Source organism: Streptomyces mutabilis, assembly GCF_014649815.1.
Taxonomy (GTDB): Bacteria; Actinomycetota; Actinomycetes; order Streptomycetales; family Streptomycetaceae; genus Streptomyces; species Streptomyces mutabilis.
Window position 1 is genome coordinate 1 of the sequence record NZ_BMTT01000016.1, and the last position, 55,230, is coordinate 55,230.

The window sequence follows — 55,230 nt, forward strand, 5'->3', positions numbered from 1 at the left end:
GCTCGCCGCCGAGCGCCACGTCTCGCGGTTCGCGAGGTCCGTGACGGCCGCGGCCAGCGCCCCGGGCGCCTCGGCCGACCACGGGGTCCAACGGGCCAACGCCCGCAGGGCGCTGCCCGCCGTGGCGGGGTCGTCGGTGACGGCGACCCCGCGCACCAGCCGCGCGTACCGCGCGCGGTGGATCTCGGGCAGATCCAGCGGCGACACCCGCAGCACCGCCGCCCGCAGGACCGGCGCGCCGCCCGCGGCGTCGTGCAGCAGCTCCCAGACCCCCTCGTGCCCGAGCAGCCCGCCGGCGGCCGCGACACAGGCGGCGCGCACGTCGGGATGGGTGTCCTGACCGGCGTACACGTCGGTGACCAGCGCGGCCGCCTCCGGTACGGGAAGCCGGGCGGCGGCGATCCGGACCGCCTCCTTGCGGCTGGTCACCTTGGCGTCCGGCGCCCGCAGTACGTCCTTCAGCTGAGCGGCGAGCCACGACGGCAGTGCGTGCCGGGACGCCCGTGCGACGGCGTACACGGCGACGCGGGCCCGGTCGCCGCCGGCGTGCGCCAGCAGCTCGGGCAGCGCCTCGGCTGCCCGGTCGCTGCGGGCGAGTGCGGCGAGCGCGGCCTCGGCGATCTCGATGTCCGGCGACGCCGTCCAGCGGCGTGCGACCTCGGCACCGCCGTCGGGCACCCCGGCGGCCTCGGTGACGGCCTCGGCACGCTCGCAGTGCGGCAGCGAGGTGTCCGCCGCCCGCGCCGACAGGCGCCGCAGCAGAAGTGCCTGCTGACGCGGTACCCAGCGCCGCGCGTCCGCGGCCTCCACCCACATGGTGGGCTGCCTGCCCTCGGGCAGGAACCGACCGTGCGGCGGGGCGTCGGCGAGCAGCACGCCGAGCAGGTCGGTGCGGCGCCGCACGAGCAGCGACCACACGACCGGCAGGTCGGCCGCCGACGGGTCGCGGGCCAGGACGCGCGCCACCCGTTCGTCGCGTGTGCGGACCGGCTTCAGCCACTCCAGCAGCGCGCCGCTCGCGGCTGTGACGTCGCCGTCGCGGAACGCCCGCCACAGCATCTCCTGAAGCGCGCTCATGCCCTCGGCCCGGCGGCCGACGGACTCGGCGAGGGCCAGGACCGGACGGTGGTCGCCCTTCCCGGCACGGGCATCGAGCCACGGCCGCAGGGCCTCGAACACGAGGTGTTCCTGACCGCGCCGCAGGGTGCGGTCGAGGCGGCCGAGGTCCACGCGGCCGGTGCTCTCGGCCAGGTGGACCAGGGCGCGCAGCGACCAGTCGACCAGCGCGCCCGGGCCGCCCGCCGCGTGCTCACCGAGCACGGCGAGCGCCAGATCCGTCAGCAGCCGACGGGTCTCGCCAGAACCGTCGCGGGCCTCGACGGCGTCCGTGGCGAAGCGCTCCAGGTGCGGGGCGGACTCCTCGGTGAAGAGCGCGGCACGCGTGCCGGTCAGGGCCCGCAGGGCGGCCGACCGCACGGGGTCCTGTTCGTTGCGCAACCGCGCCATGTCCCGCAGGGCGGCGGTGACGGCGGCCGGGTCGCCGGAGCGTGCGGCGTTGCCGATCAGCAGGGGCCAGGCCCGGGCGCGGTCCTCGGCGTCCGGGCGCGCGGTGGCGGCCAGCAGCCGGTCGCGGACCTCGGCCACCGGCAGGAAGGACTCGGCGGTGAGGACCGTGACCGCGTGGGCGCCCCGCTCACGCGCGCGTGCCGCGGTCTCGCGGGCCTCCTGGACCGCGTGGCGGCGCGGCAGCACTGCGAGCAGCTGCGCGTCGACGGTCACCGCTCCGATTCCGCGCCCCTCGCGGACGGCCGTGTACAGGGCGTGGCGCCGCGCGGGCGGGAGCGCCTTCAGCAGTCGCGGCAGGCCGCCGTACGGCATCAGGGCCCGACCGTAGGCGACGAGTTCGGGCGAGTGGGTGCGGGTCAGCCGGTACAGCGCGGTGCGCCCCAGCCGGTGGACGCCCACGACGGAGTTCCAGGCGGGTGTGGGCAGCAGCCGCAGTACCCGGCGCGGGTCGGCGGCGGCGAACGCGGGGAGGTGGACGCGCAGTCCGTTCGGCAGCCGGCTCGGCCCCTGCCGGTCCAGCAGTCCGAGCACCCTTCCGGGCGCGAGGGGCGCGAGGGTCGCCATGGCGTGCGCGTACCGGTGCCACCAGGTGTCGTGCAAGGCTTCGGGCAGCGCGGTCAGCTCCCCTTCCAGCACGTCGAGCAGCGCCGTGTGGTGCCGCTTGGCGAGCGTGCGCCAGGCCCGGACGGCGGGCAGCAGGCCGGGCAGCAGCCGGGCGACCACCGGTGCGGAGCAGCCCGGCAGCAGGCGGGCCGCCTCGATGTCGCCCCGGTCGCGCCGGAGCCCGTCGACCAGGCGGTCGGCGAGGGCGGTGCGGCGGCCGGCCACGACGGCGCGCTGGAGGTCCCGGCGGGCCGCCTCGGGGGCGTCGGCGAGCGCGGCCTCGAACGCCGCGTCCGGTATGCGCAGGCTGTCGGCGACCCGCAGGGCGTGACCACGCACGTACGGGTCGGTGTCCGCGATGCGGTCCGCGATCCACCCGGCGTCGCCCGTGGCGGACGCGGCGACCACGGCGAGCCCGCGCCCGTAGGCTCCGTGCCGTTCCAGTTCGACGAGCACGGGCCGACAGGCACTCAACCCCCCCGCGCGCACCACGAGTTCGCGCATGCGGCGCGGGTGGTCGAGCGGGTCGAGGGCGTGCAGCAGGCTCTCGGCCTCGTGCTGTGCGGAGGTCGGCGACATGCGGGGATTGTGCCTGCCGTGGCGGGCGGGGCACAGCGAATTAACCGCGACGCAGGGCCAGCCTCTCCTTCTCCGACAGCCCGCCCCAGACGCCGAACCGCTCGTCGTGGCTCAGGGCGTACTCCAGGCAGACCGAGCGGATCGGGCACAGGGCGCAGATCCGCTTCGCGTCCCGTACGGAGCTGCCGGGCTCGGGGAAGAAGAAGTCGGCCCCGGTCTGTGCGCACAACGCCTCCTCCTGCCAGGCGAGGTCGGGCGTCGCGATGGTGTCGGGCGTCGCGATGGTGTCGATGTGCATGGCAGGAGCGTGCCGGGCGGCGAAAAACGTTCGATCAACGCGCGATCAACGGCGCGCCGCCTGGCTCCCGGCCGACCCGATGGTCCCCTGCCCGGCGCTTCGTCGCACGGCGGCGCGCGCAGGGGTCCGTCGTCGTGGACGGTGCGGGTCAGGCGGTCCGGTGGTTCTCCCGGTGGAGGTAGAGCGCCTGCGTCCGTTCGGCGTGCGGGGTGAGCAGTTCCCGCAGTTGAGCGACTGCGGCCTCCAGGAGGTGTCCGTCGCGGTCGGCGTGGAGGGTTTCGAGGACGAAGGCGACCTGGGTGGAGTCCTCGGTGACGCGGGTGCGGTGGGCGTCGCGGTGGTTCCAGTGGCGGGTCAGTACGCCGGTGGTGTCGATGTAGATGATCTCCCCGCGCTTGGGGTGCTCGGTGGCGTCGGGCTCGCCGAGCGGGGTGAAGGTCTCGGTGCCGTCGGCGTGGCGGATCTCCACGTCGCCGGTGACGTGGTCGAGGTCGAAGGCGCCGGCGGGCAGACCGTGGCGGACGGAGACCGCGTTGTAGGAGTCGACGGCCGGGTTGATCCGGGGCAGGGTGCCCTTCTTCGCCATGCGGCGGCCGAGGGCGTCGACGCTGGGCCGGATGCGGCGGGGGTTGGTGCCGAAGGAGCGGTACGCGGTGTGCCATGCCTCGATGCGCGGGTCGCCCTCGTCGGCGGGCCGCCAGGCGCCCTCGGCGAGCTGCCGTTCCAGGTTCTCCAGGGCGCTGGTGGTGGCCGGCCAGTGTTCGTGGCCGCGCAGGCCGGTCGCGGTGACGACGGCGATGAGTGTGTCGGGGAAGGCGTCCGTGACGGCGGGGTTGATGCGGAAGGAGGTCACAGCGGTCCGTTCGGGATCAGGGTGCGGGGGCGGGGGCGGGGGTGTGGGGGTCAGGATTTCCAGGGTCCGATGCGGTCCAGGCGCCGCAGCTGTTGGTTCGCGGTCGGCGCGTCCAGGGCCCGGCCGCGTTCGGTGAGCCGGCGGGCGGTGTCGGCGCGCTGCTCGACGGGTTTGTGGTCGTCGTACTTGAACTTCGCGCGGACCTCGGTGATGTCCAGGCGCAGGCCGCGGATGCCGGACAGCATCCGCCCGTAAGGGGGCTGGTCGGTCTCGATGGGGGCGTGGTCGCCCTCGGGCTGGAAGTGCGCCATCTGCCGGCGCAGCAGCTCGGCCTTGTCCGCGGGGTCGTCGACGAGCGCGGCCCGGCAGGTGAACTGGACGGCCGCGTAGTAGCTGGTCGGGACGCCTTCGGCGGGCGGGGTGCCGGGCTTGGCGCGCCAGGGGCCGGGGACGAAGGCGTAGTCGCCGGTGACGGTGAAGGTGACGTTCGGGTCGGTCTCGATCGGTTTCCAGACGGGGTTGGGGCGGGCGAGGTGAATCAGCAGGGTGCCGTCGTCGACGGCGAAGTGGGTGGGCACGACGATCGGCGCGTCTCCGGGCGGGCCGTTGACGGCGAGGAGGCCGAAGTCGTGTCCGTCGGCGATCCAGGCCCGCCACTCGGCGTCGTCCAGAGCGGCGTCCCAGGGCTGGATGAACATGCCGGATTCCCTTCAAGGGGTGCGGGGTCAGGTGAGGGCGAGGAGGCTGACGGCGACGGCGGCGGCGCCCAGGCCGATGAGCTGGCCCCGGTGGATCCGCTCGGCGAGGACGCCGCGGGCGAGCAGGACGGTGCCGGCCGGGTACAGGGCGGTGATCACGGCGACGACGGCCAGGTCGCCGCTGCGGGCGGCGAGCAGGAAGAGCAGGTTGGCCACCGAGTCCAGCACACCGGCCGTCGCCGACAGGGCGTGAGCGGGCTTCTGCGGGCCCAGCCGCCGGAACAGCAGGCCGGCGGCGGCCAGCGTGACCGCGGAGGACACGGCGCGGCCGACGATCAGCGGGCCGACGCCGCTGTCGGACGGTGCCTGGTGCAGGAAGACCAGCTGCAGGGCGATGGCGGCGCCGGCGCCGAAGGCCAGGAGCAGCGCGGTCCGCGACGGCCGGGCACCGCCGACGCCGTGCCCGGCGCTGACCAGCACCACCGCCGCCAGCGCCAGCGGCAGACCGATCAGCCCGGCCGGGCCCAGGCTCTCGCCCTGCACCAACCCCACGCCGACCGGCAGCATCGCCGAGATCAGTGCCGTGACCGGGGACAGGACGTTCATCGGTCCGATCGCGAGCGTGCGGTATAGCAAGGCGAACGCGGCGGCCGACGCGACACCGGACGCGGCGCCCCAGGCGAGGGTGGCCGGGGCGAAGGAGGCGCCGAGGAAGGGCCACAGCAGCAGCTCCAAGGTGAGCGAGGCCGGGGCGGCGATCATCACGGTGCACAGGACGTGGGCCTTGCGGGCGCCGAGGCCGCCGAGGAAGTCCGCGCATCCGTAGGCGAGGGAGCTGCCCAGGGCCAGCAGCAGAGCGATCACGGGGACATCCCTTACTATCAATGGAACGACCACACCGTACAACGCACCGACCGAAAGTCGTCAACCGAACGACTGCACGGTGCAATGCACTGACCCACTGCCTGGAGGGGCGACAGCGATGGCCGAGACCGAGGCGGCGTTGCGGACGCTCGCGCACAACGTCCGCGCGGCCCGCACCCGCGCCGGACTGTCCCTGGACGAACTCGGCCGCCGCGCCAAGGTCAGCAAGGGCGCCCTGGTCGGCCTGGAGAAGGCACAGGGCAATCCGAACTTCGCCACGTTGGTCCGCCTCGCCGACACGCTCGGCGTCTCGGTGTCGGCGCTGATGGAAGGGCCCGCCGAAGGCCGTGTCCGGGTCGTGTCCGCCGACGCCGTCATGCCCTTGTGGGCCGGGGAGAAGGGCGGCGAGGCGCGGCTCGTGCTGACCACGTCGGGACCCGCCCCGGTCGAGGTCTGGCGCTGGAGACTCGAACCGGGCGAGGAGTACCCCAGCCACCCGCACCAGAGCGGCGTCGTGGAGACCGTCAGCGTCACCGCCGGGCAGATGGTGCTCGTCGTCGACGGCACCGAGCACGCGGTCGAGGCCGGGCAGACCGCCACGTTCGACGGCGACACCCCCCACACCTACCGCGGCTCGGGCTCCGGGACGTGCCACCTGCTCATGACCGTCCACATCCCGCCGGGTCCCGGCTCCCCGGCTTGACCGGCGCGTCGTGCGCCCCTTGCCGCCCGGTCGCCATCGATGACCGGCGCGTCGTTCACCCCAGCCGAACGGTCGTCGCTGATGACCGGCGCTCTGGGCCCCGTGCCGGTCGTCCGTCGCCGTGGCGACCGCCCGGCAGCCGCCGGGCGGGCCAGGAGGGGCCTCGCCCCGGCGGCCGTCTCCGCCGCCCGCCTCACGCGCTGGCGCGGCGGACCAGGGTCGTCGGCAGGATCACGCCCGACGGTGCGCCGGCCGATACCCCGGTGGTGGGCTCGGGCGCGGTGTCCCGGTCCAGGCCGCGCAGCAGCAGACGAGCCATCAGCCGCCCCATCCCCTCGATGTCCTGACGGACCGTGGTCAGCGGCGGGTCGGTCTCCTCGGCGACCGGCAGCATGTCGTCGAAGCCGACCACGGCCACGTCGTCCGGCACCCGCCGTCCGCGCTCGCGCAGCACCCTGAGGGCGCCCGCCGCGGTGAGGTCGTTGGCGGCGAAGACGGCGTCCAGGTCGGGGTAGCGGTCGAGCAGTTCCCGCATCGCCCGCTCGCCGCCGCCCGAGGTGAAGTCCCCGCGCGCGACCAGCCCCGCGTCGGCGTCCGCGCGCACGTCGCGGAAGCCGGCCAGCCGGTCGGCGGCGGAGGTCTGGTCGAGCGGGCCGGTGATGTGCGCGATCCGGGTGCGGCCGAGGCCGGTTAGGTGGCGCACGGCGGCGCGGGCACCGCCGCGGTTGTCGCTGTCCACGTAGACCACGTCGTCCCGGCCGTCGTCCCAGCCGGGGCGCCCGCCGAACACGGTCGGCACACCGGCGCCGCGGACGAGGCCGGGCAGCGGGTCGTCGAGGTGCAGGGAGAAGACCAGCGCGCCGTCGACGTGGCCGCCGGCCAGGTAGCGGCCGACGCGGGCGTGGTCCTCTCGGCCCTCGGTGAGCAGCAGCACGAGCTGGTTGTCGTGGGCCGTCAGTTCCTTGCTGATGCCGCGCAGTTGCTGGGCGAAGTAGGGGTCGGCGAAGACCCTGGTCTCCGGCTCGGCGGCGACGACGGCGACGGCGTCGTGGCGTCTGGTCACGAGGGAGCGGGCGGCCTGGTTGGGCACGTAACCGAGTTCCTCCACCGCGCGCCGGACCCGGTCCGCCAGCGCGTCCCGCACCCCGTGCGCGCCGTTGACCACCCGGGAGACGGTGGCCCGCGAGACCCCGGCCCGCTCGGCCACGGCCTCCAGCGTGGGACGCGGCGCTGTGTCGGTCACTTCGGGGCTCCTCGTCGGCGGCTGCGGCACAGGATAGCGGCAGCCGCCGCGGCACAGAGAGCGCTCTCGGCGCGGAAAAACCGGCTCGCCCGGCACGCCGCGCGGCGGGACGATCGGCGCATGATCCCATGAGAGCGGCCCATTACTCCTGACCGTCCCGTTCCGACGGCGGGACCGGCCGCTCCTGCCCCGACGACGGCGGGCACGGCCGGGTGCCCCTCAGTGCTGGTGCGCGGGCGCCTCCGCGGTCTGCTCGCCACCGCCGTGCGCGTGCTCGTGCGGGTCGTAGCCGGGGATCGTGCCGTCCGGCTTCTTCACCAGGAACAGCCCCACCATCCCCATGTCGGAGTGGCTCTGCACGTGGCAGTGGTACATCCACGCCCCGGCGCCCACCCCCTCCCCCGCGATGATCTGGAAGCCGAAGGAGTCCGCCGGCCCGGTGATCTTGTTGTCGATGACCTGGCTCGGGTCGTCGGGGCCGGTGAGCATGCCGGTGCGGTTGTCGGCCCAGCGGTGACCGTGCATGTGGAAGGTGTGGTAGAACTCGCCGTGCGTGATCATCACGATCTCGACGCGGTCGCCCACGGTGGCCTCGAAGTTCGGCCCGGTGTGCGGCTCGCGGTTGTTGATGAGCATGTCGTTGAAGACGATGGTGTGCGTGGCGTCCGGCAGTACGTCGCCCTTGCGGCGCACGATCACCGGGCCGTACAGGCCCTTGCGGATGCCGCCCGTGCCGTGCTCGGTGCCGACGACGTGGTCGTGGTAGTGCCAGTAACCGGCGCTGCCCGCCCGCCAGGTGCCGTCCGCGCGGCGGCCGGGCCTGTGGGTGCGCCAGGTGTAGGTGCGGGTGCCGCCGGGCTCGACGTCGCTCTTGTTCATCGCCGTACCGTCGCTGGAGATCTCGTAGTCCAGGCCGTGGACGTGCAGGCTCGCCCGCACGTCCATCGTGTTCGTGAACTCGATGTGCAGCGTGTCGCCCTCGTTGAGCTCGATCAGCGGGCCGGGGACGGACGCCTTGCCCTTCTCGAGGCCGTAGCCCATCTGACCGTCGGGCAGCTTTTCGGCGTACATCTTGATGTGTCTCACCTCGCCGCCCGCCGGTGCCGTCCTCGCGGTGACCCCCTTGGCCTCGCCGGCCGCGCCCGCGGTCTCCGGCGCCATGGACAACGATGTCGCGACGGCCGCGCCGCCCAGCAGTACCCGTCGGTTGAAGCCTCGCCTGTCCATGCCGAACTCCCCACGTTGTCACGGAAATTGCGGAGACGCGCCAATGAATGACCCCGATTGGCTGTGATGAACCTGTGGGACCGTACCGGCTGCCGACTGGTTTATCCACACTCAGGACAAAGTTCGTTGGATCCCGGTCATACCTATTGGCGAACGGCGCAAAGAGGTCTAGCTTCCTTGGCGCTGCTGCCGTGACCTAGGAGGTGCCCATGCCCTTGAGAGGGTTGAGCGCGAGAAGTAGAGGCTGGGCGGCGTTCGCCACCGCCGGTTTCGTCGCCGCGGGACTGCTGGCCGGCCCGGCCGCCAGCGCGCGTCCGGCGCCGGATCCGTCCCTGACAACGATGTCGATCAAGTCGCCCCCGGGCGGCGCGAACGTACGGGTGCTGATCTTCTACGGGTCCGCCGCGGCGGGCGACGAGTCACCGGTCGTGAACGCCGGCATTTCGGCCATCGAGCGGATCGGGCTGTCCGGTCCCGCCCGGGAACGCTTCCGGGTCGAGGCCACGGACGACGCCGACGTCTTCACCAACGACAAGAGGCTGAGCCGCTTCAACGCGGTCGTGTTCCTGACCGGCGGCGGCGACGTCCTGACACCCGCTCAGGAAGCGGGTCTGGAGATGTACATGGAGGCCGGCGGCGGTTTCGTCGGCATCCACGACGCGGCCCGCGCGGAGCCGTACTCGGACTGGTTCACCGGTCTGGTCGGCGCCCGCCCGGCCGCCTCCAGCCCCACCGAGGTCCAGCGGGCCACCGTCGAGGTCGGTGACCGGCGCCATCCGGCCACCAAGGACCTGCCGATGGAGTGGAAGCGCCCCGACGAGTGGCTGAACTGGCAGCAGAACCCGTCCGGTGACGTCCACACCGTGGCCCGGGTGCGCGAGTCGACCTACGCGCCCGGAGCGAGCGCCAACGGCGCGGACCACCCGGTCAGCTGGTGCCGGGACTACGACGGCGGCCGGTCCTTCTACACCGGCATGGGCGGCACGGTGTCGTCGTACGACGAGACAGACTTCCGCGCCCACCTGCGCGGCGCCCTGATGTGGACGACGCGGCTGGCTCAGGCCGACTGCAAGGCCACCATCACCGGCAACTACGAGGCCGAGCGCCTGACCGAGCCCAACCAGCCGGGCCGGAACGACCAGATCGGCGAACCGCACGGCCTGGTCACCGCCCCCGACGGCCGCGTCCTCTACATCGGCCGGGGCGGTGCCGACTCCTCCCAGCCCGTGATCACCGACTGGAACAACCCGGACATCGGCAAGGGCAAGGGCGAGATCCACGTCTGGGACCCGAAGACGAAGGAGGTCACCCTGGCCGGCGAGCTGACCGTCTTCGGCAACAAGGGCGGCGGCGACGAGCTGACCAAGGTCGAGGAGGGCCTGCTCGGCATCGAGCTGGACCCGAAGTTCTCCGAGAACGGCTGGGTGTATCTGCACTACACGCCGCACTCCGAGATCAACCGCGAGACCCGCATGGCCGAGCGGCGGGTCTCCCGCTTCACGCTCGACCGGGCGACCGACAAGCTGGACCTCGGCAGTGAGAAGGTGCTGCTGAAGTGGCCGGTGCAGATCCACAGCTGCTGCCACGCGGGCGGCGGGATGGCCTGGGACTCCAAGGGCAACCTGTACATCGCCACCGGTGACAACAACTCCAGCGGCTTCAGCGACGGTTACTCCGGCAACAACCCGGAGCCCGACTTCAAGGGCGTGTCCTTCGCCGACGCGCGCCGCACCGCCGGCAACACCAACAACCTCAACGGCAAGATCCTGCGCATCCACCCGGAGCCGGACGGGACGTACACGCTTCCCGAGGGCAACCTGTTCACCGGCAAGGAGACCGCCGAGGGCGGCGGCAAGACGCGCGGCGAGATCTACGTGATGGGCGTCCGCAACCCGGCGCGCATCTCCGTCGACACGCGGACCGACACCCTGTACGCGGGCTGGGTCGGGCCGGACGCCGGCGCCCCGTCGCCGATCTGGGGTCCGGCGAAGTACGACACGTTCGCCGTGATCACCGAGGCGGGCAACCGCGGGTGGCCGTACTGCATGGGCAACAAGCAGCCCTACCGGGACCGCAACCTGCCGGACCCGTCCGAGCCGCTGGGCTGGTACGACTGCGACGCCCCGAAGAACGAGTCGCCGAACAACGACGGCCTGGTCAACCTGCCGCCGGTGACCGGCAACAACATCTGGTACTCGCCGCAGGGCGGCGGCCCCGACTTCCCGCGCGACGAGAACGGCGTCCCGTCGTACAAGCAGGAGGAGGGCACGTACAAGCTGCCCTGGCTCAAGGGCGGCGGCCAGGCCGCGATGAACGGCCCGGTCTACCGCTACGACGCGGACAGCACCAGCGAGACCAAGTGGCCCGCGTACTGGGACGGCAAGTGGTTCGTCGGTGACTTCTACGACGCCGACCAGCCGCGCAACGCGGTGCTGATGGACCCGAAGACGCAGGGTGACGGCGGTCTGCCGGTGCACTCGGAGTCGCTGAAGAAGATCGTGCCGGTCGGCAACGACGGCATCAAGAACCTGATGGGCTGGAAGTTCGGCCCGGACGGCGCGCTGTACGTCCTCGACTACGGCCGCGGCTTCTTCACCTCGGACTCCAAGTCCGCCCTGTGGCGGGTCACCTACGAGGGCGGCGGCCCGACGCCGGCCGCCGGACAGCTGGCGAGGGGGACCGAGTGATACGTGGACGAAGAATGTGGGCCGCGCTGCTGGCCGGCCTGCTGATGATGCTCGGACTGCAGGCGACGTCCGCCTCCGGGCAGCCCAGGACCGAGGCGAAGGCCGCCGCGGCGGACCAGGTCCTCACCTGGACCGCCGGGAACGACATCAGCAGGTACACGTCGGCGCCGGAGACGGCGGTGGCGGGTCCCGCCACGATCGTCTTCGAGAACAGTGAGGCGACCGGCAACACCACCGGCATGCCGCACACGCTGACGTTCGTGACCAGCGACCCCGAGTACAACCAGGACGTCCAGCTCAACATCCTGGCCAACCCCTTCGACGACCAGGGCGGCAAGCACACCGCCGAGGTCACCCTCACCCCCGGCCGTTACCTCTACCACTGCACGATCCCCGGCCACGGGGAGATGAAGGGCGTGCTCGTGGTGACCGAGGGCGGCGGTGGCGACGACACCACGGCGCCCGAGACGTCGGCCGAGGTCGGCGGCGTGCAGAACGCCGACGGCGCCTACGTCGGCTCCGCGACCGTCACGCTCGGCGCCACCGACGAGGGCGGCTCCGGCGTCGAGCGGATCGAGTACGCGATCGGCGCCGACGGCGCCTGGCAGCCGTACACCACGCCGGTCGTCGTCGACCAGGTCGGCGAGCACACGGTGCGCTACCGGGCGTTCGACAAGGCGGGCAACGCCGCCGAGGAGAAGAGCGTGACCTTCGCCGTGGCCGCCCCGGACACCGACGACACGACCGCGCCGGAGACCTCGGCGACGGTCAGCGGCGAGAAGAACGCGGACGGTGCCTACATCGACATGGCGACGGTGACCGTCACCGCCTCCGACACCGGTTCCGGCGTCAACACCATCGAGTACGCCGTCGGGGACGGCGCCTGGCAGGCGTACACCGCGCCCGTCATGGTGCACGAGGCCGGCGAGCACACCGTGCGCTACCGCGCCACCGACAAGGCGGGCAACGCCGCGGCGGTCAAGAGCGTGGCCTTCACCGTCGTCGCCGCTCCCCCGCAGGACACCGTGCCGCCGGTGACCGGCGCGACCGTGGAGGGCAGCAAGGACTCCGACGGCGCGTACGTCGGCAGCGCCAAGGTGACCGTCAGCGCCACCGACGAGGGCGGCTCCGGGGTGGCCGGCATCGAGTACTCCCTCGACGCCGGGCCCTACCTGGCGTACACCGAGCCCGTGATCGTCGACCGGGTGGGCCGGCACACCGTGAGCTACCGGGCGAGCGACAGGGCGGGCAACACCTCCGCACCGCTGACCGTGAGCTTCACGGTGGTGTCGGGACAGGTGCCGCCGCCGCCCTGCCCGGAGTACGACGAACGGCTCACGGTGATCGTCGGCACGGTCGACACGGGTGTGCCGAACCGGGTCACGAACAACCGGTGCCGGATCAACGAGCTGATCGAGGACGAGAAGGACTGGTCGTCACAGCAGCTCTTCCTCAAGCACGTCCGCGAGGTCACGGACGCGCTGCTGGACGAGGGTGTCGTCGACCGCCGCGAGTACCGGGCGATCAACAAGGCCGCCCGCCAGTCGAAGATCGGCGTGCCCGGCCAGACCGAGGGCTACCGGGCGATCCTGGACGGCTCCCAGGAGTCCTTCGCCAAGTGGCAGCAGGTGGGCGGCGGTTCGTTCGCGCTGAACGAGGACGGCTCGATCACCTCAAGCACCAGCACGCCCGGCATGGGCATGCTGTGGTTCCCGGAGCGCAAGTACGGGGACTTCTCGCTGAAGCTCCAGTGGCGGGACGACGCGCCCGGCACGGCCAACACCAACGGCGGCGTCTTCGTGCGCTTCCCGCAGGTCCACGACCACCCGGAGGAGTCCCGGCCGGAGTGGGTCGCCATCAAGTACGGGCACGAGGTGCAGGTGTTCGACAGCCCGACCGGCGACATGTACAAGTCAGGGTCGATCTACGGCTTCGACCGGGTGGGCCTGGCCGGCGCCGGGGTGACGGAGAAGGGCACCTGGAACGACTACGAGATCCGTGTGGTCGACCAGCACTACTCCGTCTACCGCAACGGCGTGCTGATCAACGAGTTCGACAACACCGGCGGCCAGGACTTCTACCCGCCGCGCTCGGACGACCCGGGCACGGACGGGCGGCGGTACGCCTCCGGTTACGTCGGGCTCCAGGTCCACGGCACGACGGACGTGGTGTCGTACCGGGACGTGAGGATCAGGGAGTTGTAGGTCAGCTCTTCTGAGGGCGCGGCTTCTTCGCGCGGCTCGGCTGTACCCGGCTGGGTTCCCCCGGCATCTTCGGATACTCGGGCGGGTACGGCAGATCACCGAGCCCGTGGTCGTGCTCGTCCTTCGTCGCCAGCTCCAGCAGGGCGTCGAGGGAGTAGGAACGGTCGTCCATGCCCGCGTGCACGTCGCCGAGTTCGGCGAAGCGCGCGGGCATGGTCGTGATGTCGAAGTCCTGCGGGTGGGCGACGCCCACCTCGTCCCAGGTCAGCGGCGCGGAGACCGGGGCGTGCGGGCGGGGGCGCACGGAGTACGCGGAGGCGATGGTGCGGTCCCGGGCGGTCTGGTTGTAGTCGATGAAGATGCGCTCGCCGCGCTCCTCCTTCCACCATTTGATGGTGACCTGCTCGGGCATCCGGCGTTCCATCTCGCGTCCGACGGCGATGGCGGCGCGCCGCACCTGGGTGAAGGTCCAGCGGGGCTCGATCGGCACGAAGACGTGGATGCCGCGTCCGCCGGAGGTCTTGGGCCAGCCGCGCAGTCCGCCGAACTCCTCCAGTACGGCACGGAGTTCATGGGCGGCGCGGGCGGCGTCGTCGTAGTCGGTGCCGGGCTGCGGGTCGAGGTCGATGCGCAGCTCGTCGGGGTGGTCGACGTCGTCGCGGCGCACCGGCCAGGGGTGGAAGGTGAGGGTGCCGTACTGGGCGGCCCACAGGACCGCGGCCTCCTCGGTGGGGCACATCTCGTCGGCGCTGCGACCGCTCGGGAAGGAGATGTGCGCGGTGGGGATCCAGTCGGGCATGCCCTTGGGGGCGCGCTTCTGGTAGAACCACTCGCCGGTGATGCCGTCCGGGTAGCGCTGCAGGGTGGTGGGCCGGTCGCGCAGGGCGCGCAGGATCCCGGGGGCGACGGCCTGGTAGTAGCGGGCCAGGTCGAGCTTGGTGTAGCCGCGCTCGGGGAAGAAGACCTTGCCCGGGCTGGACAGCCGCACGGTCCGTCCGCCCGCTTCCAGTTCCACCGCTTCCGCCATGCGAGCAACGGTAGGCGCACCCGGGTCACCTCGCACATCAGGCGGCGGGCCGCCCGGGGTCCGTTCGCCGACGGACGTCCCGGGCGGCGACGCGCCTACTCGGCCAGGGTGCCGTCGCTCATCCTGACCCGGCGGCCGGTGAACCGCCGGGCGACCATGCGGTCGTGGGAGATCATCACCAGGGCGCCGCGATAGTGGTGCAGCGCCTCCTCGAAGTCCTCCACCAGGGCGGGTGAGAGGTGGTTCGTGGGCTCGTCCAGGAGCAGCAGGTCCACCGGGTCGCGCAGCAGCCGGGCCAGCGCCAGTCGGCGCAGCTGCCCGGTGGACAGGTCACCGACCGCCGTCGTCAGGTCGGGGAGGCGGAACAGGCCGAGGCTCAGCAGAGCACCTCGGTGCTCCCCCGGGGCGCCGGGCAGCCCTGCCGCGTAGGCGTCCAGCAGGGTCCGCCGCGGGTGGGTGACCGCGGTCTCCTGGGGCAGCCAGCCGATGCGTTCGGGACGTGTGCACGTGCCCCGGTCGGGTCGCAGGTCACCGGCGAGGACCCGCAGCAGCGTGCTCTTGCCCGCGCCGTTCGCCCCGGTGACCAGGATCCGCTCGCCCGGGTCGACGGTGAAGTCGTGCACGTCGAGCCGGTCGCCGACGGCGACCCGGTGCAGGTCGGCGAGCGGGCCCTCGTGGTCCGTCTCGCCGCCCTCGACCCGGACCCGGAATCGCAGGGGCGCCGGGGGCGGCGGCACCGGGTTCTCCTCCAGGCGCCGGACCCGCTCCTTGGCCTGCCGGACACGCGTGGAGATCTGCTTCTCCACGCTGCGCTGATGGCGCTGGCCCTCGCGGTCGGCGTTGGCCCGGCGCCGGGGTCCCGCGGCCAGGGTATCGGCGGCGCGGCGGGCCAGGGCGCGCTGCTCCGCCAACTCCCGCTGCCAGTCGGCGTACTGCTGTTCCCAGCGGCACCGGGCGCCCGCCTTGGCGCGCAGGTAGCCCGCGTAGCCGCCGCCGTGCCGGTGCACGGTGCGGCGCTCGCCGTCCACCTCCCACAGGGCGGTCGCGACGCGTTCCAGGAACACGCGGTCGTGGGAGACGGCCAGGACGCTGCCGCGGTGGGTGCGCAGGTGCTCCTCCAGCCATTCCACGGCCGGTACGTCGAGGTGGTTGGTCGGTTCGTCGAGCAGCAGGAGCTGGGGTGCGGCCGCCAGCAGGCAGGCCAGGCCCAGGCGGGCCTGTTCGCCGCCCGAGAGGCTGCCGAGGCGCCGGTCGGGCGAGATGTGGCGCAGGCCCAGCCCGTGCAGGGCGGACTCGACGCGGGCGTCGGCCGCGTAGCCGTCGCGGGCCTCGAACGCCTCCAGGAGCTCGCCGTACGTGGCGAGCAGGCCGTCGAGCTCGTCGGGCCCGGCCTCCGCCAGCGCCTCTTCGGCCCGGCGCAGGGCGGCCTCCAGGGCCCGCAGGTCGGCGAGGGCGTGGTCGACGGCGTCCTGGACGGTGTCGTCCGGGGGCAGGTCGGGGGTCTGCGGGAGGTATCCGGCGCCGCCGGGGGCGTGGACGCGGACGTGCCCCGCGTCGGACCGGTCGGTGCCGGCCAGGAGCCGCAGCAGGGTCGACTTGCCGGTGCCGTTCTCGCCGATGACGCCGATGCGCTCGCCGAGGGACACCGACTGGTGCACGCCGTCCAGGAGCGGCCGGCCGCCGGGTGCGCGGACGACGTCGTCCAGGACGACCTGGAAGGCGCCCGAGCCGGGCGTGGACGTGGCAGGGGTGGTGGGGCAGGTGGGGGCGTCAGAGGTACGCCGATGCATGGGTGATCCGCCATATCGGAAGACGTGAACAGGTGGCCGATACGGAGGGAGGGGTCACCGACGGGCGGTCGGACGGTGTGAGAGCGGCGCGACGGCCTGCCCGGGGACCCTGACGGGCAGCCGGACTCACGCCGCTTGCGCGCGGCGGCATCGGCGCCCGGTCTCCCGGGGCGGTATCAGATGTAGAAGTAGTAGAACCCGATCACCCGGCAACCTTAACAGGCGAGGTCCCCGGGCCGCTCGTACAGTCGCACCATGGATCTGCCCGTCATGCCGCCCGTGAAGCCGATGCTCGCCAGGTCCGTGGCGAAGATCCCGCCGGGGATGCACTACGAGGCCAAGTGGGACGGGTTCCGGTCGATCGTGTTCCGCGACGGCGCCGAGGTCGAGCTCGGCAGCCGCACCGGCAAGCCACTGACCAGGTACTTCCCGGAGCTGGTGGCGGCGGTGCGGGAACGGTTGCCCGAGCGGTGCGTGGTGGACGGCGAGATCGTCGTCGCACGGGAGGGGCACCTCGACTTCGACGCGCTCACCGAGCGGATCCATCCGGCGGACTCCCGGGTGCGGATGCTGGCCGAGAGGACGCCCGCATCGCTCGTGGCCTTCGACCTGCTGGCGCTGGACGACGAGTCCCTGCTCGACGTGCCCCTCGCCGACCGGCGGGCGCGCCTGGTGCGGGCGCTGTCCGGCGTCACCGCGCCGGTGCACGTGGCGCCGGCGACGGACGACATCGAGGTGGCCCGGCGGTGGTTCGAGCAGTACGAGGGCGCGGGTCTGGACGGTGTCGTCGCCAAGCCGCTCGACATGCGCTACCGGCAGGACGAACGCGCCATGTACAAGATCAAGCACGAGCGCACGGCGGACGTGGTCGTCGCCGGTTACCGCCTGCACAAGAGCGGCCCGGTGGTCGGCTCGCTGCTGCTCGGCCTGTACGACGGCAAGGGCGTCCTGCAGCACGTCGGGGTGAGCGCCGCGTTCACCATGAAACGGCGCGCCGAGCTGGAGCCGCTGCGCATGGACGACGTCGGGGGTCATCCGTGGGCCGCGTGGGCCGAGGAGTCGGCACACGAGGGGGCTCGGCTGCCCGGCGCGCCCAGCCGCTGGTCGGGCAAGAAGGACCTGTCCTGGGTGCCGCTGCGGCCGGAGCGGGTGGTCGAGGTGGCGTACGACCACATGGAGAACGGCGCGCGCTTCCGGCACACGGCCCGCTTCCGCCGGTGGCGCCCGGACCGGACGCCGGAGAGCTGCACCTTCGCCCAGCTGGAGGAGCCGGTCCGCTACGACCTGGCGGAGATCCTCGGCGGCCCCTGACGGCCCCGGTCCGCGGCCGCCCGGCCCACCCCGGCCCTCACGGCTTCATGAGCACCTTGACCGCGCCGTCCTGCTTCTTCTGGAACATCTCGTACGCGTGCGGCGCGTCGGTCAGCGGCACCCGGTGGGTGGCGAAGTCGTCGACGCCGAGGGGGTCCTCGTCCGTGAGGTACGGGATGATCTGGTCGCTCCAGCGGCGTACGTTGGCCTGCCCCATCCGCAGCTGGATCTGCTTGTCGAACAGGGTGAGCATAGGCATCGGGTCGGCCATGCCCCCGTAGACGCCGGACAGCGAGATCGTGCCGCCGCGCCGCACCAGGTCGATGGCGGTGTAGAGGGCGGCGAGCCGGTCGATGCTGGCCCGTTCCGCCAGCGGGCCGCCGATGGCCCGGGGCATCACCGCGGCGGCCTGCTGCACCATCTTCGCGGCGGCGCTGCCGTGCGCCTCGGTGCCGACCGCGTCGATCACGGCGTCCGGTCCGCGGCCGTCGGTCTCGTCCTGGATCGCCGCGACGAGTTCCTTCTCCTTGTCGAAGGACCGCAGGTCGTACGTCTCCACACCCCGCTCACGGGCCCGCCGCAGCCGCTCCGGCACCAGATCGATGCCGAAGACCCGCCCGGCACCCTTGGCCCGTGCGACCCGGCAGGCCATGTCGCCGATCGGGCCGAGACCGAGCACGGCCACGGTGCCGCCCTGCGGGACGGCGGCGTACTCGACCGCCTGCCACGCGGTGGGCAGGACGTCGGAGAGGTAGACGAAGCGGTCGTCGGCCGGGCCCTCGGGCACCTTGATCGGGCCGTACTGCGCCTGCGGCACCCGCAGGTACTCGGCCTGGCCGCCGGGGACCGCGCCGTACAGGCGGGTGTAGCCGAAGAGCGGGGCCCCCATGCCCTCCCCGGTGACCTGGGTGGTCTCGCACTGGGTCGGCAGTCCGGTGCCGCACATGTAGCAGTGCCCGCACGCGATCTGAAACGGCACGACGACCCGGTCGCCGGGCTTCAGTCCGGTCACCTCGGGGCCGACCTCCTCCACGATGCCCATGGGCTCGTGTCCGAGGATGTCGCCCGGCGTCATGAACGGCGTGAGCACCTCGTACAGGTGCAGGTCGGAGCCGCACAGACCGGAGGACGTGACGCGGATGACGGCGTCCGTCGGTTCCTGGATTTTCGGGTCGGGCACCTCCTCCACCCGCACGTCCCGCTTGCCCTGCCACGTCACTGCCTTCATCGTCTCGCGCTCCCTCCGTCGCCCGTGCGCGTCGGTCTTGCATGGCGGCCGGGTACCCGACGGGCGCTCCGCCGAACCGCCGCCGGTTTCGTCCGAACAGCGGATATTGCACCGCTCTCCGCGTGCCGTATCAGATTCGGTCAGGTATGGCACTAAAAGCTTCTAGAAGCGCACAATCAATGACAGAGGATGGCGGGCGGGTGGTCGGAATGCGACGAAGGACGCGCAGGTGGCGCGGCGGCGCGCTGCTGACGGCGGCGGTTGCGGTCTCACTGGCGGCTGGCTGCACGCCCGGGCCCGGGGCGCAGGAGGACGGTCGGGCACCGCACCCGGAGGGCTCTTCCAGCACGGAGGCCGGCCACCCGGCCTCGGTACTCGCCGTGAAGGTGGACAACGTGCGCGCGGCCCGTCCGCAGACGGGCCTGGACGCGGCGGACGTGGTCTACGTGGAGCCGGTGGAGGGCGGACTGAGCCGCCTGATGGCGGTCTACGCGACGGAGCTGCCGAAGTCGGTCGGACCGGTGCGCAGCGCCCGCGAGTCGGACCTGGAGCTGCTGCGCCAGTTCGACCGGCCGACGCTGGCGTTCTCCGGCGCACAGGGCAAGCTGCTGCCACTCATCGACAAGGCGCCCCTGCGCGCGGAGCCGCCGGGCGGGAAGTCCGACGCCTACGTCCGCGACGCGGACCGGCCCGCCCCGCACAATCTCTATGTGCGCCCCGGCGAACTGCTGTCGCAGCCTCCCGGAGCCGACGCCCTGACCACCGGGTACCACTACGGCGAGGCTCCCGGGGGCGGCCGGGCCGTGTCGTCGCGCACGGTGCGCTATCCGTCGGCGTCCTTCGCCTTCACCTGGTCCGAGAGCCGTGACCGCTGGCTGGTCGGCATGGACGGCGACCCGGCCCGCACGACCGAGGGCGGGCGCCTGGCGCCGGCGACGGTCGTCGTACAGCACGTGGACGTGCGCGAGTCGGAGTTCCACGATTCCCGGGGCAACTACTCGCCCTACGTCGAGACGGTCGGCTCCGGGAAGGCGGAGGTGCTGCGGGACGGGCGCGTGTACGACGCGACCTGGAAGCGCGGCACGGCGACGGACGGCACCGCCTTCACCGCGCGGAACGGCACGCCGCTGAACTTCGCCGGGGGCCAGGTGTGGGTGGTGTTCGTCGACTCGACGACCTCGGCGGACAAGTCCTGATCGGCAGTCCTGACCAGCAGACCTGATCAGTTCGGCGCGGTCGCGGGTTCCGCCGGGTTGCGGAGCCCTTCGGCGGCGTCCGCGACCCGGCGGATCAGGTCGAAGAAGACGGTCTGCTCGTCGGCGGAGAGCGGGGCGAGGAAGATCTGGTTCATGCGAGCCGTGCGCACGGCGAGCTTGCGGTGGACACGCAGGCCCTCTTCGGTCGGACGCAACAGGAAACGGCGGCCGTCCTGCGGGTCGCGGACCTTGTCCAGCAGCCCCCGGCGGCCGAGTCGGCTGATCACCTCGGCGATGGTGGACCGGTCGAGGCCGACCCGCTCCCCCGCGGTGCGCTGGTCCACCCCCGGCTCGGCGACCAGGGCGTTGAGGACCGCGAACTGCGGTGACGTGATCTCCTCCGAGACCATCGTGTTCCACAGCAGGTAGTGCGCCTGCTGAAGCCGCCGGGCCAGATGCCCGGGATGGGTGGTCAGGTCGACCGCGGCCATGTGCGCTCCTGGGGTCCACTTTCGTTTGTGTACTGACGATACCTCGGGCCGTTGACGGTTGTCCGCCGCCCCACCAGGCGATCTACCTCGCACTCATCCGGGTCTTGACGCCTCGACCGTCCAGTGGCAGCGTGTGGGAAACCTCGCTGAAATACTCAGTGCCCTGATTAATCCGCGGTCGGTGCGGCCGACCGCGACACGGACCGACACGGACCCGGGGCGCTCGGACGAGATGGGGCTTCTCGGATGGACAAGGTGGTGGCCACCGCCGCTGAGGCAGTGGCCGATGTGCCGGACGGTGCGTCGCTGGCGGTGGGCGGTTTCGGACTGAGCGGTGTGCCGAACGTGCTGATCCAGGCGTTGTACGAGCGCGGGACGGGTGGGCTGTCCGTCGTCTCCAACAACTGCGGGGCGATGGAGTCGGGTCTCGCGGTCCTGCTGGCCGCCGGGCGGATCGCCCGCGTGACCGGTTCCTACATCGGGGCGAACAAGGAGTTCGCGCGGCAGTACCTCGGTGGTGAGCTGGAGGTGGAGATGATCCCGCAGGGCACGCTGGCCGAGCGGCTGCGGGCCGGCGGGGCCGGCATCCCCGCCTTCTACACCCCGGCCGGCGTGGGCACACAGGTCGCCGACGGCGGGCTGCCGTGGCGCTACGACGGCTCCGGCGGGGTCGCGCTGGCCTCACCGCCCAAGGAGGTCCGGGAGTTCGACGGCACGGAGTACGTGCTGGAGCGAGGCATCCGTACCGACTTCGCGCTGGTGCGGGCGGCGCGGGGCGACCGGCACGGGAACCTGGTGTTCGCCAAGGCCTCGCGGAACTTCAACCCGCTGGCGGCGATGGCCGGACGGGTGACGGTCGCCGAGGTGGAGGAACTCGTCGAGCCCGGCGAGATCGACCCGGACGCGGTGCACCTGCCCGGGATCTTCGTGCAGCGGGTGGTCGCGCTGACGCCCGAGCAGGCGACGGACAAGAAGATCGAGCGGCGGACGGTGAGTTCCTGATGGCCTGGACGCGTGAACAGATGGCCGCGCGGGCGGCCCGGGAGCTGGCCGACGGCCAGTACGTCAACCTCGGCATCGGCCTGCCGACGCTGATCCCGAACTACCTCCCCGAGGGCGTCGAGGTCACCCTGGAGTCCGAGAACGGAATCCTGGGCACCGGCCGCTACCCCACCGAGAACGAGGTGGACCCCGACCTGATCAACGCCGGGAAGGAGACCGTGACGGTCCTGCCGGGCGCCTCGTTCTTCGACTCGGCGCTCTCCTTCGGGATGATCCGCGGCGGGCACATCGACGTCGCCGTGCTGGGTGCGATGCAGGTCTCGGCCGGCGGGGACCTGGCGAACTGGGCGATCCCGGGAAAGATGATCACCGGGATCGGCGGGGCGATGGACCTCGTCCACGGCGCCCGCACCGTGATCGTGGTGATGACCCACACCGCCAAGGACGGCAGCCCGAAGATTCTTCAGGAGTGCGCCCTGCCGCTCACGGGCAAGGCGTGCGTGAACCGTGTCATCACCGACCTCGGTGTCCTCGACGTCACCGACGACGGCCTCCTCCTCGTGGAGTGCGCGCCGGGTGTCGGCGTCGACGAGATCACCGCGAAGACCGATGCCAAGCTGACCGTCGCGGAGGACCTGAGGTGAAGGACGTCTACGTAGTCGACGCGGTCCGCACCCCGTTCGGCAAGTACAACGGCTCCCTGGCGGGCGTGCGCCCGGACGACCTGGCCGCCCACGCCGTCCGAGAGCTCCTGGGCCGCACCCCCGCCCTGGATCCCGCGCGCATCGAGGACGTGTACTTCGGCAACGCCAACGGCGCCGGCGAGGAGAACCGCAACGTCGCCCGCATGGCCGCCCTCCTGGCCGGCCTGCCCACCACCGTCCCCGGCGTCACCGTGAACCGGCTGTGCGCCTCCGGCCTCGAAGCGGTCGTCCAGGCCGCCCGTGCCATCGCCGTCGGCGACGCGTCGATCGCGCTGGCGGGCGGCGTGGAGTCGATGACCCGGGCGCCGTACGTGCTGCCCAAGTCGGACCGGCCCTTCCCCGCCGGGCACACCGAGCTGTACTCCACCACCCTGGGCTGGCGCATGACCAACCCGCGGATGGACCCCCAGTGGACCATCCCCCTCGGGGAGTCGGCGGAACTCATCGCGGACAAGCACAAGATCTCCCGCGAGCAGCAGGACGAGTTCGCCCTCGCCTCCCACCACAAGGCCGCCCGCGCCCAGGCCGACGGCCTGCTGGACGTGGAACTCGCGCCCGTCCCGGTGCCGCAGCGCAAGGGCGACCCGGTGGACTTCGCCGCCGACGAGTGCGTACGCCCCACCGCCTCCCTCGAAGCGATGGCCGAGCTCAAGCCGTCCTTCCGCAAGACCGACGGCACCGTCACCGCCGGGAACGCGTCCCCGCTCAACGACGGCGCCGCCGCGCTCCTCCTGGTCGACGACGAGGGCCTGAAGGCCACCGGCCGCGAACCCCTGGCCCGTATCCGTGCCACCGGTGTCTCGGCGACCGACCCGCACTACTTCGGGCTCGCCCCCGTCGAGGCCGCGAACCGCGCCCTCGCCAAGGCCGGCCGCACTTTCGCCGACCTGGACGTCCTGGAACTCAACGAGGCCTTCGCCGCCCAGGTGCTGGGCTGCGTCGCCGAGTGGCCCGAGTTCGACCCCGCGATCCTCAACCCCCAGGGCGGAGCCATCGCGCTGGGCCACCCCCTGGGCGCCTCCGGTGCCCGCCTCGCCGGCACCGTCGCCCACCAGCTCGCCCGCAAGGGAAGCGGCACCGGCATCGCCACCCTCTGCATCGGCGTCGGCCAGGGCCTCGCCCTGGTCCTCGACCGCTAGTCACCCACGGGAACCCAGATGACTCTGACCCAGCACGACATCGACGCGGAGATCGCGGCCGAGCACGCCGCGTACGAGAAGCGGGTTGCCGACGGCGGGCCCGTCGAGCACCATCCGCGCCGCGACTACACCCCGTACCGCTCCTCGGTGCTGCGCCACCCCAAGCAGCCGCCGGTCGCCATCGACGTGACCAAGGACCCGGAGTTGGTCGAGCTGTCCTCCCCCGCCTTCGGGGAGCGGGACATCACCGAGATCGACAACGACCTGACCCGGCAGCACACCGGGGAGCCTGTCGGCGAGCGCATCACCGTGTCCGGCCGCCTCCTCGACCGCAACGGCAAGCCCGTGCGCGGCCAGCTCGTGGAGATCTGGCAGGCCAACTCGGCCGGCCGCTACGCCCACCAGCGCGAGCAGCACGACGCCCCGCTCGACCCGAACTTCACCGGCGTGGGCCGCACGCTCTCCGACGACGACGGCTTCTACCGTTTCACCACCGTGCAGCCGGGCCCCTACCCGTGGCGCAACCACGTCAACGCCTGGCGTCCGGCGCACATCCACTTCTCGGTGTTCGGCTCGGCGTTCACACAGCGGCTGGTGACGCAGATGTACTTCCCGAACGACCCGCTGTTCCCGTACGACCCGATCCTGCAGTCCGTGACGGACGACGCGGCGCGGCAGCGGCTGATCGCGACCTACGACCACAGCCTGTCCGTGCCCGAGTTCTCGCTCGGCTACCACTGGGACATCGTGCTCGACGGCCCGAACGCCACCTGGATCGAAGAAGGACGCTGACCCATGACGAGAATCGACACCAGCAGCGCGGAGAACGTGCTGCCCACACCGTCGCACACGGTCGGCCCGTTCTACGGGTACGCGCTGCCCTTCCGGGGCGGCGAGGACATCGCACCCCTCGGGCACCCGGACACGATCACCGTGCACGGGTACGTGCTCGACGGCGAGGGCGGCCCGCTGCCGGACGCCCTCGTGGAGTTGTGGGGTCCGGGCCCGGACGGCGAGCTGCCGACAGCCGACGGGTCGATGCGCCGCGACCCGGCCTCCGGCGGCTTCCTCGGCCGCAACGGCGTGGAGTTCACCGGCTTCGGCCGCATCCAGACGGACGCGAACGGCCACTGGTACGCGCGGACGCTGCGTCCCGGAGCACGCGGGAACAGCGCGCCGTACGTCAGCGTGTGCCTGTTCGCGCGCGGGCTGCTCGTGCACCTGTACACCCGGATCTACCTGCCGGGCGACCGGGCGGCGCTCGCCGCTGACCCGCTGCTGTCCCGGGTGGACGCGGAGCGCCGCGACACGCTGATAGCCGCGGACGAGGGCAACGGGACGTACCGTTTCGACATCCGCCTTCAGGGCGAAGGCGAGACGGTCTTCCTGGAGTTCCAGTGACATCAGCTCCCGAGGCTTGTGAGCCGGGCCTGCTCGCCCCCGGGTGGGCGGGCTCCCCGGCCGCCGAGGCGACCGACGACCGCGCCGTCCTGCGGGCGCTGCTGGACGCGGAGGCGGCCCTGACCCGGGCACAGGCCGGGCTGGGGCTCGCCCCGGCCCGGGCGGCGGACGCGGTGACCGAGGCCGCCGATCCGGCCCGCTTCGACGCCCACTCCCTGGCCGAACGCGCCCGCGGCGGCGGGAACCCGGTCATCCCGCTGGTGGCCGACCTGACCGAGGCGGTCGGCGAGGAGTACGGGCCGTACGTCCACCGTGGCGCGACCAGCCAGGACATCATGGACTCGGCGCTGATGCTGGTCGCCGCCCGCACCCTGGACCTGCTGCTCGCCGATCTGGCCCGCACGGAACGGGCGTCGGCCCGGCTGGCCGCCCGGCACCGGGACACCGTGATGCCGGGCCGCACGCTCACCCAGCACGCCGTGCCGACGACCTTCGGGCTGAAGGCGGCCGGCTGGCGCACGCTGGTGCTGGACGCGCGGGACCGGATCGGCGCCGTACGCGACGCGCTGCCGGCCCAGCTCGGCGGCGCGGCGGGCACCCTGGCGGCGTTCGAGGCGTACGGTGCGGCGGACCCCACCGCGCTGCCGGCGGCGTACGCACGCGAACTCGGCCTGTGTGCGCCTGCGTTGCCCTGGCACACCCTGCGCACCCCGGTGGCCGACCTGGCCGGCTGCCTCGCCTTCGCCGCCGGGGCGCTCGGGAAGATCGCCGCGGACGTGCTGACGCTGTCCCGCACCGAGATCGGCGAGGTCGCCGAGGGCAGCGGCGGCGGTTCGTCGGCGATGCCGCACAAGGCCAATCCCGTACGGTCCACGCTGATCGCGACGGCCGCCCGGCGTGCCCCGCAGCTCGCGGCCGCGCTGTACGGCTCCCTGTCCGCCGAGGACGAGCGGCCGGCCGGCGCCTGGCACGCCGAGTGGGAGCCGTTGCGGGACCTGCTGCGGCTGACCGGCGGCGCGGCCCGTGACGCCGCCGAGCTGACCGAGGACCTCCGGGTGCGCCCGGACGTGATGCGCGCGCACCTCGGCCTGACGCACGGGCTGATCGTGTCCGAGCGGCTCTCCGCCGAACTGGCACCGGTGCTCGGGCGGGCCCGCGCCAAGGCGCTGCTGACCGAGCTGGCCGGACGGACCTACGAGGAGGGCCGAAGCATGGCCGAACTCCTGTCCGAAGTGCCGGAGTTGAAGAACCTGGACGTCGGGGCCCTGACCGACCCCGCCCGTTACACCGGCTCCGCGGGAGCCATGACCGACCGTGCTCTGGAGCGACGTTGACCCTCCTCAACCACCTGACCGAAGGCCCCGCCTCCGCTCCCCCGCTGCTGCTCGGGCCCTCGCTGGGCACCTCGTACGCCCTGTGGGACGAGGTGGCGCCGGAACTGTCCATCGGGCACCGGGTGATCCGCTGGGACCTGCCCGGGCACGGGGGTTCGGCGGCGGAGCTGATCGGGCCGGGGGCCACCGTCGGTGACCTGGCGGACCTGGTGCTCGCGCTCGCCGACTCTCTAGGGGTGGAGCGGTTCTCGTACGCGGGTGTGTCGCTCGGCGGCGCGGTGGGACTGCATCTGGCCGTGCACCATCCGCAGCGGTTGTCGTCGCTGGCCGTCCTGTGTTCGTCGGCGCACTTCAACGGTGCCAAGGCCTGGGAGGAGCGGGCCGCGACGGTGCGCGCGGAAGGGCTGGCGAAGCTCGCCGAGGGCGCGGACGGGCGGTGGTTCACGCCCGGCTTCACCGTGCCGCGGCTGGTCCAGGACCATCGGGACGCCGACCCGGGGGCGTACGCCGCCTGTTGTGACGCGCTGGCCGCCTTCGACCTGCGGGACCGGCTCGGCGAGATCGACGTGCCGACGCTGCTGATCGCGGGCCGCGAGGACCCGGCGACGCCGCCGGCGCATCTGCGGGAGATCGCCGACGCGGTGCCGGGGGCGACGCTGACCGAGCTGCCGGGTGCCTCGCACCTGGCGCCGGCGGAGCGGCCCGGGGCGGTGCTGACCGCGCTGCGGGCGCACTTCGACGGCGGCTCCAGGCGGGGCATGGCGGTGCGGCGCGAGGTGCTGGGCGACGCGCACGTGGACCGGGCACAGGGGCGGCAGACCCCGTTCACGGCCCGTTTCCAGGACTTCATCTCTCGCTACGCCTGGGGCGAGATCTGGACGGACGAGACCCTCTCGCGCCGCGAACGCAGCATGATCACGTTGACCGCGCTGGTCGCGCACGGCCACTACGAGGAGTTGGCCATGCACGTACGGGCGGCGCGGCGCAACGGGCTGACGCCGGACGAGATCGGCGCGGTGCTGCTCCAGACCGCGGTGTACTGCGGGGTGCCGGCGGCGAATTCGGCGTTCGCGGCGGCCCAGCGGGTGCTCGCCGAGGAGGACGGCACCCACGGCTGATCCGCGCCCTCGGCCGGGACGGCGCGGGACGGGGCGTGGGCGTGGGCGTGGGCGGAGGCAGCGGGCCGGGCGTGGGCGGAGGTGGTCCGCCTCAGCCCACGTGCCCCGCCGTCAGTGCCTCGCGGGCCCGTGCCACCAGCCCGTCCGCACCGCACGAGTCCGCCAGGGCCAGGCCCCGGCGCAGTTCGGCCTCCGAGCGGGCGGCGATGCCGTACTCGACCCGGGCGGCGGCGTGCTCGTACTGGCAGGGCGAGGCCTCCAGGTAGGCGACGGCCTGCGCGGCGAGTCGGACCGCGCGCTGGCCCGTCTCCAGCGAGGCGGCGCAGCGCAGGGCCTCCCCTATCGCGGTGTCCGTACCGAAGCGTTCGGCGTGGCGGCGGGCGTCGGTGACGAGCCGGGCGGCACGGCCGGGGTCCTCCGTGGCGAGGGCGCGGGACAGCTCGGTCGCCCAGGGGTGCACCACCGGGTTGTGCCGGCCGCGTGCCACTGCCGCCTTCTCGGCGGTCTCCAGCTCGTTGACGCCCTCTTCGGTACGGCCGGTCGCGAGCAGCAGCCGGGCCCGCACGGGACGCGGGTCGGGCAGCACGATGGTGGACGGGTACGGCGGGTCGAACCCGTACCGGTCGGCGACGGACCGGGCCTCCTCCACATGGCCACGGGCGAGCAGCGTGTCGATCAGGTTGCAGACCGCGGACCAGTACAACGGCAGTCCGCGGCCGACCCGTTCGGCGATGCGCAGCGATTCGCGCAGGGACTTCTCGGCTTCCCTGAGCCGTCCTCGCCTGCGGTGGCCGAGGCCGACGTAGGTGTGTGCCAGGGCGAGGTGGCCGCCGCTCCAGCCGGCGGTCTCGTACGTGTTCAGCGCCTCGGTGAACAGCGCCTCCGCCCGGTCGAGCCGGTCGGTGTAGACGTAGGAGGTCGCCAGCATCATCGGCAGTTCGAGGCCCCACTCGGTGTCGGTCCAGCCGAGCCCGGGGGCGATGCGGCCGTTGACGAGGGCCCGGTCGCACAGCTCGACGACCTCTTCGGCGTTCTCGCCGCGGGTCATGGCGTCGAAGCCGCACAGGATGAGCAGGGCGCGCTCGGCGTTGTCGCGGCCGGTGCAGGTGGCGGCGAGTTCGGCGAGGCGCTCGGAACGGCCGGGGGAGGACGTCTCGCCGGGGTGGATGCCCTCCCACATGTACTGGACGGCCTGCAGACGCAGCCGGACGGACGGGTCCGGGTTGCGGGCGGCCTCCGCCTGGACGGTGCGGACGGCCTCCTCCAGCTGGTTGTTGTGGAGCAGGGCCTCGGAGAGCCGGAAGACCGCGTTGACGCGCTGCTCGCCGTCCAGGCCGGGCATGGCGAGGGCGGTGCGCAGGTGGCCGATGGTCGTGGCGGGCGCGGTGAGCAGGGTGGCGCAGCCCAGTTCGTACAGCACCCGGGCGTGGATGTCGGGCAGGGGCGGTTCCTTGAGGGCCCGTTCGAGGCAGCGGCGGGCGGCCTCGGGGGCGCCTACGGCAAGGTGTTCGCGGGCGGCGTCGCGCAGTTGGGCGACGACTTCCGGGTCGTCGTCGGGGTGCACCTGGAGGAGGTGGCGGGAGGCGGCCGCCGCTCCGAGGCCGGAGTCGGTGACCAGCTGGGCCGCTATGCCGTGCATCGCCGTGCGCAGCGCATCGGGGATGGAGTTGTAGACGGCGGTGGCGATCAGGGGGTGGACGAACTCCAGGTCGTCCGCGTCCGGTTGGCGGGAGGCGGGGTCGGGCGCGGTGAGGATGCGGGCGCCTCGCAGCAGTTCGGCGCAGCGGGCGGCGTCGGCGCGGTCGAGGGTGGCGAGCCGCGCCACCATGTCCACGGTGATGCCGTCGCCGAGGATGGCGGCGGCCCAGGCGAACCGGGTGGAGTCGACGCCGAGTTGCTCCAGGCGGGCCACGAGGCCTCCGCCCCGGGCGGAGCGGTTGAGCTCGCGCAGTTCGGCGGCCTCCGCCTCGACCGGTTGGAGTTCGCTGTCCTGGACCTTGGCGAGGAGTTTCGACGGTCTCGTAGGGGTTGCCGCCGGTGACGGCCCACACCTCGCGGCAGAACGCGGCGTCCGCGTGGTCGCCCAGGGTGGCCCGGGTGAGGCCGGCGGTCGCGTCGGGGCTGAGGACGTTCATCGGGAGGAGGGGCCGGCCCGCGGCGGCGGCCGCGTCGAGGTGGCGGGCGCTGTCGCCGCTGACGTCGCCGGGGCGGCGGGCTACGACGACCAGGGCGGATGTCTCGTCGAGCCGTTCGGCGAGCGCGGCGAGCCAGCGCAGGGTCTCCTGGTCGGCCCAGTGGGCGTCGTCGATGAGCAGGACCAGGGGCCACTCCCGGCGGGCGAGCCGGCGCACGGCGGCGACCAGGCCGTCGCACACGCCCTGCGGGTCGGCCTGCCGCTCGCCCGGGTCCGCTATGCCGAGGGCGGGGCCGGCGATGCCGTACCAGTCGCCGAGGTACTCGCGTGCCTCCTCGGGGAGCATGGAGACCAGCGCGGGCTGGAGCAGTTGCCGTACGACGTTGAAGGGAACGGACCTGAGGGTCTCGCCGCCGCGCGCGGACCAGACGGTGCAGCCCCGCGCCTCGGCGATGCGGCGGGTCTCGGCGAGCAGCGCGGTCTTGCCCAGTCCGGCCTCGCCCCGGGCCACCAGGAGGGTGCCGGGCGAGGACCGGTCCGCGCACAGGCTGTCGACGGCCCGCGTGATGGTGGCGATCTCCTCCTCGCGCTCCCAGAGGGAGGCCGAGGCGGCGGCCGTCCGCCCTACGTCCGTCATCCCGCTACCTCCCCATGTCGCCCGAATGACGTACAGAGCCCGAGCCTATCCGTCCGGGAGGCCGAGTGGTGGGCGGTCCGGACAGCAGTTGCCGTGATGGGTGACATGCGGTAAAGCGCGGGCGACGCGCTCGGGGCCGTCATCAGGCGCGGTGACCGCCGACGGCGTCAACTCGTCGCGCTGGCACCGTCGGCCGGGATGGCGAGCGTCCCGCCGGTCCTCCTTGCGGCCGGGCCTCTCATCCCGCTTTCACCGACGCCTCATACGGTGGCCCCATGACGCAGGCGACTCCTCCCGGGTGGTACCCGGACCCCGGACAGAAGCAGAACGGTCCCGCCACCGAGCGCTGGTGGGACGGCAAGGCGTGGACGGACCAGGTCCGTCCCGCGGGGCCGGCAGCCGCGTGGGCGGCCCCTACGCAGCCTCCCGCGGCGCCGTCCCCCGCGCAGCCGGCGGCGCCCGAGGCCACAGCCGGGCCGTACCCCGTGCATCCCGGCTATCCCGGGTTTCCCGTCCAGCCGCCGTCCGCGCGGCGGCGACGGTTGCGGACCGGCATAGCCGTCGCGGCGGCCGTGGCCGTGCTGGCCGGGATCGGGGTCGGCGTGTACGTGCTGGCCGACGACGGTCCGGGCGGCGGCAGCGCGTCGTCGCAGCAGGACCGGCGCGGCCCCGGTGGCCAGAACGATCCCTTCGGCGGCGAAGGCGGCGGGGGCGGGGACGGCGAGTCACCCGCGCCCGAGTCCCCGGGCGAGTCGGAGCCGCCCACGATCGACAGCGGGTCGGTGACGGACCCGGTCAGCGGAATCAGCCTGCCCATCCCGGACGGCTGGTCGGGCCAACAGCTCCAGGTCGGTGCGACGGTGACGTCGGACGACAGCTACGCGTGCCCGGGCGACACCTCCAAGACGTGCACCAAGGGCGGCGCGTACTCGGCGCCCTCGGTGGTGCTGGGTACGAAGGGCGGTACCGCCGAGGATGTCGCGAAGGCCGACATCGAGGCGAACGCCGAGGAATCGTACGGCGGCGAGTCGTACGGCGGGATCACCTCGCACGAGGAGCTGGCGTCGAAGGCGGTCACGGTCGCCGGGCAGAAGGGCTACCTGGTGCGCTGGAAGGCGGTCACCGAGGAGGGCTCCGACGGATACGTCCAGTCGCTGGCCTTCCCCGCGCCCGCCGACCCCGAGCGCATCGTCGTGGTCCGCTTCGGCGTCGACGTCGAGGAGACCCAGTCGGTCATCGACGAGATCACCGAGGGCATCGAAGCGGACTCCTCCGGCGGCGGGGGCGGCACCGGACAGGACGTCTGACCGAGGCTCAGCAGGCGGTCGTCGGCCTCCGCCCCCCGCGAGGTTCGGCCCTCTCCCCGGACCCGGCCGGAAAACGGTCGGCCGGGCGGGGCCCCCTCCGCTCAAGGGGATCCCGCCCGGCCGGGGGTGCGCGCCGCCCCCGTCCCCACGGTGCGGCGCGGACAGGCCACCGTCCAGTCATCCCGTGGACGGCGACCTGAGTCTCAGGGGAGGCCGAGCGCCGGCAGCACGACGGCCTCCACGAACCGGACGAGGTACTCCCCGTCGGCCTGCTCGCCCTCGACGACGGGCCGCATCCGCAGCATGCCGAAGAGCTGCGCCGGCACGTACTCCAGCGCCGGACAGCCGGCCGGGACCTCTCCCCGGACGACGCCGCGCTCGAGGATCCCGCGGAGCGCGGCGATCTCCGGCTCGACGAGTGCCTCGCGCAGCGCGGCCTTGAGTTCCGGGTCCTCCATGACCGCGTGGCCGAGCGCCTGGAGCAGCCCCGTGTCCTTGCCGGCTCCTTCGCCCGCGGCACGGGCCGCCTGGCGCAGGTCCTCGGCGAGGGAGCCCGTGTCGATGTCGGCGAAGCGCACCCGGCGGTGGGAGCGCAGTGCCGCGGCCACGAACTGGGGCTTGGTCTTCCACTGCCGGTACAGCGTGGACTTGCTGCACCGGGTGCTGGCGGCGATGCCCTCCATAGTGACGGCGTCGTAACCGCAGGACCGGATCTGTTCGAGCACGGCGTCGAAGAACTCCTGCTCACGCTCGGGCGTGATCTTGGAGCGGCGCGAGGCGCCGGCCGTGTCCGGTCGGTCCGCGTCCTGCGACGTCATCGGCTCTGCTCCTCACCAGGTCCAGCGGCGCTGCGGCGGGGTTCGAGGACCCCGTAGTCCAGTGTCTCCTCAGTCTATCGATACGGCAGTGTACCGGTACACCACCGTATCGGTACACTGCCGTATCGGAACGAGGTCGTATCGATGAGAGCCGTCACGCGGCCCCGCACCTGTAACCACACGCACCGCCGTCAGCGAAGGGGCCGGGGGATGAACGCTCGCACCGAGCCTGCGGAAGCGGGACCGGGCGCGCCCGCGCGCCCGCAGCTCGTCCGTGAGCTCCTGCTCGTGGCAGGGCTCTTCCTCGTCTACAAGTTCGGCCGACAGCTGGCGACCGGACACACCGCCGAGGCCTTCCGCAACGCCCACCGCGTGTGGGACTGGGAGCGCGCGCTCCGGCTGCCCGACGAGGGCAGCGTGCAGTCGCTGCTCCTGCACGGCGACACCCTGATACACACGGCGAACACCTACTACGCCGTCGTCCACTTCCCGGCCACCGCCGCCTTTCTCGTCTGGCTGTACCTGCGCCGGCCGGCGCACTACGTCCGGGCCCGGCGGGTGCTGGCCGCCCTGACCGGCGCGGCGCTGGTGCTGCACCTGGTCTTTCCGCTGGCGCCGCCGCGCATGCTGGGGGCCACCGGCCTGATCGACACGGCGCGGGTCTTCGGCCCCTCGGTCTACGGCCCGCCGCGCACCGACGAGTTGTCGAACCAGTTCGCGGCGATGCCCTCGCTGCACTTCGGCTGGGCCCTGACGGTGGCGGTCGGCCTGGTCGTCGCGACGCGGTCGCGATGGCGGTGGCTGTGGTTGCTGCATCCGCTGCTGACGCTGCTGGTGATCGTGGGCACCGCCAACCACTACTGGCTCGACGTGATCGTGGCGACCGCCCTGCTCGGCCTCGCCCTGGCCGTGCTCCGCCCGCCGCGGCACGCCGTGCCGCGGCGACGCCCGGAGCTCCGGCGCCGGACGGCCGAGCGGCGCGAGCCGGTGGGGGCGGGCCGATGAACGGCGCACTCCTCGCCGTCCTGCTGTCCCTGGTCTCCGCGTGTGCCTACGCCGCCGCGGCGGTCGCCCAGGAGCGGCTGGCCGCCCGCCGTTCCGGGTCGGGTGCGCTGCGGCTGCTGGCCTCCGGTGCCTGGTGGTGGTCGGTGGCGCTCAACGCCTCGGCCGCGCTGCTGCACGTCGTGGCCCTCAAGTACGGTCCGCTGACCGTGGTGCAGCCGCTCGGTGCGCTCACTCTGGTCGCGGCGGTGCCGCTGGGGGCGCGGCTGGCGGGCCGGCGGGTCAGCGCGGTCGAGTGGCGGGGCACCGGGCTGACGCTGCTCGGTCTCGGCGCGCTGCTGCTCACCGCGTCGGGACCGGCGCCCGACGACGTGCTGAGCGTGCCCGAGGCGCTGGCGGTGTCCGGCGCGACGGCGGCGCTGATCGGACTGCTGTCCCGGCCCGGCGCCCGGCCGGGACTGCGGCACGCGACGGCGTCCGGCATCGCCTCGGGCGTCGCCTCGGCGCTCACCCAGACGGTGACCGTGGCCACCACGGACCGCTCGGGCCCGCTGCTCAGCGCCCAGGTGATCGGGGTGGCGGTGCTGGTGGCGGCGTTCGCGGCGGGCGGTCTGCTGCTGTCGCAGACGGCGTACCGGGGCGGTCTGGGCGCCCCGCTGGCGGTGGTGACCCTGGCCAACCCGGTGGCCGCCGCGGTGATCGGGCTCTCCCTGCTCGGTGAGCGGCTGCGGGGCGGCGCGGGCGGAGTCCTGCTCGCGCTCGCCGGTGCTGCGCTGGCCGCCTGGGGCGTGGTCCAGCTGAGCCGGGCGACGCCGCCCCGGCTCGACGGCGCGGGTCCGGTCAAGGCCGGGGCGTCGCTCGATCCCCGGCGGAGCGGGCCGCCATCGGCAGGACCGCTGTCGACGGGACCGGAACCGGTCGGGCCGGTCCCGGTGCCCCGACAGCCCGCACCGGGGCACCTCACGCGGCTGTAGGCCGTCGCCGGTCACCCGCCCGCGGGCGCCGTCAGTCGGTGACGATCGCCGGGTCGCTCACCCCCGGCCGCCCGTTCTCCACGTGTCCGGCCAGGCGCCGCAGGAACGCCGGGTCGGGTTCGGACGTCACCGTCACGTCGTACCAGCGCCGGCTGCGCGCGAGGTCGACGGTGTGGTGCACGGTGGCGCCGGGGCGCACGGTGACGGTCCGGCTCCGGCCGCCGTAGGCGTCGACGACGCGGAGACGGGCGGTGCCGCTCCCGGCGTTGGTGAACGTGAGCCGGAGGTCGTCGCCGGCGTGCCGGGCGGTGACCTCGGGTCCGGTGGCCTTGCCGGCGCCCCGGAAGGCGCGCAGGAAGCCGTTGGGGCCGTGCACGGTCAGGTCGTAGGAGCCGCCCGAGTACACCGAGTTCCAGGTGTCCGCGATGCTCTTGCCGGCCTCGGTGGTGTACGTCCAGGGGCCGTCGGTGCGGTTGCCGGAGGTGACCAGGAAGGCGGCACCCGCCCGCGGGCCGGAGGCGAAGGTCAGCGTGAGCTTCCCGGCCGCCGCGTCCACGGCCCCGTCCACGTGCGGGACGTACCTCAGGGGACGGGCGGGGCGCAGGCCGCGTTCCTGGCGGGGCATGTCCGGCTCGGCGGGAGGCGTGGGGCGGTAGTCGGGGTGGCGTTCGCGGTCCGGCGGCTCGTAGGCGTCGGTGTCCGGCAGGCGGGCGGGGCGGCTGTCCTTGCGGGAGAAGTCGAAGGCACTGGTCAGGTCGCCGCAGATCGCGCGCCGCCAGGGCGAGATGTTCGGTTCGCGCACACCGAAGCGACGCTCCATGAACCGGATGATCGAGGTGTGGTCGAAGGTTTCGGAGCAGACGAAGCCGCCCTTGCTCCAGGGCGAGACGACCAGCATGGGCACGCGCGGGCCGAGCCCGTAGAAACCCTCCCGGTGCTTCGCGCCGCCCTCGAAGACGTCCAGGGAGACGTCCACGGTGGACCGGCCCTGCGCGGCGGACTTCGGCGGCAGCGGCGGCACCAGATGGTCGAAGAAGCCGTCGTTCTCGTCGTAGGTGATGAACAGGGCGGTCTTCGCCCACACCTCGGGGTTGGAGGTGAGCGCGTCCAGGACCTGGGAGATGTACCAGGCACCGTAGTTCGACGGCCAGTTGGAGTGCTCGGAGAACGCCTCGGGGGCCGCGATCCAGGAGACCTTCGGCAGCCGGTCCGCCTTGACGTCGGCGCGCAGCCGGTCGAAGTACCCGTCGCCGTTCTTCACGTCGGTGCCGGTGCGGGCCTTGTCGTACCAGGGGTCGCCGGGCCTGGCGTTCCGGTACTTGTTGAAGTACAGCAGGGAGTTGTCGCCGTAGTTGCCGCGGTAGGCGTCGTCGATCCAGCCCCAGGAGCCGGCCGCGTCGAGACCGTCACCGATGTCCTGGTAGACCTTCCAGGAGATCCCGGCCTCCTCCAGCCGCTCGGGGTACGTCGTCCAGTCGTAGCCGAGTTCGTCGTTGCCGAGGACCGGGCCGCCGCCCTCTCCGTCGTTGCCCGTGTGCCCCGACCACATGTAGTAGCGGTTGGGGTCGGTGGAGCCGATGAAGGAGCAGTGGTAGGCGTCGCAGACGGTGAAGGTGTCGGCGAGCGCGTAGTGGAAGGGGATGTCCTCGCGGGTCAGGTACGCCATGGTGGTGGTGCCCTTGGCGGGCAGCCAGCGGTCGTACTTGCCGTTGTGGTAGGCGTCCTGGCCGTCGGCCCAGCCGTGCGGCAGCCCTTCCAGGAACTGCATGCCGAGGTCGTCGGCCTCCGGGTGGAAGGGCAGCACCTCCGTGCCGTCACCCTTGGCCTGGTGCCACACCGACTTGCCGCCCTCGAGCCGGACCGGGTGCGGGTCGCCGAAGCCCCGGACGCCGCGCAGCTTGCCGAAATAGTGGTCGAAGGACCGGTTCTCCTGCATGAGGACGACGATGTGCTCGACGTCCTCGATCGTCCCCGAGCGGTGGTTGGCGGGGAGCGCGGCGGCGCGCTCGACGCTCGCGGACAGTGCGCTGAACGCCGCTGTCGCGCCCGCGATTTGGAGGAACCTGCGCCGGTCGACATCGGGCATGGAGTGAGGACCTCTCGCCTTGGTGGGGGTTCAAACGGCCGGACGGTGCCGGGTGATGACGTATTGCGCGCGAAAGGAGTGTTCCAGGAGCAGCAAACGTCAGGGAAGGGTGCGGTGGCGCCCGTGTGAAAGTCCTCGGTACTGGAGGTGTGACGGGTCCGCCACCCGGGGATGGTCGCGATCATGACAGGCATGCACGTGGATTCCCCGCCCACCCGACGGCCCGTACGCCAGCTTCTCGCCGCCTCGGTGGGCAACGCCGTGGAGTGGTACGACTGGTACGCGTACACCTTCCTGGCCACCTACATCGCCGACCAGGTGTTCCCGAAGAGCGCGGACAACTCGTTGGTGCCGCTGCTGTCGACGTTCGCCGTGTTCGCGGTGGGGTTCTTCATGCGGCCCGTCGGCGGACTGCTGATGGGGGTGGTCGCCGACCGGCGCGGACGGCGCGCCGCCCTGACGGTCACGATCCTGCTGATGGGCGGCAGCAGCCTGCTGGTCGGCCTGACCCCGACCTACTCGGCGGCCGGCGTGCTGGCCCCGGTGATCCTGGTCGCCGCCCGGCTGCTCCAGGGCCTTTCGTGGGCGGCGAGTTCGCGGCCTCGACGACCTTCCTGGTGGAGTCCGCGGGACCCGGCCGGCGCGGGCTGTTCTCCAGCTTCCAGTACGTCTCCACGACGGCCGGGCAGCTCGTCGCGTCGGGCGTGGCGACGGTGCTGGTCGACACGCTGAGCGAGGACCGGATGAACGGCTGGGGCTGGCGCGTCCCCTTCGTCCTCGGGGCCGTGCTCAGCCTGGTCGGCTTCTGGATCCGGCAGGGCGCCGAGGAGACCCGCAGCGCCGAGCAGCAACGGGCGCCGCGTCCCGGCCTGTTCGAGGCGCTGCGGCGCCATCCGCGCCAGTCGCTGCTGATTTGCGGCATCACGGCGGGCGGCACCATCGCCTACTACACCTGGACGTCGTACCTGCCGACGTACGCGGAGCTCAACACCGGGCTGGACAAGTCGGACGCGCTGCTCGCGGGCACCATCTCGCTGGCCTTCTTCGCGCTGCTCCAGCCGCTCGGCGGGATGCTGTCGGACCGGTTCGGCCGCCGACCGCTGCTGCTGTTCTTCGGGGTGGGCTTCGCCCTGCTCAGCGTGCCGCTGCTGCACGCCCTGCGTGACTCGTTCGCCGTCCTGCTGCTCGTGCAGTGCGCCGGCATGATCCTGCTCACCGGCTTCACCTCGATCAGCGCGGCCGTCAACGCCGAAATCTTCCCGCCCCGGGTCCGGGCGGCGGGCATCGGCTTCCCCTACTCCCTCACGGTCGCCCTGTTCGGCGGCACGGCGCCGTACGTGGGCACGCTGTTCAAGGATCTGGGCCACTCCGGGCTCTTCCCCTGGTACGTCGCGGTGCTGTGCCTGCTGTCCTCGCTGGTGTACCTGCGGCTGCCGGAGACGGCGCACAAGGAGCTGGCACGCTGACGACCCGGCATCGTCCTTCCGTGGGACGGAAGCGGCGTTGCCGCCCCGCGAGGCGCTGTCCGACGATGCCGGCATCCACGACGGACGGGAGCCGCAACGATGCCGCACATGACCGCCTTCGCGAGGAACCAGTGGTACGTCGCCGCCCACAGCCACGAGGTCGGGCGGGACCTGCTCGGCCGGACGGTCCTCGGAGAACCGCTCGTCCTCTACCGTTCCGAGGAGGACGGCACCCCGGTCGTCCTGCACGACCGCTGCGTGCACCGCCGCTATCCGCTGTCCGAGCCGCCGACGCGCCTCGACGGCGACCGGATCGTGTGCGGCTACCACGGGTTCACCTACGACACGACCGGCACCTGCGTGTACGTGCCGGGGCAGAAGCGCGTCCCGCGCACCGCACGCATCGCCTCCTACCCGGTCCTCGAGCAGGACTCCCTGGTGTGGGTGTGGATCGGCGACCCGGCCCTGGCCGACATCGGAGCCGTGCCGCGCGCCCGGCACCTGGACTCCCCCGGCTGGGTCACGGTCCGCGGCATGGAGCCCATCGACGCCGACTACGGGCTGCTGGTCGACAACCTCCTGGACCTCTCCCACGAGACGTATCTGCACGGTGGTTACATCGGCACGCCCGAGGTCGCCGAGACGCCGATCACCACCGAGGTCGACGAGGGCGCGGGGATCGTACGGGTCAGCCGGCACATGGACGACGCCGAGTGCCCGCCGTTCTACGCCAAGTCCACCGGCATCGGCGGACGCATCTCGCGGTGGCAGGACATCGAGTACCACGCGCCCTGCCTGTACCTGCTGCACAGCAGGGTCGCCCCGGTCGGTGTGCTGCCCGGCACGGACGGCAGCGACCCGGGCGGCTTCCACACCGAGATCACCTACGCCGTCACGCCGTCCGGCGACGGCAAGGTGTACGACTTCTGGGCGGTCTCCCGGGACTGGGCGACGGACGACGCCGAGGTCACCGAGTTCCTGAGGAAGAACAACCACACGGTGGTCATGCAGGACGTCGACGCGCTCAACCTGCTCCAGCGCACGCTCGGCACCGAACGCACCGGCTACCAGGAGCTGAGCATCAACATCGACACCGGCGGGCTGGCCGCCCGCCGCATCCTCGCCCGGCTGGTCGAGGAGGGCGACACGCCCGTCGAGCGGGTGGCCCGGTGAGCGTGCCCGCCGGGGAGGTCTATCGCATCGACTGGCTCCCGGGCACCGACGTCCTGCACGGCACCTGCCACTGCGGCGCCGAGCACACCGCCGAGGACCCGGTCGCCATGTGGGACTGGATGCTCGCCCATCCGCAAGGACACCACAACCCCCGGGAAAGCGGCTCATGACCCCGTACGAGACCGAACTCGTCGTCGGCCACCGGGAGAGGGCCGCCGACGGCGTACTCGTCCTCTCCCTGCGCCATCCGCTGGGCGAACCACTGCCGCTCTGGGAGCCCGGCGCCCACATCGACGTCGCGCTGGGCCGGGACCTGGAACGGCAGTACTCGCTGTGCGGCGACCCCGCCGACCGGGAGACGTGGCGGATCGCCGTGCTGCGCGAGGCGGAGGGACGGGGCGGATCCGCGTACGTGCACGAGGAGTTGCGAGCCGGGGACAAGGTCCGGGTGCGGGGTCCGCGCAATCACTTCCGGCTGGAGCGGGCCGCCCGCTACCGCTTCGTCGCGGGCGGCATCGGCATCACCCCGATCCTGCCGATGCTGGCCGCCGCCGACCGTGCGGGCGCCGAGTGGACACTGCTCTACGGCGGCCGGACCCGCGCCACGATGGCGTTCACCGGGGAACTGGAGCGCCACGGCGACCGGGTCACCCTCGCTCCCGAGGACGAGACCGGGCTGCTGGACCTGGCCCGTGTGCTCGACGACGTGCCCGAGGACACCCTGGTCTACTGCTGCGGGCCCGCAGCGCTGCTGGACGCGGTCGAGTCGCGCTGCCCGCCCGGTGCCCTGCGCGTGGAGCGGTTCAGCCCGAGACAGCCCGAACCGGACGTCTCCGACCGGGAGTTCGACGTCGTACTCGCCCGCAGCGGGCGCACGATCGCCGTCCCGCCCGGCGTCTCGGTCCTGGACGCCGTCCGCACCGCCGGTGTCGAGGTGCTCTACTCGTGCACCGAGGGCACCTGCGGCACCTGCGAGACCGAGGTCGTCGAGGGCGAGCCGGACCACCGGGACTCGGTGCTCACCGACGAGGAGCGGGCCGCCGGGGAGACGATGCTCATCTGTGTGTCGCGCTGTCGTGGCCGGCGGCTGGTGCTGGACCTGTGACTCCCGCGCCGGTGATCCGGAGGTCGGCGTCGATCCGGGCGACCGTCGCCAGCAGGGGCGGCAGGAGGACCCGGCGCACTGACTCCACGGAGTTACGGCCGGCGTGCACCGCGATGTTCACGCCGGCCACCACCGCACCGTCCCGGTCCCGCACCGGCGCGGCGACCGACCCGAGGCCGTCCTCCAGTTCCTGGTCGACGAGGGCGTAGCCCTGCCGGCGCACCCGGCGCGGTTCCGCGCGCGGGGCGTCCGCCGAGGCGAGGGTGCGCGCGGTGTGCGGGCGCAGGTCGGCCCGGGCGAGCCGGGTCTCCATCTCGGCGTCCGGCAGGTCGGCGAGGATCACCCGGCCCACGGAGGTGAGGTACGCCGGGAAGCGGGTGCCGACCGTGATCGACGCCGTCATGATCCGGCTGGTCGGCACGCGCGCGACGTACACGACGTCGTCGCCGTCCAGGACGCACAGCGAGGACGACTCCCGTACCTGGGCGACCGCTACTCCAGGTACGGCTCGGCGATCTGCGGCAGCGTGAAGCCGGCCAGGTAGGAGTAGCCGAGCTCCAGCACGCGCGGGGTGAGCCGGAAGAGCCGGCCGTCGGTGTGGACGTAGCCGAGGTCGGCCAGGGTGAGCAGGAAGCGACGGGCGGCCGCGCGGGTCAGCTCCGCGGCACGGGCGACCTCGCTCAGGGTCAGCGCCGGGTGGTCGGCGTCGAAGGCCCGGATGACGGCGAGGCCCCGTTCGAAGGACCTCACGAAGTGCGGTGCGCGGGCTGCATCGGACATCTGGCCTCCGGCGAAAGCCTCACGGCAGGACGTACGGCACGGACGACCGTACGCAGTGCGCACGCTACGAGTGCCCGACTCGCACTGTCAACGAGGCTCGTCGTCCTCCTCAACGGCCATGCCTGCAGGGGCATTGACCGCCCCTCGACGCGGGCCCTACGTTCCCGCTGAGCACGTTCGTGCTGTCTGCGCACAGCCTGTCGGAGTACCTGGTCCGGTCCCACAGGGGGAGTCATGCGTCGTCTGTTCGTCGGCCTCACGGCCGTGTCCGTCCTGGCCGCCGCGACGGCGTGCGGCTCGTCCGACTCCAAAGGGCCGGACGACTACGGCTCGTCCGACGGCGGCACCACCACGCTGAAGGTGGGCCTCATCCCCATCGTCGACGTGGCGCCCCTGTACCTGGGTCAGGAGAAGGGCTTCTTCGAGGAGCGCGGGCTGAAGCTCGAGTTCTCCGGCGCGCAGGGCGGGGCGGCGATCGTGCCCGGTGTGGTGAGCGGCCAGTTCCAGTTCGGTTTCTCCAACATGCACAAAGGTAGCCAATAAAGCCACAGGCCACTAGGCCTACGGCTTCAAAAGGACACTCTCCCAGTCGAGTCAGCTTGCCCCGGACCAGTTCTGCACCCATCCCCGCTGGCGGACCATGCTGCGCATCTCGGCAAGGAGGTCACCGACGGCCTGCTCAGGAACCTTGTTCTTGTCGGCGAGCCAGGTGACCAAACCGTCCTGCTCGACTGCGATGAAGGCTCGCCCACCGGGGAGACCATCTCGGAGTTCGACGTCGATCTGGACGTCACCGGGTTCGGATCCACCTGACGCTGATACACCCGCGTCACTCGGCTCGATGCGCGACCCCGTGATCTCCCCGTCCGCCATCGCTTCCCCTCCCTGGTACAGCCGCACACGCAATCGATGAAACGTTCGAATGCGCGTACGGAGTGATCCGATAGCGCCCCCCAGGCGGATCACCACCGTGCCATACCGATCAGGCTGTGACCAGTGTGAATCACTGAGTAATAGAAAGTCGTACTAATCGTCCGACTTGTCCTGGCCAGGGCCGTTACGCTGCGTCCGCCTCCGGGTAAAGGTCTCCGCAATGTCGGCCAGCTGCCGCCGCTCCTCGTCCGTCATCTCCTCGATGCGGGCAGCCAATACGCGCGTCGTCCGGTCTTCACTCCACACCTGTGAAGTCATGTCGAGGAACTGGGCCGCCGCCGCCTCCTGCAGGACGCGCAGGGGCAACTGCAGGCCCGCCGCGAGGGCACGGAGAACGGCCGGCGCGGGCGCATCGACGGAGCGCCCCTTCTCCACCTTGCTGATCCACCCGAACCGGACCTGCTCGCCGGTCTCCGGGTCGAGGGCGCGGGACTCCAGCTCACGCAGGCTGATCCCCAGCTCGGCACGCCGATCCCTTACGAGATCGCTGAAGTCGGTTCGCTGCTCCGTCATGGCGTGCATTGTGCCCTCTCAAGTCGATCCGTGACGCCTGATGTCTACGTTACGCCTGGAGATCAAAGCGAAAATACCAGGTCAGTGGGCACAACCGTTCGCCCCCCGACACAAAGTATCTACGCAAACGCATCGCGAGCGCTATCCCCCTGAGGCGTGATGACTCAATCTTGACGCGGTGTGCGCTTCCGTAGACAGCACGTCTACGGGGATGTACTGTCGTCCTTGTTCACGGAAACGCACACAGCGTCTACGGAGGTGATACACATGCGCCCTCAGCACAACGCCATGGTCCTCGTGAGCGCTGACCTGCTGGTCCAGCTCATGGAGCGCACCGGCGACGGCCGCTCCGTCAGCGTCCGCGAGCTCGCCCGGGTGGCCGGCTGCCACCCCAGCAAGATCGGTCACCTGCGGACGGGAGAGCGCGAGACCGCCGAACAGGACGAGGCTGCGGCAATTGCCAGAAGGCTTGGAGTCGACCTTCTCGTCCTCTGGAAGCCCACCGGCCGCACCATCCAGGCGCCGATCGAGCCGAAGCACCTCGCGGCAGTGGCCGTATGAGCGCCCCACGCTTCTCCATCGAGCAGGCCGAGCGTCGCCTCGGACCGGCTGCGGCGGAGGAAGCGCGGCGCAGCGCCCGAGAGGCCCCGCGGTTCACGCCGGAGCAGATCGAGCGCCTGCGGGTCCTGTTCGAGTCGGCGACCGCACTGAGTGTGCCGGAGCAGCCGACTGCGCAGGCCGCCTGACCCCATCAACGCCGAAGGGCCGCCCGCTTGCAGGCCCGGCGACCCCCGACTCGGCGACCACATCAACCACGAAAGAGGTCACCTTGAAGACCAACCCTATCCCGCAGCACGGCGCATCCCTCGCGCTGGTGCAGCTCCTCACGGAGCACCCCGAGCTGGCGCCCGCCACGTGGCGCATCGACCGCGACGGAATGCTGTCCGGCACCGTCGCCTACAACTCGGATTTCGACGTCCGGCCGGCCATGGCGGAGTACGCCGAGGCGCTGGGCGCGACCCTGCACGAGCAGCCGGTGACGTCGCAGGGCGTGGAGCACGCGACGTTCCACATCTTCGCGAAGTGGCGTGACGTGCGGGTAAACGTGTGGGCGTCGTGTGCGGCGGCTGCGGCTGGTTCGGCGGTGGCGGCATGAGCGCCCCGCTGGTGGTGAACACCCGGGACGGCGCCTGTTGGACGCGCCGCACGGTGACGGAGGGCGGGGTCGCCCTGTACGCGCTGGCTGACGTTTGCTCCTGCCCCGAGTTCGTGATGGCGACGCTGCCGGAGCTGGCGGAGCGCGGGATCGTTGGCTCGGCGGATGCGCTGCCGATGCCGGTGGGCCCGGCGCCGCGCTCCGAAGCCGAGCGGCTGGCGAAGCAGGTCGTCGAGCTGCAGCACGAGCTGCGCGAGGCCCAGTTCGACACGGCTCGTGCGCGCCGTGAGCGTGACGTGATCCGTGAGCGGGTGTCCGAGCCGTACGGCTGCGCACACTGCGGCGTGGTCCAGCGGGTCCACGGTCGTCGGTACATGACCGGCGCGGGGATGCACGGCTGGGAGCGACCGTCAGAGGAGCAGGTCAAGGACCGCATGCTGGCGCGTCGCGCCGCTCGGAGGCCGGTGGGCCAGGAGCCGCAGCAGCCCCGCACCGTCCTGGACCGCGCCCGTGCCGTCCTCGACGCCCGCGTGTCGAAGGACGACCTGCGCCTGGTCCTCGGGAACGTCGTCGACTACGCGGCCGAGCTGGAGCAGTGCCAGAAGAACCAGGCCGACAACTTCGAGGTCCAGGCAGCGCTGATCCGTAAGGCGGAGGCCCGCGTCGCCGAGCTGGAGGCGCTGACCGCGTCCGCCACCGAGTTCCGCATGTGGGAGCCGGGCTACGGCCTGTACGTCCGCCGCGCCCCGGGTACCACCGGCTTCGCCGTGATGGAGGCCCGCCGCACGGACAAGGGCCGCCGGGTATGGACGACGGCCGGGTGGCAGTACAGCGCGCTGCTGTCGGACGCGGAGATGTTCTGCTGGCCCGACGCGCAGACGGCTGTGGCCGAGGCCCGACGCATCATGCCGAGCGCCGTGGCCGACGAGGGCCTGTCCGGCCCGTGTGACTGCGGCGAGGGCGCCGTGCACTACACGACCGCCGACTGCCCCGCCGCGCAGCGCTCCGCCGCCGAGACGGGCGGTGCCCAGTGACCGCTCTCGAAGCCCTGATGTGGTTCGCGATCGCCTGGACGGTCTTCCTCGCCTACTGCGCGAGCGACGTCCCCTCTGCCCTCTCCAACCTGCGCAACCGCCGCCACGGAGGCACGCGATGACCCGTCTGCGCCTGATCCTGCACCGCCTCTTCCGGCGGCCGGCCATCACCGGCCCCACCCGGATCTACGTCCGCCGCATCCCCACCGGCGTGATGCTCGACCTGGAGCACTTCCTCACCGACCGGCTCACCGCGATCGCCGACGACCCCGACCTGCTGGCGCTGCTGCTGGAGATCGCCGACCAGCGCGGCACGACGGGCGAGTACGACGGGTGGGCGCCGGAGCAGCTGCTGATGGAGCGGCTGCTGGACGGGGTCGGGTTCGAGGTGCCGGTGTACGGGGACGCGGTGGCCGCGCTGGCGGACCGCCTGCGGGCGGTCGCTCCGGTTGCTCCGGTGGCGTCGATCCCGGCGCAGCGTGAGGCAGGTGCCGCATGACCACCCGCGCCGCCATCGCCGCCGAGGTCCTCACCGACCTCACCGCCAAGCTCGAAAGCCGCCTCGCGGTCACCACGCACAAGACGGTCAGCAAGAACACGGTCCTGCGGTTCCTCCGCCTGGAGGCGTCCGCGGCCCGCGAGGCCGCCAAGACCGAGGCCACCCCGGCCGCCGCACCGAGCCCCGCGTTCGCCGCGGACACGGCCCGCCGCGCCCACCTGCTCGCCGACATGGCCAAGGACGACAGCCATTGGAAGTCCGGCCGAGTCGCCCGCTGGTACGAGGCCAACAGCTACCCCGGCCTCGGTGTCCGCGCCGCGCGCCACGACCTCGCGGTCCTCCGCGACTCCGGCGCCATCACCCAGCACGACGAAAAGGGCGTCCGGTTCTTCACCGCTTCCCGCCCCAGCACCCGCACGGAGGTCACCTCCCGATGAGCACGAGCACGACGGTCGGGGCGGCCACCACCGCCCCGGCCGCCGGCCGCCGCACGCGGAAGACCGCGAGCGCGCCGACCGGCACCGACCGCATCCCCAAGCCCTCCCAGGGCTGGTACCGCGTCAAGGGCACCGACCTCAAGCTGCGCCGCGTCACCACCATCCTGGAGCAGGGCTGCTCCAAGGGCGACGCCCTCACGTTCTGGGCCGGGAACATCACCGCCGAGACCGCGATGGCGAACCTGCCCTACCTGGTGAGTTCCTCCCTCTACCCGGATCAGCGCACCGAGGCCTACGACTGGCTCCGCCGCGCCCACACCCGCAAGAAGGACGACCGCAAGGACGTCGGCTCCGCCGTCCACAAGCTCATCGAAGCCCACGTTCTCGGCGAGCCGATGCCCGCCGACCTTCTGACCAACGAAGAGCTGGCCCCGTTCCTCGACCACTTCCTGACCTTCGTCGAGGAGTGGCAAGTCACCTTCGAGGCATCCGAGATGGTCGTCGGCAACGAAGAGCACGGCTACGCCGGCACCCTCGATTACCTCCTCCGGTCGCCGCTCATCGCCGCCGCCCTGGCCGAGTACTTCGACACCGAGGTCCCCGCCGACACGGTGTTCTGCGGCGACACGAAGACCGGCGGCGAACTCGACGTCAAGGGCGTCTACCCCGAGGCGTCGCTCCAGATGGCCGCCTACCGCAAGGCCAAGGTCGCCTGGCTGAAGGACGGCACGAAGGTCCCGATGCCCTCCACGTTCTGGTCTGGCGTCGTCCTGCACCTGCGGCCGGAGGGCTACCGGCTCATCCCCGCGGTCGCCGACGACGCCGTGTTCGACGCCTTCCTGACCGTGAAGCGGAACGCCGAGTGGACGTCCGGCCTGTCGAAGACCGTCATCCGTCCTGCCCTCACCCTGCCCACCACGAACAGCGAAAAGAGGGCTGCCTGATGCCCATCCTCGACCTCCAGCGCCGCATGCGGCAGCTCGGCGAGATCCGCCTCGGCCACGTCGTCCCCACCCGCAACGGGAAGACGCGCCCGGCCAAGCTCGACAAGTTCCGCTTCACCAGCCCCTCGCGGGAGATCCTCACCGAGGTCGCCAACCTGTACGGCGGCGAGGTCAAGCCCTGGACCCCCGCGAACGGCGGGCCGAGCGAGTTCGAGGTGTACTCGCAGGCCAACCGGCTCCCCGTGCTGATCCCGCCGAAGGACGCGGTCTCGCAGTGGTACGAGCTGTATGCCGGATCGAAGTGCCAGCGCCGCTGCGACGGCGTCACCGAGCACAAGTCCGACCGGCCCTGCATGTGCGACCCGGACAACCGCGACTGCGCCATGACCACCCGCGTCAACGTCATGCTCCGCGACGTCCCGGCGCTCGGTCAGTGGCTCCTCATCTCCAAGGGCTACTACGCCGCCGTCACCCTGCCCCCGGCGGCCGAGCTGCTGTCGCAGGCCGGCGGGTACGTCGCCGGGTGGCTCGGGATGGAAGAGAAGACGGCCATCGTCAACGACCAGCTGGCCCGTTTCAAGGTGCCGACGTTGGACGTGGAGATCACCCCGGCCGCGCTGATGGCCGGGCAGATCACCGGCGCCCCGGCCGCGGTGGCGTCGGGCCCGGAGCGTGCCGCGATCGAAGCCGCTCCGGCCAACGCGTCGGGTCCGCAGCGGGACTTCCTCGTGGAGACGAAGGAGGCAGCGACCCAGGCCGATGCCCTGGCTGTCTTCCAGGCGGCCAAGCAGGCGGGTGCGTCGCCCGCCTACCTGGAGCAACTCAAGGCGATCGGACTGGCCAAGCCCGCAGCGCCATCCCAGAGCGGAGCGGACCAGCCCCACCCTGATGACACCGAGCGGCAGCTGAACCCTGCCGACTACGGCGACGCCGACCAGGAGCAGATCGACGAGTTCGTCCACGACGTCGAGATCGTCGAGGACGCCCCCGACCCGGCTGCCGCCGAGGCGATGTGGTTCCGGATCATGGCCGCCGCCGGGCCCCGCGGCTTGACCACCGAGCAGCTGGAGACCGCGTTCGCCCGGCAGCACGGCGGCCTCCACCCGTCGTCCGCGAGCCTCGGCCAGCTGGAGACGTTCCTCGCCGCGCTCAAGGCGGGTGAGGTCGCGTGAAGTTCACCGACGTCCGCAAGGCCGCCTGGGACACCGAGACCACCGGCCCGAACCCCCTCGAAGACCGCATCGTCACCGCCGCGTTCATCGTCCGCGGCGGCGGCCGAGACGACCGTGTCTTCTCCTGGCTCATCAACCCGGGCGTCCCGATCCCGGCCGAGGCGTCCGAGGTCCACGGCATCACCGACGCCATGGTCCAGGCCGATGGCCAGGACCCGAAGACCGCCCTCGACGAGATCGCCACCAACCTCTTCCAGGCCGCCGCGTGGGGCATGCCGATCGTCGCGTTCAACCAGTCCTTCGACTGGACGATCCTGCACCACGACCTCGTCCGCAACGGGCTGCCGACCGTCGAGGAGCGCCTCGCCGAGTATGCGGGCCTCCCGCTGCCCCTGATCGACCCGCACGTCATCGACAAGCAGGTCGACAAGTACGTGAAGGGCTCCGGCCAGCGGAAGTTGAAGCCGACCGCCGAGCGGTATGGCGTGCAGCTGGAGGACTGGCACACCGCCGAGGCCGACGCGCTCGCCGCGCTCCTCATCGCGGAGGCCCAGTTCGAGAAGCACCCGCGGCTGGGCGACATGGGCCCGGCGCAGTTGTTCGCCGCGCAGCAGTCGTGGCGGGCGGGGCAGCAGGCCAGCCTCCAGGAGTGGTTCCGGACCCGGGCCACGCCGGAGCAGGGCGGCGACCCGAACAAGCGGATCGACGGCTCCTGGCCGCTGATCCCGGCCCAGCGCGCGGGCGGTGAGTCGTGAGCCAGTTCGCCGCCGCCATGGGAGCGGCCGTCACCGCCGTCGGAGTCGGCTCCGTCATCGTCGCCCGCTCCTGGCCGACACCGACCGGCCGGCACCGCGCCACCCGCCCGGCCGCCGACGAGCAGCTGCTCCGCCCGGTCGAGGCCCTCGACCAGACCGAAGCGCACTGCCCGGTCCAGGACCGGCCCACCCTCCAGCTTCGCCTCGCCACCGGCGGCATGTGCTGCACCGAATGCCGCCACACCACCCCGATCAACCTGGGAGACACCCAGTGACCACCCTCTTCGACGTCGAGGCACCGGCCGCCACCACGGCGGCCGGGCCCCGGCCCACCACCATCCCCCGCGTCATCGGCCTCGACGTCGCCATGGGCACCACCGGCATCGCCGGCGAAGGCTGGACCGACCACGTCACCGCCAAGGGCGCCAGTCAGCACTCCCGCTTCGAGCAGCAGCTCGCCGGCATCGCCGACCACATCCGCCACGCCGACTTCGTCGTCATCGAGGGCCCCGCCTTCTCGAAGAACAACAACGGCGCCGACGCCCTCTCCGCGATGAGGTGGATGGTCCGCCACGACCTGTGGAAGCGCCGCATCCCGTACGCCGTCGTCAACCCCGACCACCGCATCATCTACGCCGTCGGCACCGCGGCCCCGAAGGACCCCGAGACCGGCAACCGGCTCAAGGGCGACCCGCTGAAGGCCGTCGTCCGCCAGGCCGTCGCCGAGACCTACGGCATCACCACCGAGGGCCTGGCGAAGTACGACGAGGCCGACGCCTACATCCTCCTGGCCATGGGCCTGCACTGGCTCGGCTGGCCCCTCGCCGTCGTCTCCGACGACCGACGCCGCGCCATCGACTCGGTGCGCTGGCCCAACCGCGAGGCGGTGAACGCCCGATGAGCACCTACACCGCTCGCCGAGAGAAAGCCGCACGCCTCCGCCGCCTCCGCGGCATCCCCGGCTACGTCCCCACCACCCCCGTCATCCAGCACATCCACACCCTCCGCAAGGGCGGCTGGACCAACACCGAGATAGCCGACACCGCCGAAGTCGACCGCCGCACCATCCACAACATCCTCCACGGCGAAGTCGCCACCGTTCACCAGCGCACCATCACCTCGATCCTCAACCTCCGCCCCGAGGACGCCCCCAACCGAGTGCCCGCCATCGGCACCCGCCGCCGCCTCGAGGCCCTGGCCGTCATGGGCTGGCCTATCTCCCACATCGGCGCCGAAGCCGGGATCTATGGCACCCAGGTCACCGAGATCGTCGTCGGCCGCCGCCAGCGGATCCCCCGCGACCAGGCGGAAGCCGTCGCACGGATCTTCCGCGAGAAGGCACTGACGCCCGGCCCGTCGAAGCGCACCCGCACCATCGCCGCCCAGAACGGCTGGGTATCCGCGCTCGCCTGGGACGACATCGACGACCCCGACGAGAAGCCTCAGGGCCTTAAACGGCGCCGCAACCGAACGGCGGCGGCATGACCGGCTGGCTCGGCGGCCTCCAGATCACCCGCACCGACCGCGGCCAGACCCCCATAGCGGACTTCCTCTGCACCGCCTGCGGCACCCACCGCCGCATCGCCGGCCGCCAGAAGGTCACCGACTTCCTCCGCGACAACCCCACCACAGCCCACCGGGCCACCTGCTCGGCCAACCAGAAAGGCACCACCCAGCGATGACCACCAACACCGAGACCGGCGAGATCCAGCAGGCGCCCGTCGCCGCCTTCCTCGCCTCCCACCTCAACGGCCGCACCGACGAGGAACTGTCCGCCGAGTTCCACACCCTCCTCGACGCCGTCCGCACCCACGGCAAGAAGGGCTCGATGGTCATCACCATCGTCGTCGAGCCCCCCGCCAACGGCGTCGACAGCGCGCCGCTGCCCATCGGCGTCGAGTCCGCCGTGAAGGCCCCGAAGCCCACCCCGGTCAAGTCCCTCTACTTCCTCGACGACGACGGCCAGCCCGTCCGCGAGGACCCCCGCCAGATGGCCATCGAGTTCCGCAACGCCCCCTCCACCAACACCTTCAAGGACGCCTGACCATGACGACCACCGACAACGCCCAGACCATCGTCAGCACCGCACTCGCCGCCGCGCCGCCGGCCGAACTCACGCCGGGCAAGATCTACGCCTTCGTCCTCCCCGGCGGCGGCCTCCACAAGGTCGACCTCACCGGCCCCGAGCACACCGGCCAGCTCGAACGGAAGACCGGCACCACCACCGTCCGCGACGCCCAGTCCTTCCTCGCCTACTGGGACAAGCACCACGACGACGCCTCCGAGGTCTACGCCGACAGCGACCGCCTCACCGTCACCGCCGTCCTCGACGCCCACCAGGCCGACGGCGCCCGCTGGGCCCAGCACCGCCTCAACCTCGCCCTCCGCGAGACCGAGGCGTGGAAGCAGTGGCTCCGCTGGAACGGGGAGCTGATGAGCCAGGAGGACTTCGCCGAGTTCCTCGAAGACCACCTCCCCGAGCTCCTGGAGCCCTCAGCCGCGGAGATGCTGGAGATCGCCCAGTCCTTCCAGGCCGCGCAGAAGGTCGACTTCCAGTCCGCCACCCGGCTGAGCAGCGGCCAGCGGCAGTTCCAGTACGTCGAGACCACCACGGCGAAGGCCGGGCAGAAGGGCCAGCTGTCGGTGCCCGAGGTCTTCACCATCGGCCTGATCCCGTTCGAAGGCAGCGACGGCTACAAGCTCACCGCCCGCCTCCGCCACCGCATCGGCCAGAACGGCCTCCGCCTCGGCTACAAGCTGGAACGCCCCGACGAGATCCGCAAGACCGCCTTCGCGGACGTGGTCAAGACGATCGGCGAGCAGATCGACACACCGGTCATGAACGGGACCGCGGCCTGATGGCCGGCCGCAAGCGGGGCGGCGCCGACTCCCGCTGCCCCGCCTGCGGCCTCCCGGTCCTCGTCCAGTGGGTCGGAGACACCGCCGCCATCCGCGCGACCGTCACCCTCCCACCGGCCGACGCCCGACTCCCGTACCCCGAGGCGCTGACCGAGCGGACACCGAACGACCTCGTCTGGTGCCTGCCCCGCGGCCCCCACCGCGCACTACGGCTCCGCTGGACCCACCACCGGCACCCACCGGACTGCCCCCACCAGCACCTCACCAGCCACAAGTGCCGCCCCACCGAACCGACCACGCTCTTCTGAGGAGACCGCCCCGTGGACAACGTCCGCCGCATCCCGCACCCCACGGCGGATCAGGACGGCCTCACCCGAACCGCCCCCCACGACGCCGAGGCCGAGGAATACGTCGTCGGCGTCGTCATGCACTCCAGCCACGCCTACAACGAGTGCGCACTCCTCATCAACCGCGACGACCTCTACAAGCCCGCCCACCAACTCATCTGGGACACCGTCGCCGGGCTCGTCGCCACCAACACCGAACCCCACCCCACCCTCGTCCGCGCCGAGATCGAGAAGCAGGGCCAGCTCCACCGCGTCGAGAACGGCAACCTGATATACCGCCTCGGCGGCTACACCATCAGCCCCGCCATGGCCCCGGCCTTCGCCGAGCGGATCGCCGAGACCGCCCGCCAACGCCGCTACGACGAACACTCCACCCAGCTGAAGGCCGCCATCGACCGCAAGGCCGACGGCGAAGAACTCGCCGAGCTGGTCGCCAACTTCCAGCAGGCCGAACAGCTCCGCGAGAACACCGGCCGCGGACCCTCCCACCTCGTCGCCAGCCTCCTCAACTGGGGCACGTTCTTCGCCACCGACTTCGGCGCGATCCAGCTCCTCCTCGGCAAGCTCATGGGCCCCGGCCAGCAGATCACCCTCGTCGGCGACGGAAAGGCCGGCAAGTCCCTCTTCACGCAGGAGTGGATGTGGCGCATGGCCACCGGGCAGCCGTTCCTCGGCGACGACCCGCAGGCTCCGCTGCCGATCCTCTACCTGGACGCCGAGAACGGGCAGGAACAGGTCCAGGAACGGTTCCTCAGCTTCGGCGCCGGACCCCTCAACATGGGCGAACTCCGGTACGCCTCGTTCCCCCCGATCCGGCCCCTGGACACCGCAGGAGGCGGCGCCGACCTCATCGCCCTCGTCAAAGCCACCGGCGCCCAGCTCGTCGTCATCGACACCGTGTCCCGGTTCATCTCCGGACCCGAGAACGACGCCGACACCTGGCTCAACCTCTACCGGCACACCCTCCTCCCGCTGAAACGGGACCGCATCTCATCCGTCCGCCTCGACCACTTCGGCAAGGACAAGGAACGCGGCGGCCGCGGCTCCTCCGCCAAGACCCAAGACGTCGACCACGTCTGGGAGCTGTCCGCCCAAGGCGGAGGCGTCCTCTCCCTCAAGCGCACCCACACCCGCACCGGCATCGGCCCCGACCAGTTCACCCTGCTCCGCCAAGCCCAACGCGACGGCGACAACTGGAAGCTCGGCGGCACCCGCCACGTCCTGATGACCTACGAGAACGAGCCCGGCACCCCCTCCGGCATGGCCGCGATCCCCGGCACCGTGGAACACATCATCGCGACCCTCGACCGGGCCGGCGTACCCAACGACGCGGGCAACCGCGTAGTCCGGGAGAAGCTCGCCGAGCTCGGAGTGCCCGGCGGCAACAGCAAGATCGCGGAGGCCGTCCGAACCCGCAAAGCCAGGTCCGATATGCCCAGTTTCGACGTTTCCCCGGAACGTTTCCCGGACCGTTCCCAGACCACGTTTCCCGGAAACGTTTCCCGGAACGCACCCCGGAACGAAGAAACCGCAGGTCAAACGTTTCCCGGAAACGTCGGGGAAACACCCGGAACGCCCCCCGTTCCCCACGTTCCCCCCTCGAAGAGGGGGAACGGGGAGGGAACGCCGGACACAGAGCACGGCTCAGACCCCCTCTGCACCATCTGCGACAAGCCCCTCACCGGCTACCGACGAGACCGCGGCTACGACACCCACCTCGGATGCGACCCCGAAACCGGAAGCCACCCAGACCAACCCCACGACGCCGCCTGAGCGCGGTCATCCGGTTACAACCCATCACGCGCAATACACCCACTAAGGAGCACACAGTGACGACCACCGACCCGCCCCAGGCACTCCGCTCGATCAGCTACGGCGGCGGCGTCCAGTCCACCGCCCTCCTCGTCCTCGCCGCGCAGGGCCGCATCGACTTCCCGCTGTTCGTCTTCGCCAACGTCGGCGACGACAGCGAGCGCGCCGCAACCCTGCGGTACGTCGCCGAGTACGCCAAGCCCTACGCGGCCGACCACGGCATCGAGCTGGCTGAAGTCCAGCGCATCCGCCGCGACGGCACCGTGGAAACCCTGCACGGACGGCTCACGCGGCCCGGCTCACGGTCCCTGCCGATCCCGGTGCGCATGTCCAACGGCGCACCCGGCACCCGCTCCTGCACTGCCGACTTCAAGATCAAGGTGGTCGGGAAGGAGATGAAGCGCCGCGGGGCAACCGCGGGCCGCGCGTGCCGGGCGCACCGCATGACGGACTGCGATGTGGACTGCGCTGTCCCGCAGCCGGACTGCTCCAAGTGCGTACCGCCGCGGCTGGCCACGATCGGCATTGGCATCTCCGTCGACGAGATCCAGCGCGCGAACAACCGCCGCGTAGAACCGCACGAACGGATCGTCTACCCGCTCCTCGACCTCGGCCTGCGGCGCGACGACTGCCAGCGCGTCATCCGCGAGGCCGGCCTGCCTGTCCCGCCCAAGAGCAGCTGCTACTTCTGCCCGTTCCACCGACCCGAGACCTGGCACGACATGCGCCGCCAGGAGCCCGAGGAGTTCGAGAAGGCGTGCCAGCTCGAAGACCTCCTCAACCAGCGCCGTGACGAACTGGGCAAGGACCACGTCTACCTCACCCGCTTCGCCCGCCCGCTGCGCGAGGCGATTCCGGACGGCGTCGACCTGCTGCCGATGTTCGACGAGGCCGACGGCCTGTGCGACAGCGGCTGGTGCATGACGTGAACAGCTGGCCGGCCGCCCCTGAGGCAAGCAGGGGCGGCCGGTGTCCCCGAGTCCACCACACCCACCAGGAGAAGACCATGAGCAGCCCCGAGCAGTACGAGTTCCGCGTCTCACCCGACCGCCGCCAGTTCGCCATCTGGGAGCCCGGCAACGAGCCCTGGTTCGCCCCCGAAGCCGCCATGCAGGGCCGATGGATCACCTCGGCCGACATGGAGCGCCTGGGCTGGACCCGGTACGTCCCGGAGACGTCCACCGACCAGGCCGCCGAGATCACCCGGCTCCGCATCGAGCTGGGCAAGACCCTGGAGAAGGCCGCCGCCGACCGCTGCGCCGACTACGCCGCCGGCCTCCGCGAAGCGATTGCGCTCCTCGACCAGCAGGCCAGCAGCATCGACGCGTTGTCCAGCTCGGACTTCGGGGAGGAAGCGCGGGCCGTCCGGGAGCTGGCGGACGCCGCGAACAAGCTGCGCCGTATGGCCGACGAGACGGCAACCACCGAGACCGTCCCGTGCGTGCGCCCGGAGCCACACCCCGCGCACAGCCACTCCGGGCTGCGCAAGGGCGTCGCCGTTCATGGCCGATGCCCCGGTGTCCCCGCCGCTGAGCGGAAGCCGCCGATGGACCCGGTGCACATCCTCGGCATCGACACCGACGACGAGCCCGCCGCCGGGGCGCGGCAGGACGGGGCCGACCACACCTGCAACTCGATCGTGGCTCGGGGCGAGATGGACGAGCCGCTCGGCTACCTCATCTGCGGCATCTGCGGGCAGCCGAAGAACGGGGCGCGCCCGTGATCCTCGCCGACGCCCTCGACACCCTCTGGACCCTCCTCCTCGCCGGCGGACTATGGCTCCTCCTCCTCACCGCCGTCACCACCCTCGCCCTGTACGCCATCGCCGCCATCGTCTGGGGCGCGCTCCGGCTCGCCCGGCGCGCCTTCCGCGGCCCCGACCGGCCGACCTGGGCACGCAGCCGAGCAGCCGCACGCCGGTATGCCCGCCGCGCACCCGACTACGAGGAAGCCGCATGACGGCCGGCCGCCTCCTGGGCGTCGCCATCGTCGCCCTCCCGCTCATCAGCCTCGCCCTGCTC

55 protein-coding genes and 4 pseudogenes (1 of these 59 only partly in view) are annotated in these 55,230 nt (G+C 72.2%); 42 read left to right on the forward strand and 17 right to left on the reverse strand.

The features are described from left to right. From IE142_RS26585 to IE142_RS26605, 5 genes are all read right to left on the reverse strand, one after another. The coding region (locus IE142_RS26585) for a hypothetical protein (protein ID WP_191888094.1) at positions 1 to 2,748 on the reverse strand (2,748 nt) is incomplete at its 3' end. Between the two features lie 40 nt (positions 2,749 to 2,788). Next, positions 2,789 to 3,046, reverse strand: a complete 258-nt coding sequence (locus tag IE142_RS26590) for a WhiB family transcriptional regulator (RefSeq protein WP_043377641.1) — start codon at positions 3,044 to 3,046, stop codon at positions 2,789 to 2,791. 148 nt (positions 3,047 to 3,194) lie between these two features. After that, positions 3,195 to 3,899, reverse strand: a complete 705-nt coding sequence (locus IE142_RS26595) for a B3/B4 domain-containing protein (RefSeq protein WP_191888095.1) — start codon at positions 3,897 to 3,899, stop codon at positions 3,195 to 3,197. 50 nt (positions 3,900 to 3,949) lie between these two features. Further along, a complete protein-coding gene (locus tag IE142_RS26600) occupies positions 3,950 to 4,597 on the reverse strand; it encodes an FMN-binding negative transcriptional regulator (protein WP_191888096.1) in 648 nt (215 codons plus the stop codon). A gap of 27 nt (positions 4,598 to 4,624) precedes the next feature. Further along, positions 4,625 to 5,461, reverse strand: coding sequence for an EamA family transporter (locus IE142_RS26605; RefSeq protein ID WP_191888097.1), 837 nt, complete (start codon positions 5,459 to 5,461; stop codon positions 4,625 to 4,627). A gap of 118 nt (positions 5,462 to 5,579) precedes the next feature. Between IE142_RS26605 and IE142_RS26610 the strand changes: the two genes are divergently transcribed. Continuing rightward, entirely contained in the window at positions 5,580 to 6,164 is a 585-nt protein-coding gene (locus IE142_RS26610) for a helix-turn-helix domain-containing protein (protein ID WP_191888098.1), read from the forward strand. Between the two features lie 193 nt (positions 6,165 to 6,357). On the opposite strand, the gene IE142_RS26615 is transcribed toward IE142_RS26610, so the two are convergent. Both IE142_RS26615 and IE142_RS26620 read right to left on the reverse strand, forming a co-directional pair. Further along, a complete protein-coding gene (locus IE142_RS26615) occupies positions 6,358 to 7,407 on the reverse strand; it encodes a LacI family DNA-binding transcriptional regulator (RefSeq protein WP_191888099.1) in 1,050 nt (349 codons plus the stop codon). 219 nt (positions 7,408 to 7,626) lie between these two features. After that, entirely contained in the window at positions 7,627 to 8,634 is a 1,008-nt protein-coding gene (locus IE142_RS26620; protein ID WP_191888100.1) for a multicopper oxidase domain-containing protein, read from the reverse strand. Between the two features lie 209 nt (positions 8,635 to 8,843). Here IE142_RS26620 and IE142_RS26625 point away from each other — a divergent pair, with 209 nt between their 5' ends. Together IE142_RS26625 and IE142_RS26630 are read left to right on the forward strand one after the other, a co-directional pair. Next, positions 8,844 to 11,321 carry a ThuA domain-containing protein gene (locus IE142_RS26625; RefSeq protein WP_191888101.1) on the forward strand — a complete coding sequence of 826 codons (2,478 nt, stop codon included), beginning with the start codon at positions 8,844 to 8,846 and terminating at the stop codon, positions 11,319 to 11,321. 14 nt (positions 11,322 to 11,335) lie between these two features. Next, complete coding sequence (locus IE142_RS26630; protein WP_191888102.1) at positions 11,336 to 13,525, forward strand: OmpL47-type beta-barrel domain-containing protein; 2,190 nt, start codon at positions 11,336 to 11,338, stop codon at positions 13,523 to 13,525. 1 nt (position 13,526) lies between these two features. Here the strand turns inward: IE142_RS26630 and ligD are convergent, their stop codons facing one another. Together ligD and IE142_RS26640 are read right to left on the reverse strand one after the other, a co-directional pair. After that, a complete protein-coding gene (ligD, locus tag IE142_RS26635; RefSeq protein WP_191888103.1) occupies positions 13,527 to 14,552 on the reverse strand; it encodes a non-homologous end-joining DNA ligase in 1,026 nt (341 codons plus the stop codon). Positions 14,553 to 14,647: 95 nt separating this feature from the next. Continuing rightward, positions 14,648 to 16,342, reverse strand: a complete 1,695-nt coding sequence (locus IE142_RS26640; RefSeq protein ID WP_191888104.1) for a TlrC/CarA/OleB/SrmB family ABC-F type ribosomal protection protein — start codon at positions 16,340 to 16,342, stop codon at positions 14,648 to 14,650. A gap of 255 nt (positions 16,343 to 16,597) precedes the next feature. Between IE142_RS26640 and IE142_RS26645 the strand changes: the two genes are divergently transcribed. Beyond that, positions 16,598 to 17,653, forward strand: coding sequence for an ATP-dependent DNA ligase (locus IE142_RS26645; protein ID WP_191888105.1), 1,056 nt, complete (start codon positions 16,598 to 16,600; stop codon positions 17,651 to 17,653). Between the two features lie 37 nt (positions 17,654 to 17,690). Here IE142_RS26645 and IE142_RS26650 read toward each other — a convergent pair whose 3' ends face one another. Beyond that, positions 17,691 to 18,881 carry a zinc-dependent alcohol dehydrogenase gene (locus IE142_RS26650; protein WP_191888106.1) on the reverse strand — a complete coding sequence of 397 codons (1,191 nt, stop codon included), beginning with the start codon at positions 18,879 to 18,881 and terminating at the stop codon, positions 17,691 to 17,693. Between the two features lie 209 nt (positions 18,882 to 19,090). Between IE142_RS26650 and IE142_RS26655 the strand changes: the two genes are divergently transcribed. Further along, complete coding sequence (locus tag IE142_RS26655; RefSeq protein WP_191888107.1) at positions 19,091 to 20,077, forward strand: DUF3048 domain-containing protein; 987 nt, start codon at positions 19,091 to 19,093, stop codon at positions 20,075 to 20,077. A 26-nt stretch (positions 20,078 to 20,103) separates the two neighbouring features. Here the strand turns inward: IE142_RS26655 and IE142_RS26660 are convergent, their stop codons facing one another. Then, the gene (locus tag IE142_RS26660; protein ID WP_191888108.1) at positions 20,104 to 20,568 is read right to left on the reverse strand and encodes a MarR family winged helix-turn-helix transcriptional regulator; all 465 of its coding nucleotides are present in this window, start codon (positions 20,566 to 20,568) and stop codon (positions 20,104 to 20,106) included. Positions 20,569 to 20,814: 246 nt separating this feature from the next. Between IE142_RS26660 and IE142_RS26665 the strand changes: the two genes are divergently transcribed. The 7 genes from IE142_RS26665 to pcaDC are packed head-to-tail and all read left to right on the forward strand — an operon-like array spanning position 20,815 to position 27,266. After that, on the forward strand, positions 20,815 to 21,570 hold the full coding sequence (locus tag IE142_RS26665; protein ID WP_191888109.1) for a CoA transferase subunit A: 756 nt from the start codon (positions 20,815 to 20,817) through the stop codon (positions 21,568 to 21,570). Continuing rightward, positions 21,570 to 22,214, forward strand: a complete 645-nt coding sequence (locus tag IE142_RS26670; protein WP_191888110.1) for a CoA transferase subunit B — start codon at positions 21,570 to 21,572, stop codon at positions 22,212 to 22,214. Before IE142_RS26665 ends, IE142_RS26670 begins: the two co-directional genes overlap by 1 nt. Then, positions 22,211 to 23,413, forward strand: a complete 1,203-nt coding sequence (locus IE142_RS26675) for a thiolase family protein (RefSeq protein WP_191888111.1) — start codon at positions 22,211 to 22,213, stop codon at positions 23,411 to 23,413. The genes IE142_RS26670 and IE142_RS26675 overlap by 4 nt, the downstream gene beginning before the upstream one ends. A gap of 18 nt (positions 23,414 to 23,431) precedes the next feature. Continuing rightward, entirely contained in the window at positions 23,432 to 24,205 is a 774-nt protein-coding gene (gene pcaH, locus IE142_RS26680; protein ID WP_191888112.1) for a protocatechuate 3,4-dioxygenase subunit beta, read from the forward strand. Between the two features lie 3 nt (positions 24,206 to 24,208). Further along, positions 24,209 to 24,814: a protocatechuate 3,4-dioxygenase subunit alpha gene (pcaG, locus tag IE142_RS26685; RefSeq protein ID WP_191888113.1), complete on the forward strand. Its 606-nt coding sequence runs from the start codon at positions 24,209 to 24,211 to the stop codon at positions 24,812 to 24,814. Then, a complete protein-coding gene (gene pcaB, locus IE142_RS26690) occupies positions 24,811 to 26,148 on the forward strand; it encodes a 3-carboxy-cis,cis-muconate cycloisomerase (protein WP_191888114.1) in 1,338 nt (445 codons plus the stop codon). Before pcaG ends, pcaB begins: the two co-directional genes overlap by 4 nt. After that, on the forward strand, positions 26,145 to 27,266 hold the full coding sequence (pcaDC, locus tag IE142_RS26695; RefSeq protein ID WP_191888115.1) for a bifunctional 3-oxoadipate enol-lactonase/4-carboxymuconolactone decarboxylase PcaDC: 1,122 nt from the start codon (positions 26,145 to 26,147) through the stop codon (positions 27,264 to 27,266). The genes pcaB and pcaDC overlap by 4 nt, the downstream gene beginning before the upstream one ends. A gap of 103 nt (positions 27,267 to 27,369) precedes the next feature. Here the strand turns inward: pcaDC and IE142_RS26700 are convergent. After that, a pseudogene (locus IE142_RS26700) lies at positions 27,370 to 30,037 on the reverse strand (ATP-binding protein); the annotation flags it as partial. 275 nt (positions 30,038 to 30,312) lie between these two features. Between IE142_RS26700 and IE142_RS26705 the strand changes: the two are divergent. Then, positions 30,313 to 31,344, forward strand: coding sequence for a DUF2510 domain-containing protein (locus tag IE142_RS26705; RefSeq protein ID WP_191888116.1), 1,032 nt, complete (start codon positions 30,313 to 30,315; stop codon positions 31,342 to 31,344). 203 nt (positions 31,345 to 31,547) lie between these two features. Here the strand turns inward: IE142_RS26705 and IE142_RS26710 are convergent, their stop codons facing one another. Then, the gene (locus IE142_RS26710) at positions 31,548 to 32,162 is read right to left on the reverse strand and encodes a TetR/AcrR family transcriptional regulator (RefSeq protein WP_191888117.1); all 615 of its coding nucleotides are present in this window, start codon (positions 32,160 to 32,162) and stop codon (positions 31,548 to 31,550) included. A 210-nt stretch (positions 32,163 to 32,372) separates the two neighbouring features. On the opposite strand from IE142_RS26710, the gene IE142_RS26715 reads away from it, so the two are divergent. Beyond that, positions 32,373 to 33,167: a phosphatase PAP2 family protein gene (locus tag IE142_RS26715; RefSeq protein WP_191888118.1), complete on the forward strand. Its 795-nt coding sequence runs from the start codon at positions 32,373 to 32,375 to the stop codon at positions 33,165 to 33,167. After that, positions 33,164 to 34,138 (forward strand): DMT family protein, encoded by a 975-nt coding sequence (locus IE142_RS26720; protein WP_191888119.1) that lies wholly within the window; start codon positions 33,164 to 33,166, stop codon positions 34,136 to 34,138. Before IE142_RS26715 ends, IE142_RS26720 begins: the two co-directional genes overlap by 4 nt. Positions 34,139 to 34,169: 31 nt before the next feature. Here the strand turns inward: IE142_RS26720 and IE142_RS26725 are convergent, their stop codons facing one another. Next, the gene (locus IE142_RS26725; protein ID WP_191888120.1) at positions 34,170 to 36,224 is read right to left on the reverse strand and encodes a phosphocholine-specific phospholipase C; all 2,055 of its coding nucleotides are present in this window, start codon (positions 36,222 to 36,224) and stop codon (positions 34,170 to 34,172) included. Positions 36,225 to 36,395: 171 nt separating this feature from the next. On the opposite strand from IE142_RS26725, the pseudogene IE142_RS26730 reads away from it, so the two are divergent. From IE142_RS26730 to IE142_RS26745, 4 genes and pseudogenes are all read left to right on the forward strand, one after another. Then, positions 36,396 to 37,690, forward strand: a pseudogene (locus tag IE142_RS26730) (MFS transporter). Between the two features lie 99 nt (positions 37,691 to 37,789). Then, positions 37,790 to 38,863, forward strand: coding sequence for a Rieske 2Fe-2S domain-containing protein (locus tag IE142_RS26735; RefSeq protein WP_191888121.1), 1,074 nt, complete (start codon positions 37,790 to 37,792; stop codon positions 38,861 to 38,863). Further along, positions 38,860 to 39,033, forward strand: coding sequence for a hypothetical protein (locus tag IE142_RS26740; protein WP_191888122.1), 174 nt, complete (start codon positions 38,860 to 38,862; stop codon positions 39,031 to 39,033). Before IE142_RS26735 ends, IE142_RS26740 begins: the two co-directional genes overlap by 4 nt. Further along, complete coding sequence (locus IE142_RS26745; RefSeq protein WP_191888123.1) at positions 39,030 to 39,968, forward strand: PDR/VanB family oxidoreductase; 939 nt, start codon at positions 39,030 to 39,032, stop codon at positions 39,966 to 39,968. The genes IE142_RS26740 and IE142_RS26745 overlap by 4 nt, the downstream gene beginning before the upstream one ends. On the opposite strand, the pseudogene IE142_RS26750 reads toward IE142_RS26745, so the two are convergent. Then, positions 39,919 to 40,748: pseudogene (locus IE142_RS26750) on the reverse strand (IclR family transcriptional regulator domain-containing protein). The gene IE142_RS26745 and the pseudogene IE142_RS26750 sit on opposite strands and share 50 nt — an antisense overlap. Before the next feature lie 234 nt (positions 40,749 to 40,982). On the opposite strand from IE142_RS26750, the pseudogene IE142_RS26755 reads away from it, so the two are divergent. Then, positions 40,983 to 41,273, forward strand: a pseudogene (locus IE142_RS26755) (ABC transporter substrate-binding protein); the annotation flags it as partial. Between the two features lie 69 nt (positions 41,274 to 41,342). Here the strand turns inward: IE142_RS26755 and IE142_RS26760 are convergent. Together IE142_RS26760 and IE142_RS26765 are read right to left on the reverse strand one after the other, a co-directional pair. Next, positions 41,343 to 41,621 carry a hypothetical protein gene (locus tag IE142_RS26760; RefSeq protein WP_191888125.1) on the reverse strand — a complete coding sequence of 93 codons (279 nt, stop codon included), beginning with the start codon at positions 41,619 to 41,621 and terminating at the stop codon, positions 41,343 to 41,345. Between the two features lie 153 nt (positions 41,622 to 41,774). Next, entirely contained in the window at positions 41,775 to 42,194 is a 420-nt protein-coding gene (locus tag IE142_RS26765) for a helix-turn-helix domain-containing protein (protein ID WP_229830892.1), read from the reverse strand. A 267-nt stretch (positions 42,195 to 42,461) separates the two neighbouring features. On the opposite strand from IE142_RS26765, the gene IE142_RS26770 reads away from it, so the two are divergent. From IE142_RS26770 to IE142_RS37405, 22 genes are all read left to right on the forward strand, one after another. Continuing rightward, the gene (locus tag IE142_RS26770; RefSeq protein WP_191888127.1) at positions 42,462 to 42,755 is read left to right on the forward strand and encodes a helix-turn-helix domain-containing protein; all 294 of its coding nucleotides are present in this window, start codon (positions 42,462 to 42,464) and stop codon (positions 42,753 to 42,755) included. Continuing rightward, positions 42,752 to 42,940, forward strand: a complete 189-nt coding sequence (locus IE142_RS26775; RefSeq protein WP_191888128.1) for a hypothetical protein — start codon at positions 42,752 to 42,754, stop codon at positions 42,938 to 42,940. Before IE142_RS26770 ends, IE142_RS26775 begins: the two co-directional genes overlap by 4 nt. 83 nt (positions 42,941 to 43,023) lie before the next feature. After that, positions 43,024 to 43,350: a hypothetical protein gene (locus IE142_RS26780; protein ID WP_191888129.1), complete on the forward strand. Its 327-nt coding sequence runs from the start codon at positions 43,024 to 43,026 to the stop codon at positions 43,348 to 43,350. Beyond that, positions 43,347 to 44,384 (forward strand): hypothetical protein, encoded by a 1,038-nt coding sequence (locus IE142_RS26785; RefSeq protein WP_191888130.1) that lies wholly within the window; start codon positions 43,347 to 43,349, stop codon positions 44,382 to 44,384. Before IE142_RS26780 ends, IE142_RS26785 begins: the two co-directional genes overlap by 4 nt. Continuing rightward, the gene (locus IE142_RS37400) at positions 44,381 to 44,506 is read left to right on the forward strand and encodes a hypothetical protein (protein WP_268252976.1); all 126 of its coding nucleotides are present in this window, start codon (positions 44,381 to 44,383) and stop codon (positions 44,504 to 44,506) included. The genes IE142_RS26785 and IE142_RS37400 overlap by 4 nt, the downstream gene beginning before the upstream one ends. Next, the gene (locus IE142_RS26790; protein WP_191888131.1) at positions 44,503 to 44,883 is read left to right on the forward strand and encodes a hypothetical protein; all 381 of its coding nucleotides are present in this window, start codon (positions 44,503 to 44,505) and stop codon (positions 44,881 to 44,883) included. The genes IE142_RS37400 and IE142_RS26790 overlap by 4 nt, the downstream gene beginning before the upstream one ends. Beyond that, positions 44,880 to 45,320, forward strand: a complete 441-nt coding sequence (locus tag IE142_RS26795; RefSeq protein WP_191888132.1) for a hypothetical protein — start codon at positions 44,880 to 44,882, stop codon at positions 45,318 to 45,320. Before IE142_RS26790 ends, IE142_RS26795 begins: the two co-directional genes overlap by 4 nt. Continuing rightward, positions 45,317 to 46,264 (forward strand): hypothetical protein, encoded by a 948-nt coding sequence (locus IE142_RS26800; protein WP_191888133.1) that lies wholly within the window; start codon positions 45,317 to 45,319, stop codon positions 46,262 to 46,264. The genes IE142_RS26795 and IE142_RS26800 overlap by 4 nt, the downstream gene beginning before the upstream one ends. Continuing rightward, complete coding sequence (locus tag IE142_RS26805; RefSeq protein ID WP_191888134.1) at positions 46,264 to 47,436, forward strand: recombination directionality factor; 1,173 nt, start codon at positions 46,264 to 46,266, stop codon at positions 47,434 to 47,436. The genes IE142_RS26800 and IE142_RS26805 overlap by 1 nt, the downstream gene beginning before the upstream one ends. Beyond that, positions 47,433 to 48,191, forward strand: a complete 759-nt coding sequence (locus IE142_RS26810; RefSeq protein ID WP_191888135.1) for an exonuclease domain-containing protein — start codon at positions 47,433 to 47,435, stop codon at positions 48,189 to 48,191. Before IE142_RS26805 ends, IE142_RS26810 begins: the two co-directional genes overlap by 4 nt. Then, positions 48,188 to 48,466 carry a hypothetical protein gene (locus tag IE142_RS26815; protein ID WP_191888136.1) on the forward strand — a complete coding sequence of 93 codons (279 nt, stop codon included), beginning with the start codon at positions 48,188 to 48,190 and terminating at the stop codon, positions 48,464 to 48,466. The genes IE142_RS26810 and IE142_RS26815 overlap by 4 nt, the downstream gene beginning before the upstream one ends. Then, positions 48,463 to 49,092, forward strand: a complete 630-nt coding sequence (locus IE142_RS26820; RefSeq protein WP_229830894.1) for a hypothetical protein — start codon at positions 48,463 to 48,465, stop codon at positions 49,090 to 49,092. Before IE142_RS26815 ends, IE142_RS26820 begins: the two co-directional genes overlap by 4 nt. Continuing rightward, on the forward strand, positions 49,089 to 49,676 hold the full coding sequence (locus IE142_RS26825) for a hypothetical protein (RefSeq protein WP_191888137.1): 588 nt from the start codon (positions 49,089 to 49,091) through the stop codon (positions 49,674 to 49,676). The genes IE142_RS26820 and IE142_RS26825 overlap by 4 nt, the downstream gene beginning before the upstream one ends. Next, a complete protein-coding gene (locus IE142_RS26830; protein WP_191888138.1) occupies positions 49,673 to 49,873 on the forward strand; it encodes a transcription factor WhiB in 201 nt (66 codons plus the stop codon). Before IE142_RS26825 ends, IE142_RS26830 begins: the two co-directional genes overlap by 4 nt. After that, the gene (locus IE142_RS26835) at positions 49,870 to 50,235 is read left to right on the forward strand and encodes a YfdP family phage-associated protein (RefSeq protein WP_191888139.1); all 366 of its coding nucleotides are present in this window, start codon (positions 49,870 to 49,872) and stop codon (positions 50,233 to 50,235) included. The genes IE142_RS26830 and IE142_RS26835 overlap by 4 nt, the downstream gene beginning before the upstream one ends. 2 nt (positions 50,236 to 50,237) lie before the next feature. Continuing rightward, complete coding sequence (locus IE142_RS26840; RefSeq protein ID WP_191888140.1) at positions 50,238 to 51,050, forward strand: DUF2303 family protein; 813 nt, start codon at positions 50,238 to 50,240, stop codon at positions 51,048 to 51,050. After that, a complete protein-coding gene (locus tag IE142_RS26845) occupies positions 51,050 to 51,358 on the forward strand; it encodes a hypothetical protein (protein WP_137961641.1) in 309 nt (102 codons plus the stop codon). The genes IE142_RS26840 and IE142_RS26845 overlap by 1 nt, the downstream gene beginning before the upstream one ends. A 12-nt stretch (positions 51,359 to 51,370) precedes the next feature. Further along, positions 51,371 to 53,170, forward strand: coding sequence for an AAA family ATPase (locus tag IE142_RS26850; protein ID WP_191888141.1), 1,800 nt, complete (start codon positions 51,371 to 51,373; stop codon positions 53,168 to 53,170). Positions 53,171 to 53,226: 56 nt separating this feature from the next. Then, positions 53,227 to 54,138 (forward strand): phosphoadenosine phosphosulfate reductase, encoded by a 912-nt coding sequence (locus tag IE142_RS26855; protein ID WP_191888142.1) that lies wholly within the window; start codon positions 53,227 to 53,229, stop codon positions 54,136 to 54,138. A gap of 77 nt (positions 54,139 to 54,215) precedes the next feature. Beyond that, entirely contained in the window at positions 54,216 to 54,932 is a 717-nt protein-coding gene (locus IE142_RS26860) for a hypothetical protein (RefSeq protein WP_191888143.1), read from the forward strand. Next, the gene (locus tag IE142_RS26865) at positions 54,929 to 55,168 is read left to right on the forward strand and encodes a hypothetical protein (protein ID WP_191888144.1); all 240 of its coding nucleotides are present in this window, start codon (positions 54,929 to 54,931) and stop codon (positions 55,166 to 55,168) included. The genes IE142_RS26860 and IE142_RS26865 overlap by 4 nt, the downstream gene beginning before the upstream one ends. Next, on the forward strand, positions 55,165 to 55,230 hold the 5' portion of the coding sequence (locus tag IE142_RS37405) for a hypothetical protein (RefSeq protein ID WP_268252977.1). Its footprint extends 57 nt past the window's final position; 66 of the gene's 123 nt are visible here — the first part of the coding sequence; the start codon lies at positions 55,165 to 55,167; the stop codon falls past the right edge of the window. Before IE142_RS26865 ends, IE142_RS37405 begins: the two co-directional genes overlap by 4 nt.

Bases quoted from the DNA above. Each gene is read 5' to 3' on its own strand.
- IE142_RS26590 (WP_043377641.1), bottom strand. From the start codon at position 3,046: ATGCACATCGACACCATCGCGACGCCCGACACCATCGCGACGCCCGAC.
- IE142_RS26600 (WP_191888096.1), bottom strand. From the start codon at position 4,597: ATGTTCATCCAGCCCTGGGACGCCGCTCTGGACGACGCCGAGTGGCGG.
- IE142_RS26610 (WP_191888098.1), top strand. From the start codon at position 5,580: ATGGCCGAGACCGAGGCGGCGTTGCGGACGCTCGCGCACAACGTCCGC.
- IE142_RS26620 (WP_191888100.1), bottom strand. From the start codon at position 8,634: ATGGACAGGCGAGGCTTCAACCGACGGGTACTGCTGGGCGGCGCGGCC.
- IE142_RS26625 (WP_191888101.1), top strand. From the start codon at position 8,844: ATGCCCTTGAGAGGGTTGAGCGCGAGAAGTAGAGGCTGGGCGGCGTTC.
- IE142_RS26630 (WP_191888102.1), top strand. From the start codon at position 11,336: ATGTGGGCCGCGCTGCTGGCCGGCCTGCTGATGATGCTCGGACTGCAG.
- ligD (WP_191888103.1), bottom strand. From the start codon at position 14,552: ATGGCGGAAGCGGTGGAACTGGAAGCGGGCGGACGGACCGTGCGGCTG.
- IE142_RS26640 (WP_191888104.1), bottom strand. From the start codon at position 16,342: ATGCATCGGCGTACCTCTGACGCCCCCACCTGCCCCACCACCCCTGCC.
- IE142_RS26645 (WP_191888105.1), top strand. From the start codon at position 16,598: ATGGATCTGCCCGTCATGCCGCCCGTGAAGCCGATGCTCGCCAGGTCC.
- IE142_RS26650 (WP_191888106.1), bottom strand. From the start codon at position 18,881: ATGAAGGCAGTGACGTGGCAGGGCAAGCGGGACGTGCGGGTGGAGGAG.
- IE142_RS26655 (WP_191888107.1), top strand. From the start codon at position 19,091: ATGCGACGAAGGACGCGCAGGTGGCGCGGCGGCGCGCTGCTGACGGCG.
- IE142_RS26660 (WP_191888108.1), bottom strand. From the start codon at position 20,568: ATGGCCGCGGTCGACCTGACCACCCATCCCGGGCATCTGGCCCGGCGG.
- IE142_RS26665 (WP_191888109.1), top strand. From the start codon at position 20,815: ATGGACAAGGTGGTGGCCACCGCCGCTGAGGCAGTGGCCGATGTGCCG.
- IE142_RS26670 (WP_191888110.1), top strand. From the start codon at position 21,570: ATGGCCTGGACGCGTGAACAGATGGCCGCGCGGGCGGCCCGGGAGCTG.
- pcaH (WP_191888112.1), top strand. From the start codon at position 23,432: ATGACTCTGACCCAGCACGACATCGACGCGGAGATCGCGGCCGAGCAC.
- pcaG (WP_191888113.1), top strand. From the start codon at position 24,209: ATGACGAGAATCGACACCAGCAGCGCGGAGAACGTGCTGCCCACACCG.
- IE142_RS26705 (WP_191888116.1), top strand. From the start codon at position 30,313: ATGACGCAGGCGACTCCTCCCGGGTGGTACCCGGACCCCGGACAGAAG.
- IE142_RS26710 (WP_191888117.1), bottom strand. From the start codon at position 32,162: ATGACGTCGCAGGACGCGGACCGACCGGACACGGCCGGCGCCTCGCGC.
- IE142_RS26715 (WP_191888118.1), top strand. From the start codon at position 32,373: ATGAACGCTCGCACCGAGCCTGCGGAAGCGGGACCGGGCGCGCCCGCG.
- IE142_RS26720 (WP_191888119.1), top strand. From the start codon at position 33,164: ATGAACGGCGCACTCCTCGCCGTCCTGCTGTCCCTGGTCTCCGCGTGT.
- IE142_RS26725 (WP_191888120.1), bottom strand. From the start codon at position 36,224: ATGCCCGATGTCGACCGGCGCAGGTTCCTCCAAATCGCGGGCGCGACA.
- IE142_RS26735 (WP_191888121.1), top strand. From the start codon at position 37,790: ATGCCGCACATGACCGCCTTCGCGAGGAACCAGTGGTACGTCGCCGCC.
- IE142_RS26745 (WP_191888123.1), top strand. From the start codon at position 39,030: ATGACCCCGTACGAGACCGAACTCGTCGTCGGCCACCGGGAGAGGGCC.
- IE142_RS26760 (WP_191888125.1), bottom strand. From the start codon at position 41,621: ATGGCGGACGGGGAGATCACGGGGTCGCGCATCGAGCCGAGTGACGCG.
- IE142_RS26765 (WP_229830892.1), bottom strand. From the start codon at position 42,194: ATGACGGAGCAGCGAACCGACTTCAGCGATCTCGTAAGGGATCGGCGT.
- IE142_RS26770 (WP_191888127.1), top strand. From the start codon at position 42,462: ATGCGCCCTCAGCACAACGCCATGGTCCTCGTGAGCGCTGACCTGCTG.
- IE142_RS26775 (WP_191888128.1), top strand. From the start codon at position 42,752: ATGAGCGCCCCACGCTTCTCCATCGAGCAGGCCGAGCGTCGCCTCGGA.
- IE142_RS26785 (WP_191888130.1), top strand. From the start codon at position 43,347: ATGAGCGCCCCGCTGGTGGTGAACACCCGGGACGGCGCCTGTTGGACG.
- IE142_RS26790 (WP_191888131.1), top strand. From the start codon at position 44,503: ATGACCCGTCTGCGCCTGATCCTGCACCGCCTCTTCCGGCGGCCGGCC.
- IE142_RS26795 (WP_191888132.1), top strand. From the start codon at position 44,880: ATGACCACCCGCGCCGCCATCGCCGCCGAGGTCCTCACCGACCTCACC.
- IE142_RS26800 (WP_191888133.1), top strand. From the start codon at position 45,317: ATGAGCACGAGCACGACGGTCGGGGCGGCCACCACCGCCCCGGCCGCC.
- IE142_RS26805 (WP_191888134.1), top strand. From the start codon at position 46,264: ATGCCCATCCTCGACCTCCAGCGCCGCATGCGGCAGCTCGGCGAGATC.
- IE142_RS26825 (WP_191888137.1), top strand. From the start codon at position 49,089: ATGAGCACCTACACCGCTCGCCGAGAGAAAGCCGCACGCCTCCGCCGC.
- IE142_RS26830 (WP_191888138.1), top strand. From the start codon at position 49,673: ATGACCGGCTGGCTCGGCGGCCTCCAGATCACCCGCACCGACCGCGGC.
- IE142_RS26835 (WP_191888139.1), top strand. From the start codon at position 49,870: ATGACCACCAACACCGAGACCGGCGAGATCCAGCAGGCGCCCGTCGCC.
- IE142_RS26840 (WP_191888140.1), top strand. From the start codon at position 50,238: ATGACGACCACCGACAACGCCCAGACCATCGTCAGCACCGCACTCGCC.
- IE142_RS26845 (WP_137961641.1), top strand. From the start codon at position 51,050: ATGGCCGGCCGCAAGCGGGGCGGCGCCGACTCCCGCTGCCCCGCCTGC.
- IE142_RS26860 (WP_191888143.1), top strand. From the start codon at position 54,216: ATGAGCAGCCCCGAGCAGTACGAGTTCCGCGTCTCACCCGACCGCCGC.